The sequence below is a fragment of the Paenibacillus turicensis genome (genome assembly GCF_050461185.1).
GTDB classification, from domain to species: Bacteria; Bacillota; Bacilli; order Paenibacillales; family Paenibacillaceae; genus Fontibacillus; species Fontibacillus turicensis_A.
The window spans coordinates 1-57,671 of the sequence record NZ_JBCMOR010000014.1 but is presented as its reverse complement, the minus strand read 5'-3'; the positions used below and the strand labels follow the sequence as shown (position 1 = coordinate 57,671).

50 protein-coding genes and 1 pseudogene (1 of these 51 running past the window's edge) are annotated in these 57,671 nt (G+C 39.2%); 14 read left to right on the top strand and 37 right to left on the bottom strand.

Features of this window, described 5'->3' with window-relative positions:
* Positions 1-1,056: the 5' portion of a glycoside hydrolase family 35 protein gene (locus ABE099_RS17350; RefSeq protein ID WP_430032339.1), read on the bottom strand. Its footprint begins 708 nt before the window's first position; 1,056 of the gene's 1,764 nt are visible here — the first part of the coding sequence; the start codon lies at positions 1,054-1,056; the stop codon falls past the left edge of the window.
* Positions 1,057-1,394: 338 nt separating this feature from the next.
* Between ABE099_RS17350 and ABE099_RS17345 the strand changes: the two genes are divergently transcribed.
* A complete protein-coding gene (locus ABE099_RS17345) occupies positions 1,395-2,699 on the top strand; it encodes an MFS transporter (protein ID WP_430032338.1) in 1,305 nt (434 codons plus the stop codon).
* 39 nt (positions 2,700-2,738) lie between these two features.
* Here ABE099_RS17345 and ABE099_RS17340 read toward each other — a convergent pair whose 3' ends face one another.
* Positions 2,739-3,260, bottom strand: a complete 522-nt coding sequence (locus tag ABE099_RS17340; protein ID WP_430032337.1) for a hypothetical protein — start codon at positions 3,258-3,260, stop codon at positions 2,739-2,741.
* 387 nt (positions 3,261-3,647) lie between these two features.
* Between ABE099_RS17340 and ABE099_RS17335 the strand changes: the two genes are divergently transcribed.
* The 4 genes from ABE099_RS17335 to ABE099_RS17320 all read left to right on the top strand — a co-directional run bounded on the left by ABE099_RS17335 (position 3,648) and on the right by ABE099_RS17320 (position 8,386).
* Entirely contained in the window at positions 3,648-4,715 is a 1,068-nt protein-coding gene (locus tag ABE099_RS17335; protein ID WP_430032336.1) for a BMP family lipoprotein, read from the top strand.
* A gap of 105 nt (positions 4,716-4,820) precedes the next feature.
* Positions 4,821-6,359: an ABC transporter ATP-binding protein gene (locus ABE099_RS17330; protein WP_430032335.1), complete on the top strand. Its 1,539-nt coding sequence runs from the start codon at positions 4,821-4,823 to the stop codon at positions 6,357-6,359.
* Positions 6,352-7,425, top strand: coding sequence for an ABC transporter permease (locus ABE099_RS17325; RefSeq protein ID WP_430032334.1), 1,074 nt, complete (start codon positions 6,352-6,354; stop codon positions 7,423-7,425). Before ABE099_RS17330 ends, ABE099_RS17325 begins: the two co-directional genes overlap by 8 nt.
* 1 nt (position 7,426) lies before the next feature.
* Positions 7,427-8,386 carry an ABC transporter permease gene (locus ABE099_RS17320; protein WP_430032333.1) on the top strand — a complete coding sequence of 320 codons (960 nt, stop codon included), beginning with the start codon at positions 7,427-7,429 and terminating at the stop codon, positions 8,384-8,386.
* A 119-nt stretch (positions 8,387-8,505) separates the two neighbouring features.
* Here ABE099_RS17320 and ABE099_RS17315 read toward each other — a convergent pair whose 3' ends face one another.
* Positions 8,506-8,928, bottom strand: a complete 423-nt coding sequence (locus ABE099_RS17315; protein ID WP_430032332.1) for a hypothetical protein — start codon at positions 8,926-8,928, stop codon at positions 8,506-8,508.
* A gap of 124 nt (positions 8,929-9,052) precedes the next feature.
* Between ABE099_RS17315 and ABE099_RS17310 the strand changes: the two genes are divergently transcribed.
* The 4 genes from ABE099_RS17310 to ABE099_RS17295 all read left to right on the top strand — a co-directional run bounded on the left by ABE099_RS17310 (position 9,053) and on the right by ABE099_RS17295 (position 12,078).
* On the top strand, positions 9,053-9,583 hold the full coding sequence (locus tag ABE099_RS17310) for a DUF4269 domain-containing protein (protein ID WP_430032363.1): 531 nt from the start codon (positions 9,053-9,055) through the stop codon (positions 9,581-9,583).
* A gap of 256 nt (positions 9,584-9,839) precedes the next feature.
* A complete protein-coding gene (locus tag ABE099_RS17305; RefSeq protein WP_430032331.1) occupies positions 9,840-9,953 on the top strand; it encodes a putative holin-like toxin in 114 nt (37 codons plus the stop codon).
* Positions 9,954-10,652: 699 nt separating this feature from the next.
* Positions 10,653-11,156 (top strand): DUF1572 family protein, encoded by a 504-nt coding sequence (locus ABE099_RS17300; protein ID WP_430032330.1) that lies wholly within the window; start codon positions 10,653-10,655, stop codon positions 11,154-11,156.
* Between the two features lie 79 nt (positions 11,157-11,235).
* A complete protein-coding gene (locus tag ABE099_RS17295) occupies positions 11,236-12,078 on the top strand; it encodes a hypothetical protein (RefSeq protein WP_430032329.1) in 843 nt (280 codons plus the stop codon).
* A gap of 11 nt (positions 12,079-12,089) precedes the next feature.
* On the opposite strand, the gene ABE099_RS17290 is transcribed toward ABE099_RS17295, so the two are convergent.
* The 6 genes from ABE099_RS17290 to ABE099_RS17265 all read right to left on the bottom strand — a co-directional run bounded on the left by ABE099_RS17290 (position 12,090) and on the right by ABE099_RS17265 (position 16,678).
* On the bottom strand, positions 12,090-12,527 hold the full coding sequence (locus ABE099_RS17290; RefSeq protein ID WP_430032328.1) for a GNAT family N-acetyltransferase: 438 nt from the start codon (positions 12,525-12,527) through the stop codon (positions 12,090-12,092).
* Positions 12,528-12,590: 63 nt separating this feature from the next.
* Entirely contained in the window at positions 12,591-13,184 is a 594-nt protein-coding gene (locus ABE099_RS17285) for a YdeI/OmpD-associated family protein (protein WP_430032327.1), read from the bottom strand.
* 87 nt (positions 13,185-13,271) lie between these two features.
* On the bottom strand, positions 13,272-14,108 hold the full coding sequence (locus tag ABE099_RS17280) for a GNAT family N-acetyltransferase (RefSeq protein WP_430032326.1): 837 nt from the start codon (positions 14,106-14,108) through the stop codon (positions 13,272-13,274).
* Between the two features lie 287 nt (positions 14,109-14,395).
* Entirely contained in the window at positions 14,396-14,635 is a 240-nt protein-coding gene (locus ABE099_RS17275) for a helix-turn-helix domain-containing protein (protein WP_430032325.1), read from the bottom strand.
* The gene (locus tag ABE099_RS17270) at positions 14,632-15,255 is read right to left on the bottom strand and encodes a DUF2975 domain-containing protein (protein WP_430032324.1); all 624 of its coding nucleotides are present in this window, start codon (positions 15,253-15,255) and stop codon (positions 14,632-14,634) included. The genes ABE099_RS17275 and ABE099_RS17270 overlap by 4 nt, the downstream gene beginning before the upstream one ends.
* A 259-nt stretch (positions 15,256-15,514) precedes the next feature.
* Entirely contained in the window at positions 15,515-16,678 is a 1,164-nt protein-coding gene (locus ABE099_RS17265; RefSeq protein WP_430032323.1) for a GNAT family N-acetyltransferase, read from the bottom strand.
* 179 nt (positions 16,679-16,857) lie between these two features.
* Between ABE099_RS17265 and ABE099_RS17260 the strand changes: the two genes are divergently transcribed.
* Together ABE099_RS17260 and ABE099_RS17255 are read left to right on the top strand one after the other, a co-directional pair.
* Positions 16,858-17,538, top strand: coding sequence for a M50 family metallopeptidase (locus tag ABE099_RS17260; protein ID WP_430032322.1), 681 nt, complete (start codon positions 16,858-16,860; stop codon positions 17,536-17,538).
* Positions 17,539-17,782: 244 nt separating this feature from the next.
* Positions 17,783-19,318 carry a carboxylesterase/lipase family protein gene (locus tag ABE099_RS17255; protein ID WP_430032321.1) on the top strand — a complete coding sequence of 512 codons (1,536 nt, stop codon included), beginning with the start codon at positions 17,783-17,785 and terminating at the stop codon, positions 19,316-19,318.
* 116 nt (positions 19,319-19,434) lie between these two features.
* Here ABE099_RS17255 and ABE099_RS17250 read toward each other — a convergent pair whose 3' ends face one another.
* From ABE099_RS17250 to ABE099_RS17225, 6 genes are all read right to left on the bottom strand, one after another.
* Positions 19,435-19,974 (bottom strand): GNAT family N-acetyltransferase, encoded by a 540-nt coding sequence (locus tag ABE099_RS17250; RefSeq protein ID WP_430032320.1) that lies wholly within the window; start codon positions 19,972-19,974, stop codon positions 19,435-19,437.
* Between the two features lie 33 nt (positions 19,975-20,007).
* Positions 20,008-20,331, bottom strand: a complete 324-nt coding sequence (locus ABE099_RS17245) for a hypothetical protein (RefSeq protein ID WP_430032319.1) — start codon at positions 20,329-20,331, stop codon at positions 20,008-20,010.
* A gap of 21 nt (positions 20,332-20,352) precedes the next feature.
* Complete coding sequence (locus ABE099_RS17240; protein WP_430032318.1) at positions 20,353-21,927, bottom strand: glycoside hydrolase family 43 protein; 1,575 nt, start codon at positions 21,925-21,927, stop codon at positions 20,353-20,355.
* Positions 21,928-22,270: 343 nt separating this feature from the next.
* On the bottom strand, positions 22,271-22,936 hold the full coding sequence (locus ABE099_RS17235; protein ID WP_430032317.1) for a DUF4652 domain-containing protein: 666 nt from the start codon (positions 22,934-22,936) through the stop codon (positions 22,271-22,273).
* A gap of 21 nt (positions 22,937-22,957) precedes the next feature.
* On the bottom strand, positions 22,958-24,196 hold the full coding sequence (locus ABE099_RS17230) for an MFS transporter (RefSeq protein WP_430032316.1): 1,239 nt from the start codon (positions 24,194-24,196) through the stop codon (positions 22,958-22,960).
* 159 nt (positions 24,197-24,355) lie between these two features.
* Positions 24,356-26,152 (bottom strand): flavocytochrome c, encoded by a 1,797-nt coding sequence (locus ABE099_RS17225; RefSeq protein WP_430032315.1) that lies wholly within the window; start codon positions 26,150-26,152, stop codon positions 24,356-24,358.
* A gap of 259 nt (positions 26,153-26,411) precedes the next feature.
* On the opposite strand from ABE099_RS17225, the gene ABE099_RS17220 reads away from it, so the two are divergent.
* Both ABE099_RS17220 and ABE099_RS17215 read left to right on the top strand, forming a co-directional pair.
* A complete protein-coding gene (locus tag ABE099_RS17220; RefSeq protein ID WP_430032314.1) occupies positions 26,412-28,031 on the top strand; it encodes a histidine kinase in 1,620 nt (539 codons plus the stop codon).
* Between the two features lie 6 nt (positions 28,032-28,037).
* Positions 28,038-28,817: a response regulator transcription factor gene (locus ABE099_RS17215; RefSeq protein WP_430032313.1), complete on the top strand. Its 780-nt coding sequence runs from the start codon at positions 28,038-28,040 to the stop codon at positions 28,815-28,817.
* 29 nt (positions 28,818-28,846) lie between these two features.
* Here ABE099_RS17215 and ABE099_RS17210 read toward each other — a convergent pair whose 3' ends face one another.
* From ABE099_RS17210 to ABE099_RS17195, 4 genes are all read right to left on the bottom strand, one after another.
* Complete coding sequence (locus ABE099_RS17210) at positions 28,847-29,530, bottom strand: hypothetical protein (protein ID WP_430032312.1); 684 nt, start codon at positions 29,528-29,530, stop codon at positions 28,847-28,849.
* A gap of 224 nt (positions 29,531-29,754) precedes the next feature.
* Complete coding sequence (locus ABE099_RS17205) at positions 29,755-31,170, bottom strand: family 43 glycosylhydrolase (RefSeq protein ID WP_430032311.1); 1,416 nt, start codon at positions 31,168-31,170, stop codon at positions 29,755-29,757.
* Between the two features lie 398 nt (positions 31,171-31,568).
* The gene (locus tag ABE099_RS17200) at positions 31,569-33,404 is read right to left on the bottom strand and encodes a family 43 glycosylhydrolase (protein ID WP_430032310.1); all 1,836 of its coding nucleotides are present in this window, start codon (positions 33,402-33,404) and stop codon (positions 31,569-31,571) included.
* 55 nt (positions 33,405-33,459) lie between these two features.
* A complete protein-coding gene (locus ABE099_RS17195; protein ID WP_430032309.1) occupies positions 33,460-35,451 on the bottom strand; it encodes a glycoside hydrolase family 31 protein in 1,992 nt (663 codons plus the stop codon).
* A gap of 258 nt (positions 35,452-35,709) precedes the next feature.
* Between ABE099_RS17195 and ABE099_RS17190 the strand changes: the two genes are divergently transcribed.
* Positions 35,710-36,612 (top strand): AraC family transcriptional regulator, encoded by a 903-nt coding sequence (locus ABE099_RS17190; RefSeq protein ID WP_430032308.1) that lies wholly within the window; start codon positions 35,710-35,712, stop codon positions 36,610-36,612.
* Between the two features lie 45 nt (positions 36,613-36,657).
* On the opposite strand, the gene nikE is transcribed toward ABE099_RS17190, so the two are convergent.
* The 18 genes and pseudogenes from nikE to ABE099_RS17100 form a co-directional block, all read right to left on the bottom strand.
* Positions 36,658-37,473, bottom strand: coding sequence for a nickel import ATP-binding protein NikE (gene nikE / locus ABE099_RS17185; RefSeq protein WP_430032307.1), 816 nt, complete (start codon positions 37,471-37,473; stop codon positions 36,658-36,660).
* 115 nt (positions 37,474-37,588) lie between these two features.
* Positions 37,589-38,392 (bottom strand): ABC transporter ATP-binding protein, encoded by an 804-nt coding sequence (locus tag ABE099_RS17180; RefSeq protein ID WP_430032306.1) that lies wholly within the window; start codon positions 38,390-38,392, stop codon positions 37,589-37,591.
* A 34-nt stretch (positions 38,393-38,426) separates the two neighbouring features.
* Positions 38,427-39,221, bottom strand: coding sequence for a nickel ABC transporter permease subunit NikC (gene nikC / locus ABE099_RS17175; protein ID WP_430032362.1), 795 nt, complete (start codon positions 39,219-39,221; stop codon positions 38,427-38,429).
* 35 nt (positions 39,222-39,256) lie between these two features.
* Positions 39,257-40,201, bottom strand: a complete 945-nt coding sequence (gene nikB / locus ABE099_RS17170) for a nickel ABC transporter permease (RefSeq protein ID WP_430032305.1) — start codon at positions 40,199-40,201, stop codon at positions 39,257-39,259.
* 18 nt (positions 40,202-40,219) lie between these two features.
* Positions 40,220-41,827: a nickel ABC transporter substrate-binding protein gene (nikA, locus tag ABE099_RS17165; protein ID WP_430032304.1), complete on the bottom strand. Its 1,608-nt coding sequence runs from the start codon at positions 41,825-41,827 to the stop codon at positions 40,220-40,222.
* Between the two features lie 155 nt (positions 41,828-41,982).
* Complete coding sequence (locus tag ABE099_RS17160; RefSeq protein WP_430032303.1) at positions 41,983-42,531, bottom strand: delta-aminolevulinic acid dehydratase; 549 nt, start codon at positions 42,529-42,531, stop codon at positions 41,983-41,985.
* Positions 42,532-42,785: 254 nt separating this feature from the next.
* Complete coding sequence (tsaA, locus tag ABE099_RS17155) at positions 42,786-43,262, bottom strand: tRNA (N6-threonylcarbamoyladenosine(37)-N6)-methyltransferase TrmO (RefSeq protein WP_430032302.1); 477 nt, start codon at positions 43,260-43,262, stop codon at positions 42,786-42,788.
* 48 nt (positions 43,263-43,310) lie between these two features.
* On the bottom strand, positions 43,311-44,186 hold the full coding sequence (locus ABE099_RS17150) for a MerR family transcriptional regulator (protein WP_430032301.1): 876 nt from the start codon (positions 44,184-44,186) through the stop codon (positions 43,311-43,313).
* A gap of 80 nt (positions 44,187-44,266) precedes the next feature.
* Positions 44,267-44,701 carry a hypothetical protein gene (locus ABE099_RS17145; protein WP_430032300.1) on the bottom strand — a complete coding sequence of 145 codons (435 nt, stop codon included), beginning with the start codon at positions 44,699-44,701 and terminating at the stop codon, positions 44,267-44,269.
* Positions 44,702-44,908: 207 nt separating this feature from the next.
* Entirely contained in the window at positions 44,909-45,739 is an 831-nt protein-coding gene (locus tag ABE099_RS17140; RefSeq protein ID WP_210087439.1) for a phosphoenolpyruvate hydrolase family protein, read from the bottom strand.
* 59 nt (positions 45,740-45,798) lie between these two features.
* Complete coding sequence (locus ABE099_RS17135) at positions 45,799-47,007, bottom strand: Tm-1-like ATP-binding domain-containing protein (RefSeq protein WP_430032299.1); 1,209 nt, start codon at positions 47,005-47,007, stop codon at positions 45,799-45,801.
* A gap of 130 nt (positions 47,008-47,137) precedes the next feature.
* Complete coding sequence (locus ABE099_RS17130; protein WP_430032298.1) at positions 47,138-48,328, bottom strand: phosphoenolpyruvate hydrolase family protein; 1,191 nt, start codon at positions 48,326-48,328, stop codon at positions 47,138-47,140.
* Between the two features lie 19 nt (positions 48,329-48,347).
* Positions 48,348-48,734: a hypothetical protein gene (locus ABE099_RS17125; protein WP_430032297.1), complete on the bottom strand. Its 387-nt coding sequence runs from the start codon at positions 48,732-48,734 to the stop codon at positions 48,348-48,350.
* A 111-nt stretch (positions 48,735-48,845) separates the two neighbouring features.
* Positions 48,846-49,352, bottom strand: a complete 507-nt coding sequence (locus ABE099_RS17120; RefSeq protein WP_430032296.1) for a hypothetical protein — start codon at positions 49,350-49,352, stop codon at positions 48,846-48,848.
* A 290-nt stretch (positions 49,353-49,642) separates the two neighbouring features.
* Positions 49,643-49,882 carry a hypothetical protein gene (locus ABE099_RS17115; protein WP_430032295.1) on the bottom strand — a complete coding sequence of 80 codons (240 nt, stop codon included), beginning with the start codon at positions 49,880-49,882 and terminating at the stop codon, positions 49,643-49,645.
* A 338-nt stretch (positions 49,883-50,220) separates the two neighbouring features.
* Positions 50,221-50,577, bottom strand: coding sequence for a ribonuclease toxin immunity protein CdiI (gene cdiI / locus ABE099_RS17110; RefSeq protein ID WP_430032294.1), 357 nt, complete (start codon positions 50,575-50,577; stop codon positions 50,221-50,223).
* Positions 50,578-50,596: 19 nt separating this feature from the next.
* Positions 50,597-55,687 (bottom strand): pre-toxin TG domain-containing protein, encoded by a 5,091-nt coding sequence (locus ABE099_RS17105; protein WP_430032293.1) that lies wholly within the window; start codon positions 55,685-55,687, stop codon positions 50,597-50,599.
* A 344-nt stretch (positions 55,688-56,031) separates the two neighbouring features.
* Positions 56,032-57,671: pseudogene (locus ABE099_RS17100) on the bottom strand (DUF5704 domain-containing protein); the annotation flags it as partial.

The following is a 57,671-nucleotide window of genomic DNA, read 5'->3' as shown; positions in this document are numbered from 1 at the left end:
TAGTTCTCCAAATGCCTTCCTCTTAATATTTGTGGAAAACTTCACCTCAGGTAAGGTAGTAAAGCGACTGATCACTTCTTGAAAAGCCTTGTATTTTGGTGTAATCTCTCCCCACTCTGTTAAAAGTGCATCATAATCATACGATGTGGTGTCTGGAGCTAGCTTCTCATAATAATTTGCCCCACTTGTAAAACCAAAGTTTGTTCCACCATGGAACATGTAAATATTGACACTACCTTCTTCTAATGCATGTCCTAATTCAACGGAAGCACTTTCTGCATCGCGCGTATGATGCTCTTCATCTCCCCATGCGTCAAACCAACCAATCCAAAACTCCATAACCATAAGTGGCTTTTCTTCACCATGAAATTGTTTTAGTCTAGCATAATGTTCCTTAATATTTGAACCACAATTAATCGTAGCTAATGCCTGATCCTGTATGGAGCCATTGTCCAGCATATCATGCCAAGGGCCATCAGAAGTAACTAACGGGACAGTTGTACCATGCTTTTTCATCATATCAACTAACGCATTCATATACGCTTTGTCGTTCGCATACCCACCGTATTCATTTTCAACCTGCATTAAAATAATAGGCCCACCTTGGTCAATTTGTAGGTCTTTAATTTCCATAAATAAACGTTCAAAATACGCATCTACTTTATTTAAATAAGGTGGATAACTAAAGCGCAGCTTCATCTCACCATCAAGTAGCAACCAATACGGTAATCCACCAAATTCCCACTCGGCACAAATGTATGGGGATGGCCTTACAATGACGTATAAACCAAGCTCAGCCGCAGTTTGAATGAATTTACGCAAATCATACATACCTGTAAAGCAAAACTCACCTTCTTGAGGCTCGTGCATATTCCATGGCACATACGTTTCTACTGTATTACAGCCTAACGCCTTCAGCTTTTCTAATCGATCCCGCCAATACTGTGGGACAACACGAAAATAATGAATCGCTCCTGATATAATTTTAAATGGTTTGTCATTCAGGTAAAACTGCTCACGAATTGCAAATGAAGATTGCTGAATGTGCTGATCCACGCTGTGATCCTCCTTGAAGAAGTGTATTTTTTATTAGATTGTCGTATACAGAATAGCATAGATGTTCATTTAGCTAAAGGTTTAAAATAACGCTTTCATTCAAGTAACCATATCACCACCTTACATGGTAAAATAAAAACGAAGACTATTGTTTATAAAATTCGAGCCTTCTATTACTACTCTAACAGGGCTCTAAGGATGGGATACTAATGAAGCTCTGCATACTCTCAGCTCCGTGCAAGGTCTGAATAGGACGAATTGCATGGAGCGAATCGATACGTCCATTCACCTTGCACTTTCAGTTTAATCATTAGATTAATTGAAAGAGGAGCAAGGTCATGATAAACAATTACAAAACTATTTTAAAGGAATTACATCAGTTTTTCATTTTATGGGTAACACAGTCATTATCTACACTAGGTAGCTCAATGACTAATTTTGCATTAGTAATTTGGTCATATCAACAGCATGGGTCCGCCCTTATCACTTCCCTTTTAGCGATTTGTACTTATGCACCCTACGTAATATTAAGTATATTTGCTGGCGCATTAAGTGATCGTTGGAACAAAAAGCTGATCATGCTTTTGAGCGATAGCTTCGCGGCTATATGCACATCTATTGTTTTGGTTTTAATTATGACGGGCAAGCTTGAAATTTGGCATTTATACCTTATTAATACTTTAAATGGTGTTATGAATACAGTACAACAACCTGCATCAGATGTTACCATTACACTATTGACGCCTCAGAAGCATTATCAGAAGGTAAGTGGTCTTCGTTCATTATCTAACTCAATTGTGACTGTACTAACACCTGTCATAGCAAGCATTTTACTTGCTTTTGGTAGTATTTACTTCATTATTATTATTGATTTAGTTACGTTCATTATTGCTTTTAATTCCTTGCTTTTTGTTATAAAAATTCCTAATGCATCTAACCAAAGCTTAATTCAACAAGATTCAATCCTTCAGTCTGCTAAAAAAGGGCTTATTTACTTACGTGACCATCGCGGAATTCTAGATTTAATTTTATTTCTAGCTATTATTAATTTCACTGCTTCAATATTTAATGCAACTTTGCCTGCAATGATCTTATCTCGTCCAAACGGTGGAGAAGTGTCGCTTGGTTTGATTCAATCTGCCACAGGCATCGCTACCGTAATTGGAAGTGTATTCGTTACTATTATGCCCGCACCCAAAAGCAGAGTGAGGGTAATATATAACAGTTTACTTTTTTCGATGAGTACTGAAAACTTTATTCTTGCCTTTGGAAGCAGCACGGCAGTATGGTGTGTGGGTGCTATACTCGGATGGATTTTCATACCATTTATGAGTGCAAATATGGATGCTCTTTTACGAAGTAAAGTCCCTGTCCATATGCAAGGCCTTGTTTATTCTGCGAGGAACACTCTACAGTTCTTTACAATTCCACTTGGTTATTTGTGTGGTGGTCTTCTCATTGATCACGTTTTTGAACCATTTATGGCGGCACAAGCCTCAACTAGCTGGTGGGGAATACTGTTTGGGACAGGAAAAGGTTCTGGTGCAGCATTACTATTTTGTGTGCTTGGCATATTTGGTGTATTAACCTGCTTACCATTCAGAGCAAATAAGCATATTTGGCAATTAGAGAAGGAAGAATGAAATATAATTAGGGGCTATATGCCCCAAGATTTTATTATATTATAGTAAAATAACATTTGGCTTCTGACGCTGATCCGGATTATACCGATCTTCAATAATTTTATTTGCAATCGCCCTCATGACTTGTTCCTCATCTAAATTCTCATCTAAAATTAATCCCACCTCAGAAGGGTGATAAATATAGTTAACCATATTGTTTAAGCCAGTATTTTTAGCCAAATAAGCAAGCACATATTCTGAGCCCACTTCTCCATACTCATTTAAGTAGTCAAAAAAATGAATTAAAATATGAGTGATGTCTTCATTACTTAATTCGCATTGTGGGGGCTCTGGCATAAGCAATAATTTCGCGATATCATCCAGACTACTGTGTGACCAATAATGATTGAATTGAAAAATATCAATGGGTTTACCTACCAAAACCTCTAGACGTTTAGCAAGCCCATTGATCTCATCAAAATTATGTTGAACGTTCTTCTCCATTAACTCCGCTGCTTGATCAATGAGTAGCTTCACTTCATTTAACTGCTGTTCATCAAATACAGGTAGTGGTATCTTCATCTTATCCAACCTCCAATGTAGATGTAATTATACTCTAACATAACCTTAATTCTCCTCTAATTAATAAAAACAACTTTAAATCGTATAAAAATGTTTTTGCAGTCTCGTGTTTTATTATGTAGAAATTTGAATGAAAATGCGTAAAAAAATAAAAGGCAGAGCAACATAAGTATATGCAATTTGCAGTTGTGAAAGGGCTTCCACAACTTAAAGGTTAAGTAATATGAAACATTCCATGTAAACTTTATTCAAAGTAAGCGTTTCCTCTCTAAAAAAGACGAAAATTATTTAACCTCAGGTCATTAAAAGTATGGATTTAAAGTATTTTTCAGGGTATAATCTGACTGAACAGAATTAGACAAAATTTTTAAGGGGGATTTTACATTAATGAACAAGGTCTTTAAGTATTCACTCGTGATGGTGCTGGCTTTGACAATGATTTTGACAGGGTGCGGTAGTAAAAGCGAAAAGGCAGCAAATGACAAAGGTGCTAATTCCGGAACAAAAAGTGAAGCTGGAGAAAACAAAGACAAGGCTTCTAAAATTAAGATTGGTCTTGTAACCGACATCGGTGGCGTTAATGACAAATCCTTTAATGAATCTTCTTGGGAAGCTTTAGAAGCATTAAAAAAGGAACAAGGAATTGATATTCAATATCTTCAAAGTGCATCTAGTGCTGACTACATTCCTAACTTGACTCAATTTGTTCAAGGTGGTTATGCCTTAACATGGGCAATCGGTTTTGACTTAGGTGATCCACTTAAAGAAGTAGCAGCTGCTAATCCAAATGGAAATTTTGCGATTATCGATAACGTGGTAGAAGGTCCAAACGTACAATCTGTTACTTTTGCTGAAAACGAAGGTTCCTTCTTAGTAGGTGTTGTAGCTGGTTTAACTACTAAAACAAATAAAATTGGCTTTATCGGTGGTATGGAAAGCCCTGTTATCAAACGTTTTGAGGTTGGTTTCAAAGCTGGGATCGAAGCGGTTAATCCAAATGCGAAGCTAACTGTTACTTATGCAGGTGGGTATGACAAACCAGACTCTGGTAAATCCCTTGCAAGCCAATTGTACAACGATGGCGCAGACATCATCTTCCCTGCTGCTGGACAAACAGGTAATGGTGTATTTAACGAAGCAACTACTCGTAATGCTGCTGGTGGTGCTAACAAAGTATGGGTTATCGGTGTAGATAAAGACCAATCCATTGAATTTGGTACTGATGTTACCCTTACTTCAATGATTAAGCGTGTTGACGTTGCTGTTAAAAACGTATCCCAACAAGTTATTGATGGTACATTCAAAGGTGGTCAAATCACTAACCTTACTTTAAAAGATGATGGTGTAGGTATCTCTGATACATCAAGTGTAAACGTACCTAAAGACATCCTTGATAAAGTGGAAGAATACAAGCAAAAAATTATTAGCGGTGAAATCAAAGTTCCTGCTGAGTAATTAAAGATAGATTTACTAAATTTAAAATCCAATAACAGCAAGGCCAGTGTGATCAATCAACTGGTCTTGTTGTTTGATTAAATCCCATAAGATAAGGGTGATTTCATGAGCACTACGCCTCCTGTGGTCGAGTTAAAACAAATCACAAAACGTTTCCCTGGCATTGTTGCCAACGATTCTATAAGTCTAACCCTCCGCAAAGGTGAAATTCATGCGTTGCTCGGCGAAAATGGTGCTGGTAAGTCAACCTTGATGAATATTTTGTTTGGTTTATATCAGCCTGATGAAGGTTCCATTGAAATGGATGGTAAGCCTGTTACCATCGATAATCCAAATACAGCGATTAAATATGGCATCGGTATGGTGCATCAGCACTTTAAGCTTGTTCAGCCTTTTACGGTGACTGAAAATATTATTTTAGGGATGGAGCCTAAAAAAGGCACTAATATTGACTATAAATCTGCATCTGCCAAAGTAGCAAAGCTATCAGAACAATATGGTCTGCAAGTTAATCCAAACTCAAAGATTCAAGACATTTCAGTTGGAATGCAGCAGCGTGTTGAAATTTTGAAAACATTGTATCGTGGAGCAGATATTCTTATATTTGATGAGCCTACAGCAGTATTAACTCCGCAGGAAATTGTGGAACTCATGGCTATTATGCGCCGCCTAGTTGCAGAAGGTAAATCCATCATTCTCATTACGCATAAGCTAAAAGAAATTATGGAGATTTCTGATCGAGTAACGATTATTCGTCGGGGTAAAGTCATTGATACGGTGGATACACATCAGACAAATCCAAATGATTTGGCTGAAAAAATGGTGGGACGACGCGTCTCCTTCAAAATTGATAAAGCGGAACCTCAAATTGGTGAGCCTGTTCTAACTATGAATCAGGTTAAGCTAACGAGCAAAGATAATGTTCCTTTACTTAATGGGGTTGATCTTACTGTACGAGCTGGTGAGATTGTTGGGATTGCCGGTGTGGATGGAAATGGACAAACCGAGCTGATTGAAGCCCTAACTGGTTTACGTAAAGTTAACTCAGGAACAATTACGTTATCTGGTACAAATATTACAAATCTAAGCGCAAGAAAAATTATTGAAAATGGGATTTCTCATATTCCTGAAGATCGTCATAAGCATGGTCTTGTTTTAGACTTTTCAATTAGAGAAAATATGATACTAGAGACGTATTACAAGCGACCTTTCAGTAAAGGTGTACTTCTTGAGCAAGATGTAATTACTAAACATGCTGAAAAGCTTGTTAAAGCGTTTGATGTTCGTACACCTGACATTGAAACCAAAGCACGCTCCTTATCAGGTGGTAATCAACAGAAAGCAATCATAGCAAGAGAAATTGATAAAAATCCTGATCTCCTTATTGCAGCCCAGCCTACGAGAGGTCTTGATGTTGGGGCAATTGAATTTGTCCATCAACAGCTCATTAAACAACGTGATGAGGGTAAAGCTGTTCTCCTCATTTCCTTTGAGCTTGATGAGATCATCAACGTAGCGGATCGAATTGCTGTTATTTATGGTGGGAAAATTATCGGCGAAGTATATCCTAAGGATACAAATGATCAAGAACTAGGACTTATGATGGCTGGATTGAAGGAAAAAGGAGGACAACAGGTTGAATAAGTTACGTAAAATTTTTACACTGGACAGCCTTATCGTACCTTTAGTAGCCATCGTGCTCGGTCTATTGGTAGGAGCCATCGTTATGTTGTTTGGGGGATATAATCCAATAGAAGCTTACGATGCATTGATTCAACGTGTTGTGGGGAAACCTTACGACTTAGGTGAAACTATTCGTCAAATCACCCCACTAATCTTTACAGGACTTGCTGTTGCCTTCGCCTTCCGTTCAGGTATGTTTAATATCGGAGCAGATGGTCAAGTACTCATGGGGATGACTACAGCATCAGTTGTAGCATTATCACTTGAGGGTGTACCTTCGATTGTAACTGTTCCTCTAGCTGCTGTTGCTGGTGGATTAGCAGGTGGACTCTGGGCAGGCATTGCGGGCTTCCTAAAAGCAAAAAGAGGAATTAATGAAGTTATTACCACGATTATGCTCAATTGGATTGCTCTTTATTTCTCTAATTACATTATTCGAAACTTTTTCTTGCTTAAAGGGCAAAATCGCTCCGAAAATATCGAGGCTTCGGCTTCCTTTAGTTTCCTTTCACAGCTATTTGGAGGGGCCCGCCTTCACTGGGGAACGATTGTCGCTCTAGTTGCTGCGTTATTTTTCTACATTTATTTATGGAAAACCAAGCACGGCTATGAAATGAGAGCTGTTGGCTTTAATAAACACGCTGCAGAATATGCAGGGATGAGTGTAGGAAAAAACGTAGTTAAAGCCATGTTTATTAGTGGTGTATTTGCAGGACTTGCTGGCACATTTGAAGTACTTGGCGTATTCCATTATCAGTCCATTTTTGCCGCTTCTCCAGGTTACGGATTTGATGGTATCTCCGTTGCATTGCTTGGTATGAATCACCCATTAGGTGTCGTTCTTGCATCCATATTATACGGATCTCTGACCTACGGTTCGGCAGGAATGAGTTTTGCGGTTGGAGTTCCTCCTGAACTGATTAAAATTATTATTGGTTCTATTATTTTCTTCATTGCGGCGCAAGGTATTGTTCGATTTATATTGAAGCCATTTTACCTAAAGCGCAAGAAAGAGAAGGTGCAGTGATATGGATGTAATTACGCTATTAGGCCAATTGCTAGGTTCGACACTTGTGTTTTCTACCGCTTTAATCTTCACATCACTTGGTGGTATTTTCTCCGAACGTGCTGGTGTTGTTAACATCGGGCTTGAGGGGATGATGATTTTTGGTGCATTTGCCGCAGGTGTTGGAACGTATTACGCTCAAGATGCAGGACTTGGTGCTGCCGCACCTTGGATTGGTATTTTGTGTGCTGTTATTTTTGGTGTTATCGGTTCTTTAATTCATGCCTTAGCTTCAGTAACATTTAAAGCAGATCAGACGATCAGTGGTGTAGTTATCAACTTCCTTGCTGCCGGTCTGACCGTATATATGGTGAAGCTGTTGTTTAATGGCTCTGCAGAAACACCATTAATTAGTCCGTTTCATAAATATGCGATTCCAGTTTTACGTGATATCCCAATCTTGGGTGAAGGCTTCTTTAATGCCTATCCAACCTCTTATTTAGCGTTAATTATGGTTGGTATAGCCTTTTATGTTTTGTATAAAACACCATTTGGTTTGCGTTTGCGTTCCGTTGGTGAGTATCCTGGAGCCGCAGATACACTTGGAATCAATGTATCTCGGATGCGTTATATCGGTGTTATGATTTCCGGTGCGTTAGCTGGGCTTGGCGGTGCAACACTTACCCTTACAACCACGAGTATATTTTCGCATAATACGGTTTCAGGACAAGGTTTTATTGCCATCGCTGCGATGATTTTTGGTAAATGGAATCCAGTTGGTGCGTTTGGAGCAGCGATGTTCTTTGGCTTCTCTCAAGCCATTCGAAATTATGTACAGATGTTCGAATGGTCAAGCCACATTCCACAGGAATTTATCTTCATGATTCCTTACGTATTAACGATTATCGTACTTGTTAGTGCAGTTGGACGCTCTCATGCTCCTGCGGCACTGGGGACACCTTACGATCCGTCGAAGCGTTAGTATCACACTAATAGCTTCTACAAATAAAAAGCAAAAAGCTGTATTCCTCGTCTACTGTATTATTTCAGTCTAGAGGGATGCAGCTTTTTTTAGATTATATCTATCTATATTTACATATTCTATCCTTTACTAGGAAACTTCCCTTGTACAATGAATACTGCAACTTTAAAAAAGGAATCTATCTGATCTCCACCCTCCACGCCATTTTCAATATGTTTATATGCTTTGGAAATTGGATAGACCGCACTATTTCCCTTGGTTAATCCAAATCCATGTTCAGTACTTTCCCAGTTAAAATCACTAGCATAGTTTCTCCGAAGTACTTCTCCTACGTAAATACCAAAAATGCCTGCATAGGTGTTGATGCGCTGGTGCATCTCACCTTCACTACCTTCTTCGGTATAAATATCATGATAGCGATCTAATATCTCACTTACTTGTTTGACCGTGTCTGGTGTAAAGTCTAAGTCAACATGATACGACTCTTTACCAATTTGTACAGCTGCATTGCAATAATCAAGAACAGTTTCTTCTATATTCATACGTCCCCACCTTTTTCATTAAGCAATGTTTATATTACAATACTATAAAGGTTACAAGGGGAAAAGTGAGTTACCCCCAATTTCCTAATTACTAGTCATTACCCATGTAAGGAGGAGAAGCATCATCTTCAAAACAATTTCTTATTTAGAGTCAGGAAATAAAGTGCAACGCGACGCTTTTCACGTCATACAACAATTAAATATTTTTCATGATTTCGCTAGCTATACTCCTCTCTTATGTGGGACCATTCCGCTCGCTATTGATGTTGAGGGATCGGACTTAGATATCATCATGGAAGTACACAACTTTGAACGCTATAACGATGAAGTACAATCACGATATGGAGAGTTAAAGAGATTTACTTTAAACAAATTAACTGTGCAGGAAATACCCACTGTGATTTGTAACTTTACATTTGGGGATATGGATTTTGAAATATTCGCTCAGCCCATCCCAGTTGTGAAGCAAAATGCATATCGCCATATGATTATCGAGCACCACTTATTAATGACTCACCCTCATATTAGAGATGAGATTATTCATTTGAAGAAGCAAGGCTTAAAAACTGAACCTGCCTTTGCCAAGGTGTTAGGATTAGCAGGTGATCCTTATGAGGAGCTTTTGAAGATAGGTAGGAGATTGGATTTAAATTAAGTTATGAAGCCAGAGGCATTATTTTATATTCAGGAAACAGTGAGCAATGTGTTCATAATAGAACAGTTTAAAAAGATTCCACGGAGAGTTTGATTTTTATATTATGATTTTAAAGACAAAACAAAGGGGTAATTAGCTAGGTCTAGCTACTCATTCTCCTATTATTTCCATGCCAGTATGGTATAATTATCCTTAGCACTATAGAACGGCTTGCAAGGGCGGTCGGCTAACTTCCCCCAGATGGGAGGTGATGCCTGTGGAAATTAAAGATGCTTTGATGCTTATGATGGCATTCGGTTCATTGCTTATTGCATTGATCGGTCTTGTCGTTACGATTCTCTTAGCTCTTAACCACAACCAAAAGAAATAGACCGCCCCTAGCGAAGGTATCGGTCTATTTCTGAACCTTATTTAAAGCCTACCGCCCTTAAAAGCGGCTATCGTGCTAAGGAGTCGTGTTGACGCACGGCTCCTTACTTCTATCTTTATTATATTTCTTTTAGTTTATACGTGCAACTAAGTATTAATTTTTCAATAATACTTATGAGTGGCACACGGTTTCACCATGATGATTTAGGTAAATCTATCATCTCTCACTGCACTCATATAAAACCATATGGTATAATCTAACATGTACAACTGAACTTGGGTGGGAAGTATTACCTCCGGAATGGAGGTGATGCTTATGACATTTTCGTTTTCAGACGTGATGATGATCGAGATGTTTGTTCTGGCATTGCTCACTTACCTGAATAAACGAAAATAACTCGCCCAGGTTAGCGCCAACGGTGCGAGTTATTTTCAAGACCTTATACTTGGAGGTATCCCACCCAAGTGTTGTACAGAGGACGGCTGGCAAACCGTCCTTATTTCTATTCTTATCTTAACATATTGTACTTAATACCTACAAGGAACAGAAATATTTTTACCCTCATTGGCTTCATCCTAGTTAGTTACTATATTGGGACATATAAAAGGCAAAATACAAACACAGAACAATTAGGGACAGACAATCACCATGGCTAATAAGCCAATAACAAATAAGAGATTGAGGTGTGCGTTAATGGATATGGCTTCTGAATTAATCCAAAGTATGCTCATTAAGTTTATATCTGAGAAGAAATGGACGCTTCAAGTAATTGAACAGTTATCAGAAGAAGATATTACGTGGATTCCCACTGAGGGCAGTAATAGTATTGCGAATCTTATCGCTCATATTAGTGGTGCTGTTCATTCACGGATTGAAACTATTTTACTCAATATTCCAGATACTAGAGATCGAGATGCCGAATTTAAGCCAGGCCTTGAAATGTCAAAGGAACAAGCAATTACACTCACCACAAATGCATTCGATATCATCCTTCGATATCTTGAACACCTTGGTTCCAACCCTGAGTTGTTATTATCTCAACCTTTTCTTCATTTACCACCACTGACTTACAGCCAAGTCAATAATGAAACCACAGCGCTCAACCTCATGATTGCCATGGTAAGAGAAGTTCACTATCATACAGGGCAAATTATTTACGTGGCTAAAATGAGAAAGGGACAGTTAGAATGGAACTATGATTAGACATGAAATTTCATTTATTTTCCCCTAAAGTTGAACTTACTCAATTGTAAAAGTAATAAATTAAAGAGGTGCTAGGCTGATGAGGATTATCGATACTTATACTGAAATAATATCATTATTTTCACAAAGAGAATTTAGTATCTCACTGTGGAGATCATACGCAAATTCTATTTCTATTTATTTAGGCCAACAGGTGGAAAACGATGCACAACTATATAATATAGAAAAACAGGTTATTCCCGTTATTAATAACGCCCTAGATAATAGGGAAAAATTAGAAGAAACACATCAATCATTTATTTATGCCACCAAGCAACTAAGAAATAAATTTATAGAAATTTTCAAATACGACTTAGATGTTGATATTATTTTATATCTTGGATTATGTAACGGTGCAGGTTGGGCTACTGATATTAATGGAAAAAAAACGGTTCTACTTGGAATTGAGAAAATTATAGAGTTGGATTGGTGTGATTTGCAAAGTATATCTTCACTAATTTATCACGAGTTAGGACATATATGGCACGATTCAATTGGAAAATTGCATCTTAAAACTGATATACATAGTGAAAAGTCGATCTGGCAACTGTATCGAGAAGGGATTGCTATGTATTTTGAGCAAATGCTCTGTAATGATTTTTCATTTTATCATCAGGATAGAAATGGGTGGTTAAATTGGTGTATTAAAAATAAAGGAAATCTGTTTATTGAATATATGCGCAGGGTTGAAAATGAAGAGAGTACACAGGAGTTTTTTGGAGATTGGTCTAATTACCAAGGTTATTCTGATGTAGGATATTATCTTGGTTGTGAATTCATTAAAAGCCTCTTGACGAATTATTCGCTCATTGAAATTGCGAATTTAAATCTTGAGGCTATAACTAAAGAATTGAAAAATTATAAGTTCACATCTTCTACCTAAACCGTACCCTATTATAATCTCATATACAAAATAGGAAATGGATTCCCTTGCTCATCTAGAGGCTCACGTCTGTAAACCTTGAACCCCATATGCTCATAAAACCCTTTTGCAAGGGGATTTTGCTCATTAACTGCTACTTCTGTCACTTGGTAGTTAGCAATGAGATTTTGCACGATTTGCTTTCCAATCCCTTTGCCACGCAAATCAGGATCAATAAAAAGCATTTCTAACTTACTACCATCTGCTCCCGCAAATCCAACAGGTTTCCCTTGTTCCTCTACAATCAGCAATGTATTGATATTTTCTAATGCCATTGGAACAAATTTTTCAATCTCATTTATATCATTTGAAGTTAGAAATGTATGACTCGCTACCACTGATTTCCGCCATATACGTACTAACTGATCTATTAGCTCTTGACTTCTCAGCTTCATTTCCTTGATTTCCAAGCGTCTCTCTCCCTAAATACATTTATTCTATTTTACTTTATCAACATTTAATCATTTTAGTATTTAATCATTTAACCCTTTGCCATCCAAAATAGACTTCGTATATTTTTCAATTCTAGCTAAACGAGTTTTGACCTGCTTTGGTTCAGTGAAATAACGATTGTAGGCTTTTTGCCGCCCTGGTGTTAGAGCTTCAAATGCAGTCTTCAGGTCTGAATTTTCCTCTAATACTTGCTGGAATTCAACTGGAATTGGAATATCTTGTACTTCCTTTAGTACTACCTTCAAACCTGCCTTTTCATTTTCGATCGCTTCTTGAACATAACTCTTTATTGTAGGTTCCAATGAGATAACCTGCTCTACATTCGTGAAACGAATCTGGCGAGCTGCCTGTACATTTTCTGTCTGCTGAATCAGCACGCCCTTATCATCTTTTAACAATGCACCTTTTACAAATAAGATACCACAATACTCTTTAAATCCATGAATAAGGACAACATTTTTACCATTAACTGTATAGCAAGGAACGCCCCATTTTAACTCTTCGGTTAGCTCTAAAGTCAACATCATCCTTCTAAGCTGTTCAAATTCTTCTTGCCACTTCGACTCTCTACTCAGAAATGCGTCTACTTTAGGGTTAGTTATATGATTAGTCATCTGGCTCACTCCACTTCATGTCAATATCATAGGTTTGTTAACTAACATTACCCTAAATTTAAAGTTTAATCTGCTTCTATTAAAAAATTATATATCGAACCAATACACAGGTTGTTGCGATATCAGCTTGAATCCTGCTTTTTCTGCAAGCTTCTTAGACTTAACGTTGGATTCTACACAATCCCACTGAGCAGATAATCCTCTAGCTACACATTGATTTACAAATTCCTTAGTTAATGTAAAGGCTAAACCTTTATTTTGATGTGCTTTATCAGTTTCAATATCAATGGGAAGTGTATCATTAAATCTTGCTGTTCCTACAATGACTGCAACAATATGATTTTCATAAGCTATACAGAATGCTAAACTCCGATTCATAAAGTCGCTAAAGCTATACCATGACTCTTCTATTTTATTCTTTAACAAATGTCCATTCTTGAATTCATTCCCGTTCCTATCTTTGCTCAGGTTCTCCCAAAGCTCGTCATCTACTTGATATAGGGAATAGCCTCGAGGCAAGTCAATCACAGTTGAAAAAACAGCAGTCTCATTGTTCCGATGACTATATTCTTGTTCCTGCGCAATCTCTTTATCATGAAACATATTTAATATTTGTTTAGCTACATGCTCTTTTTCTGCTGAAAATTCAAAGCCATCGATCCCTCTGGATTGTAGCAAGGGAAATAATTCTTCCTTTAAAAAATGTCCAAGCTGTTCCTGCTGCTCATCTGTGTGAATTTCTCCTAAAAAAGCAAAGCCCCCAACTGGAGCAGACTCTACGAGTGCAATATTTGGATGTTCCAAATCATCCACCCATACGCTTCCTTTACATTCCCCACTTATAATTCCTGAAAAGCTAGGACTAAGCTGATTAGTAATTTTATCTATATGGCTTAGTTTCTGAATATCATCTACTTTAATCATTTTTTCCTCCTATAAGGTTAAGGCATGATTGGAGTAAAAAGATCCCTCCTGAGCCTACAGTAAGAAATTTTTTCTTAACTGTCTACTTAAAAGAAAAAAAGGGGGGGATATTCAAAAGTTATATTTTATTTACTTTTTTTGGTCAAGGTATCTGCCAAAATCTCGACCTGCTTCATCACAGAAATCAGATCATTAAACAGGAATTGATCAAAATCAATGCGGTACACCTGATTGTTTTTGGATAGGTCCTAATTGCATCTGTGGCTAAGATAAGTTAGAGGCTTAAGTTATATCCCAACCTCTTCCGATTCATCCTCATTTTCCTCATCCGCGATATACTCCAGAATATCCCCCGGCTGACACTTCAGCACCTTACATATCGCATTCAGTGTCGAGAAACGTATCGCTTTAATTTTCCCTGTCTTCATCATCGACAAATTTACATTTGAAATGCCTACCGCATCTGCAAGCTCGTTTAGGCGCATTTTACGATCTGCTAGCATACGATCAAGCCGAATGACGATCATAAGGTATGATCCGCCTCATCCTGCAGGTAGATTCCATAATGAAACACATAAGCCATAACAAGTAATATTGCGCCAGCAAATAATTCAATAAAATTGATACTTACACTAGTTGAGATTACATTAGAGCTTAATGAATTAATTAGCGAAGGGATGATATACGCATTTAATAAAGGCGTGAGAACTGCAAAACTAAGTAATACGATTCCCCCACGTGAAAGTAATGAAGCATTTGACGATGTAAACACTTCTTTTTGAGCTATTTTTCTAAAAAAGCTAGCCATAACAAAAAATACATAAGCACCTGGAAGCACCACCAACAAATTCATAATCACAACACCTACATAAGTAACGATTCCAACAGTTCCACCGCTAGAAATTGTATTTAAATGGATATCCAAATAAGAAAGATTCGTAAACATGAAACGTGAAGACGTATTATGATCCTTTTCCACTAATAACGTGTTTTGAAAATACCCATCTGGTGTTGCTACACTTACATTAATACGACCAAGCATTATTAAAATGGTAAGGATTAGAGCTAAAGAAACCATAAAGATACATATACTCTGTAAAATATTCGCTAATTTCATTGCCCGTTTCTCTGTGACAAGCTTGTGCATCCTATCGACCTCTTTTCCTGAATAATTTAGTACAGTATAGCATACTAAATTATGAAAAAGATAAAAAAATTAATGTTAATCGTTAATTTTTTTCAAAAACAGATTATATATTATGATCTGAAACTTTATTTTTTACTTTCTTGAACTCCTCATTGCCCGCGTGTGTATCACACCTGAATCATTTTCGCGGCAATTTGATTTTTTAATAGATTCACTTCAAGTAGCAAGTCGTTCTATATTAATTTCATCACCATTCTTTTCATTTGCTAAGCAAGCCAGCAAGCGCCTCTTGGATAATCTCACTATCTTCTCCCCGATAAACATAATTGTGGTAATGAGACTGCTGGGCGTTTATCCAGCCTTTCTGAAGTGCTTGCTCATAATAATGGACTGCTCTTGAAGTATTTCCGATTAAATAAAATAAACATGCTGTATTCCAGTAAAGAGCAGAATCTCCATTCCAATCCCAACCCTGATCTAATGCCTTGGCATAACTCCATGCAGCTCGGAGGTAGTCCTTTTCAACGCCATATTTGGTATCCCCACACATATACATATTGCCAATAACTAATAGATGATTACGAGGCTCGTTCCAACCAAAAAATACGGGGAAATCAGCGGTGATTTTGAATCCAACAGACTGTGCAGTTCGTATTGATCCAATATTATCCCCCCAACATTGCCAGCCTACCCTCATCATCCCTCGCATCTTTGCAAGGGACAGTGTACCCATCGCTAGCTTATGCCCCCAACCTTGTCTTTGAAACTGTTCACTTGTTTCAATGCCGATTTCACATTCAGCACCAACAACCCAATCCGTTAAACACCAGCCTATCACAGTAAAGCCTTGTTCTATTTCCTGAATTGCAACACAGCCAAATCCACCGCTATTAAAGGCCTCGATTGAACACCAATTACTTTCGATTTCTTCAACGATCTCACTCATACCATGTATATCTTCACGGGTTAACATTTGGCTATCTACGACAAAAACCCCTTCGGGGAGAGCCGTAGCTATTTTTTCTAATGTATGCGTTAGTGTCATGCGCCCACTACGTATTGGTAACAAATCCTTGAGTGCTTGCTCTAAAATCTCCTTCCACGGTTCATCAGATGGATAATACAACACGTAGTCCAAACTGCCCTGATTGCTAAGCTCTGGCAACAACTGAAATCTTAGCAACCTACCAACTTCTTCTATAAATAGACCGTTGTAAGGATTTCCCCCGATATAAAACTCCGATTTATTACATAACAGTGCTGTCTGTCTATCGTTAGCTACAAATACTTGACCTGTAATAGAGCCACAAAGAACACCTCGAATACATAAATGTTGCTCTAAACCACCAAATATACCAGCTATATCCGCAAAATTTTCACGGGCAAGCTCTAGACCGTAGCTTTCATCAATTAGATATGTCAATTTGAATTACCTCCTTGGTAAATTCATCATAATGGAATGAGTTCACTAATTTAACAATATTTGAAGTATATCTTTTAAGCAAGATACTGTTTGAGTATAGTTATTTTCTTTGGAATCACTTACTTTCTTGTTTATAATGGAACATATACAGCACGATTGGTATAGAAAGAGGGGAACACATGAACAAGTGGCTTAAAGCATTACTTTATCTAGTAGGCGCAGCAATTTTAACTAGATTTATACCCTTTTCCAACTGGTTTCGGATGCTAGATACGATGATTCATGAATTTGGTCACGCGGTAGCGACGTTACTTACCTCAGGAAAAGTCAATCGCATTGAATTATATCCTAATCATAGTGGTGTCACTTATTCTTCATTATTGGCGGTGGGCTGGAGTCGGTTTATTGTATCTATTGCAGGTTATACTAGTGCCTCCTTATTTGCGATCGCTTTATTTTTTAGTTATTCAAAATGGAAACATACAGCAGGTTTAATTACCATTACAACGATCGCTTTATTATCAGCGCTTTTGTTTGTACGGAATAGTTATGGACTAATTTGGTTATTCATTTTTATTTTAATTAATGTATTATTCCTGGTCATAGATGATCGGCTACGCAGCTTTTATTATTTACTGTTAGCCTTCCTATGTTTAGAGGAGTCCGTAACTGCACCTTTGACTCTGCTCATCCTTGCCATTACTTCTCCAAATCAAGCGGGCGATGCGACCAATCTAGCAAACTTAACAGGAATTCCTGCTGTATTCTGGGCATTATTTTTTGTAGCCTTTTCCATACTGTGCGCTAGATTTGCACTTGGATTATATTGGAACAGAAGAGAAGCAAAATTGGGGGCGTGAGGTTTCTAACTTCGCATCCCCTTTCTTTATACTATTAAAGAGAATCAATTTAAATTTAGTTCCTAATTATGTAAAAAACAATCCTTAAGCTTTAGTTTGGTAGTAGTACCTTATCTTTTTTTTATTTAAGATGAACATACATAGCATATTACTCTAATACTTTTTTGTAAGCGCATTCTTTTTGGTCTATTTAGAATTACTGGTGATTGAATCCATTGCTAAGCCATGAAAGGAGAGTGTTACAATGCTAAGAACGGTTACTGTTGAAAATGGAAAAGTCCGAGGGTTGCCCGCAGCGGATCCTCGTATTACGAGCTTTAAAGGAATCCCCTTTGCCGCCCCACCTGTAGGAGAAAATCGTTGGCGTGCTCCACAGCCAGCTTCAGATTGGGATGGTGAGCTTCAAGCCTGGGATTTCGCCCCCTCCTCAATGCAATCCAAGACGGTTATCGATGACAATAACATTTATACAAGAGAATGGGATGTTGACCCTGATTTCCCTATGAGTGAAGATTGCTTGTACTTAAATGTATGGACACCTGCAAAACGACCGGATGAAAATTTACCTGTCTTTGTTTGGTATTTTGGTGGTGGTCTTCAATGGGGACGCACGTCAGAAATGGAGTTTGATGGCGAACGAATTGCACGCCGAGGAATTATTGTAGTGACGGTCAATTATCGTATTAATGCCTTTGGTTTTTTATGTCATCCTGAAATTACGGCTGAAGCACCCGATGCACCTGCTAATTTTGGACATTTAGATCAGCAAGCTGGAACACAGTGGGTGAAACGAAACATCGCTGCCTTTGGTGGTAATCCTAACAATATAACGATTGGTGGACAATCCGCAGGTGGAGGTAGTGTTGTTAGTCATATGACTTCACCTCAAAATAAAGGCTTATTTCAACGCGCAGTTGTTATGAGTGGAATTGCAACAGAATTATATCCGAATGTTCCAGTTCCTTCTGTGAAAGGTACGTTGGAGGAGGCTGAGAGAGAGGGCGTACATTTTTTTAACTACCTTGGAGTAACCTCACTTGCAGAAGCAAGGAAGTTAGACGCAGTATATATTCGAGATAAAATGGTGGTATACGGAAAAATGTGGCTAAGCGTCATCGATCATCAATTTTGTGTAGGTGACCCATTCGAACGAATGATTAAGTTTCAAAGAGAAATGGTACCTGTCATGCTTGGACATACGTCCTCTGAATTCCCAACTCGTCCTATAGCCGGAACATTAGAGGAACTAGAACAAATGGCAAGTCAGTTATTTGGCGAGGATGCACCTACATTTCTACAATTATGTCAAAGGGAGACCAACGATTTAGAGCATACATTGAAGAAAGCAAGTGTACTTATGATTGAACATGCCATTCGTCTTGTTGTCCATGCCAATAGTGGGCATCCTTCTGGTGGAACACCACTTTATTATTACAACTTTGACGCTGATATTCCAGGTTGGGATAATCCAGGTACGTTCCACTCTGTTGATCTGTGGTTTTTCTTTGAAACTTTGGCGAAATGCTGGCGTCCATTTGTAGGTAAGCATTATGATTTGGCACGTCATATGTGTAACTATTTATGTAATTTCATCGCAACCGGCAATCCAAATGGCGCCGACTCCACAGGTGAAATCATGCCACATTGGGCACCATGCACAGCAGATGAGCCGTATGGTATGTTATTTTCAGATAAAGCTCAATTTGTGAAGGAAAAACCAAGTCCATTAATGGAATTTTTGGTTGAGCAATATTTTAAAACAGATCATTTTGAGTCTTAAAATAATTTATAAAAAGCGTATTCTTTATCCTGCAACGGGAATTTAGATTGGAGCTTAGAGAGAAACTTAGATGGAAACCTCCCACTCGTATGGATATTGAATACGCTTTGCCTTATTTATAAAACATATTCCATCTGGCGATCGTAGGGCTCATGGGTAACTGACCATTCGTCCAGCTCCTCGGCATCTACACAACCTAGCTTGTTATAAAAAGCTTGTGGCTCTTCGGCAGAATGCGTAGACATATATAATTTGTGCGCGCCCATTTCCTTTGCCTTTTGTGCACAGGCTAGAAATAATGCTTTACCAAGCCCTTTGCCCCTAAACTCATAGGAAATATGCATTTGCATCAACTTTCGATATTGGCCTTGACTCCCCATAGGAGAGGCTAACAAACTCGCAAAACCAATCAATTGATTTTCCTCATTATACACCCCATACACTGATCCCCCACCTCGAATACAAGGAGCAAAATCATCTCTCACGATTTCTTGTTTCAATTGTTCATCCCATTGCTCTAAGAAGGAGATATCTTGTAATACCCATTCTCCATCTACCTTACGTACACACCGCTTTACTTCCTGATAGCGATTAAAATGCTTTAAAAGATCAGGTTGTAAATCAGCTAAGCATAATTCGCGAATTATTTCTTTCAAATCGTTTCACCTATTCCTATTTGTTTACTTCTCTTAAGCACGATGATAAACTAGCTTACACTTATCAAAATCAGCGTCTTCTTCTACACTGGTATATATCTCTACAGCTTGGGTTAAATCATTATCCAAAATTTTTTGTTGCTTAAAACATTCCAGCACATCCAAGTAAGCTATATTTGCATCGTCACACCCTAACCAAATTGTCATACTATTGTTTTCATCTTCTAAATAATCGTAACCTCGCTCAACAATTTGACCATTTGTATATGTCTCTATCGCCTCAGGAATTTCATATCGTAAATCTAAATCGGGATTAGCTAATAACGCAGGATCTAACTTTACAACAATAGTCTGCAATACGCTAACACCTTCCTTTAATTATTTTTTAAAGCGAAAATAATCAATATCTACATATCCGCCACTTTTTAACGTAGCATAATTAAAAATGCCGATCCGACAGCCCATAAAATGCTCCATCGTCCATCTCAGCTTACAGCTACCGCCGAATGTCTTCCATTCATTTGGCTTCGTAGCATAATAAAATTGCACAACATCCTGCGTATCATCATTCGCGTCAATAAACTGGAAGCTAGCTTTGAGTTCAACTTCGGATGCCTCAATTTGCTGCTTAGCTAATTGTTGCTCCTGCTCCTGCTCATCTCGCTGCATCACAACTATATATCTAACTCCATCCTTAACTTGAACCCCAATGGAGCTATATCCACCTAACAAAGCAACCAAGCCAGCATGATCTCCTTCCTGCATATGAGTCAAATCAATTTTTATCTCCGCCTCACACTTGGGGCCTTCTGTACGTTGTGTTAACGTATTTTGAGCCTGCAACACACTATTAACCACATGACTCGTTTCTAATCGTAAAAAGCTATGTCTTTTTGTGACAGACCAATATTGATAATTCGGATTATGATTCCATTGCCAGCCTAATTGCAGCTTGTTTTCCTCATATTCAAATTCATCACTATGCGTTAATGGAACAACATCAGTTTGAAGCTTGATCTCCGTATTTGCATCTGTATTTGCATCCACCTTTAACTCGATCTCTACCTCTACCTGCGTAGGTGCTTTTCCATTATGACCCAATATAGGCCATCCCTCTTCCCATGTCACAGGCATTAAGCTAGGAATTCTGCCTACTGCACCATGATCCTGCATCATTATGCTATACCACTTTCCTTCAGGCGTATCTACAATGCCACCTTGTGCTACACCAATGGAACCTTGGGAAGCCCCAACACTCGTAAAACCCATATCATCATCCAAGATGATTTTAAACTCATAGGGTCCTAGCAAATGGGAAGAACGGTAACATAATTGCCGTTTACGTTCATTATGAGGCCAATCACAAAAGAGCAAATAATACATTCCATTTATTTTGTAAGCATGACTACCTTCGCATGGTACGTAATAGTTTTCCTTAGGGGTAGATAGTAGTAACTGATTTAATCCCCCCTCCTTAATCGCAGTTGCATCTGCGGTTAATTCGGTAATCTTAATATCTCCTGAGCCATAAATTACAAATACACGACCATCATCAAAAAGCAACGCGGGATCATGCATAAACTTATTAATAACGTGACGTTGCCAATCTCCTTTTTCGATATCATTAGTCTGATAAATGTAAAACTGACCTGTGTCATTACAGTTAAAGCAGACATAAAATTTACCCTGATTATATTTTAAGCTGGTTGCCCAAGCCCCTTTTCCGTATATCCCTTTGCCGTCTATAAGATTATGCCCATCATTATTTTCAAAGGTGTCATACACATAACTCGCAATTTCCCAGTTTACTAAGTCTTTTGATTTAAGAATTGGACAACCTGGCATCGTATGCATACTTGTTGATATAAAATAATAGTTATCATCCACACGTATAATATCAGGATCTGGATAGTCCGCCCAAATAATCGGATTATTGGCAGTCAAAATTGGCATAAAAGTTCCTCCTAAATATATTTTCACACTAATGACAACGGTTACAAATTAAAATAGATTCTCTACTATCAAATAGAATAACTAGATTACTATTTTATTAGCGAGAACTTAACGTCACCGCAATCGTAGGCTCATCCCCTGCATAAGCGATGATGCTTTCCATCGAGTCCCATTTCGTACATAAAAAGAAGTGGGCATAATTCCCTTGTTCTACTATTTTTAAATAAGCCCCTCAATTGCCTGGAATTGCAGTTGTATCTTTGATCCCTGTTTCAAACTCATATTTCTCAAATGCTTCCTTCATTTCAATTGGAACGATACCATGCCACGTTCTTGAAAGCATCTATTCTCCTCCTTTTATTGATTTAAGAAAAGCCTCCATTTTAACCGTTTCCTTTGCAGATGTAAAATTCAACATTTCATCGTCATAAGTATCTACTGTGTACGTAATAGAGTCCTCATCCTTAACCTCAATCTCACGCATATTTTGATTGGATTCTAGCTGAACAATCTGCTCTATTTTATCGTTGCTCACATTTAATAAATATAAAGTTCTGCTTGAAGGCACTGTGCCGTACGTATTCCCTGTTAAAATCAATACAAGCTCATCATTAAACCATGATACACTTTTAACGGACTTTTGCTCCCCAGCCTGTTGATGAGTGTAAATCCGTTTTTTTTCATTTTTTTCAATGTTATAAAGCCATGCATCTCCTGCCAATTCAAACTCATAGGGAGAGACGAATACCATACTTGTCCCCGCCTCATTTATATTAGGCTTAGAGGGATAATCATCGATAGTACTAATTTCCTGCCACTTATCCTCTCTTTTAATTTTAATAAAAGGGGGCTCATTTTCCGGATATTGCACAGTTTCATTCCAGATTAGCTTAGTGGAAGGTTTAACTGGATCAGCATCCTTTTCTTTTTCATTCTGACAAGCTGCTAGCGTAAAAAGAACTATGATACTTAATGAAAGAACAGATAATGAAACTGCAAATCGCCTCATAACACCACTCCTTATCTTTTTTTAAACTTTCCGTCTTCTTCTTACTTCTGTTACTAGAAATAACACACCTGCAAGCAACGAAGCAAACGCTGCAAATAAATACATACTTGCTCCACCATAAGAATCCGAGATCGTTCCTCCGATCAACCCACCTGCCATGCCTGCCAGTCCTAGATACACCATACTTAGCAAGGAGAAGCCTGTAGCTCCTAGCTCTGGGGGAAGAACACGAGCAACGTAATGCATCGCAACAAGCCAAAACACAGCAAAGGTCACTGCAGCACCTGCTTGTAGCCCTAGTAGCACCCAAGGCTCATCCGTTACATAATACATAAACCATCGCAAGGTATACACTAAACCAACAAGACCAATCAAGGTGAATTCATGTACTTTATGCAAATGCTTGCCTAACAGAGCAAACACTGGCACCTCCACGATCGCCGCTAACGCCCAAGCCCAACCTACCATCGAATCTGAGGCGCCTAGATCCTTCATATACAGACCTAACATGACATCATTCATACGATGTGGCACTGCCATTAAAAATACAAGAAGCAAAAACCAAAGAAAACTTTTATCCATAAACAGCTTACGTAATGCACCGAAGGTAATACCTGCCCCCTCTGCGGGTTCATCCTTAAGGAAAAACAATAACAGTAAAGGCACTAACCATACTGCCCACAACAAGTAGGGAAGCTTATTAATACCTCCAAACAAGACCAGTAAAGTACCACCTGTTAAAGAAATAAGCGTATATCCAATCGATCCAAATAAGCGAAGAGAGCCATAAGAGGAACCACGCTTTGTTGCGGATTGTACTGAAATACTGTCCATGAGTGGCATGGAGGGCTGGAAGAAAAAATATAAACCTAACACAAAGCACAATGTCCCCACATAACCAGAAGACACATAAAAAAGTCCCACACTACATAAAATTGCAATCAGCCACAAAATAAAAATGATTACTTTAACGGTACGCAGACGGTCACTGATATAACCCCAAATAGGCTGGACAAGGCTAGCCACAAAAGGACCAATCATCATCAAGAAACCAACCTGTGAGGAGGTGTAGCCTTGACCTGCAAAATACAATGGTAAAAATGGTGCTAATACAGCGAGAATCGCATATTGCCAAAAATTAAGTCCACGCAATACTAGCATTTGCTTATCTTTGGTCACTTTCCCTGTTGTTGCATCAAGTTTCAACTGTAATCTCTCCAATTCTAAAAACTCTAAAAACGATCGCAAACCAAATCCCATCGTAATCATAGATCAAATATGTCATCCCTTCAAGACTAACCTTTGGATAATTTATACTTTACTCTGTGAAAAATAAAAACCACCTATATATTCGCTTGGGGACTGCTCCCTTTTCATAGCAAATATATAGATGGTACTCATCGTATAGCTAGACTAGTCTTAGTTTTCTGTAACAACCTGTTGACCTGCAATCCGTCCAAATGTAAACACATCGGCAATCGCATTACCACCAAGGCGGTTAGCACCATGAATCACGCCGGTTACTTCCCCTGCAGCATATAAACCTGGAATGACTTTGCCGTCTTCATTCATAACATGTGTTTTCTCATCAATCACGATCCCACCCATTGTATGGTGGACAGAAGGAATTGCTTTTTGAATGTAATAAGGTCCTGTTTCTAATGACACGAGTCCCCCGCGATGATGAAAATCTAAATCATCTTTTGTCTCGGCATATTTATTCACCTTAGCAACCGTTGCTTTTAGCTTCTCAATATCTACTTTAAAGAACGCAGCCACTTCCTCAAGTGTATCTGCCTTATGAAGCATACCTTGCTTCACAAGCATATCGTATTCATCTTGGTGCGCTTCAACGGTTTTACCGATATCACCAATTTTTTTATTCCATAGCTGATAAGCATATCCACCACTTTGCGCTAAAATTGCTTTGGAGATCACATCACGACGCTCTAATTCCTCGACAAAACGTTCGCCCTCTTGGTTAATCAAAATCGCACCATCAAAACGAGAATCAGCAACGAGTGAAATCACGCCAGTAACAGGGTTACATACCGGATAAGTCTGAATATATTTCATATTCGTTAGCTTGGCGCCAAGCGCTTCCGCCATCACAATACCATCACCCGTTGTACCAGGTGAATCTGTAGACATATACTTTTCGTCCATTTCAGGATTATATTTCTTACGCATTTCAATATTAGAGCCAAAACCACCTGTAGCTAAAATAACTCCCTTGTTAGCATGAAAAGTAATTTTATCTCCATTAGCAGAGGTTGCTGTTACTGCGTTTACTTTACCTTGTTCATTGGTAAGCAAAGCTTCTGCCTTCATGTTTGTTTTGATAACAATTCCGTCTGCTTCTGTCTTTACCTTCAGCTTAGTAATTAGCTCAGCACCTGTGTGACCTACTGGAATAAGTGCACGTTTTCTAGAATGTCCCCCAAATTGGAACAAGTGATCAGGTAAAAATTCAACCTTAATTTCATCACGTAACCACTCAGCGGATTTTAACGCATTGTCAGCAAGAATACGAACCATATTAGGCGTCCCTAGGTTATCGCCACCTTTGAGGGTGTCTTCATAAAATAAATCTGCAGAATCGTCCTTAATGCCTAGCTTTTGCTGTACCCAGTTGTTTGGTGCATTCATTTCCCCACCAGAAATCAATGTGTTACCACCTACTGCTGGCATTTTCTCCAACAAGACAACGCTTGCTCCAGCTTGCTTCGCTTCAATCGCTGCACTAAAGCCCGCACCCCCTGCACCAATAACTACCACATCATAGGTTTGCTCTGCTTCCTCTTTAGCTTGACCTGTGTTGCTTGCAGCACCTGCCACAGCTAAAGTCAGACCCGATTTAGCAATTGCATCTTGAATTGCCGCCAAGTAACCATCACTTGTTACCGTAGAACCACTTATTGCATCTACTTCTGAACTGTTCGCATTAATCACCGTTTGTTTAAGCTGAGTAAACACCGGTTCAGCCAACACTTCATTTTCCTTATGGTTAACAACTTCAATATCTGTAATTTTATTATCTTTAAATGTAACCTTAACCTTGATTTCGCCATGTTTTCCTGTTCCTATACCTTCAACTACCTTAGCCCCATTTGCATCTGAAGAGGAATTATCCTTTCCACCACATGCAGATAATGCAAGCAACAAACAAACCGCTAGTAACACGCATAACAATTTTTGAGTGTAATTCTGCTTCATTTCCCCGATGTCTCCTTAACTTCATTTATTTTTGCAGTTCACAATGAATTCTCAATGAGCAACACGACTGCTTTTACTATTGATCTAGACATGAATCGCGTTTCATGTGAAAATATGCACAAGACCATTATAAAATTGTTCTTTAGGGATGTATTTGCACAATTTAGATTTTTTTTATCTTTTTCGGACTTCATATACAAATATTCAAATATTCAATTATACAAAAAGGATCCTACTACTAAGGAGATGGCAACAAGAAATGAACTCGATCCAAAAAAAGCTTGTTTTATATACAGGGGCATGTTTTGTTCTGCTATTTCTAGCACTACTAATGACTATTTATATGGAAATGAATCATACCGTTGTCCCCCTCAATAAAAGCTTAACCCAGCAAGTCGTTAATGCGCGGAGTGAGCAAATTAACTATTGGTTTAATCAACGGATTGGAGAAATCAATACACTTGCCTCTTTAGCGATCGATCATCGTTGGTCAAAAGAACAGCTACTTGCCGAAACACATAAGCTTGAATTACGTAAAAGAGAGGAATACGAGTCCATTCGTGTCGTTGATCTTAAGGGCTATTCTTGGGGTGCAGATGGTCATCCCTTCTCAATTATAAACCGTCCATATTACCAGCATATCATTGAATCCAAGGCCGAATATGTTGTGAGTCATCCCATCGTCTCGAAGGCAAACGGAGTAGATATTGTCGTCATTTTGTATCGTATCCATCCATCTGACAATGAAGATCTTGCATATATCGCTGCAGGGGTGCCCTTGAATAAAATGAAAGAGATTGCCAAGGATATTTCCTTACACGATCAGCTTGGATTATTAATTGTAGATACGGATGACAAGCAAGACGGAAGTATTCATGATAAAAGACTCGCGAATGTTAAAAATGAAGCTAGTAAAAATGTAAGTACCTTTGAGTCTCCCATTACTAGTGTCCATGGCTGGAAGCTTGTGCTTGAGGTTCCCAATTCTGAGCTTTCACTTGCCGTCTTTAAAACGCAGCGAACGGCTTTGCTTGTTGGATTGCTTATTGGCGGGGTATTTTTAATCCTGCTCACTTTACTTGTCTCTTCTATTGTTCGACCCGTTCAAGCACTACAGCAAATTATGAAGGATGTACAAAAAGGAAATCGGGAGATTCGTGCCGATGAATCCCACAATGATGAGATTGGAGATTTAGGCCGTAGCTTTAACGAAATGTTAGTTCAACTCTATCAATCCGAGCAGGAAAAGAAGGAAATGGAGCTACGACTTGTTCATGAGCAAATCAAACCGCATTTTTTATATAACACATTAGATACAATTCAATGGATGGCGATCGATTACGGCGCAGATAACATTGTGGAAATGATTGAAGCTCTAAGCACTTATTTTCGACTTGGATTAGGAAAAGGAGATCCATATATTCCACTGGAGCAGGAACTCTATCACGTAGAAAGCTATCTTCACATTCAATGTGTGCGTTATGAGGAGATATTAGATTACGAGCTACAATATGATGAGGAGCTACTATCGTATAATGTGATTCGATTCATGCTACAGCCCTTAGTAGAAAACGCGATTTATCACAGTATTAAGCCGTTGGAAAATCAAAAGTGTACGATATCTATTCATGCATTTAAGGAAAATGAAAATATGATCATTACCGTAGAAAATAATGGACTAGGGATTCCCCCAAGTAAAGTAGACCAAATTAATCAAGCTTTGCTGGAGGATAAACAAAATAATTCTGCAACTGGATTTGGATTGTATAGTGTCAATCATCGGATTAGATTAGCGTGTGGGCAAGAGTACGGACTTCAAGTCGCCTGTAATAATGGAATAACAACAATGAAAATCATATTGCCACTAGAATGGGAGTGATACAACATGAAATTATGGCGTTTAATGATTGTAGATGATGAAAAAATTATTCGTCAGGGGCTAACACAGTTTGTTAGAGTTAGTGGTTATCCTTTTGAAGTTATTGCGGAGGCTAAAAATGCAAATGAATGCTTACAGTATCTAGAGACGTTACCACTTATCCATGTCTGTCTCGTTGATATTAATATGCCAAATATGAATGGCTTGGACTTAATTTCATTACTCAAGGAGCGGTGTCCCTCTATCGTGGTGGTGGTCATTAGCGGATATGATAATTTTGAATATGCACGTCAAGCGGTACAGTTACAGGCCTTCGACTATGTACTCAAGCCAATTCCCAAAAGTGATCTCAACCAATTGCTAGCTAAACTAGATAAACATTTAAGAAATCTATACCCTGATGCTGTCCTTGATGAGCCAGTTGAGATATCAAATCCAACCACTTTTACGGGAGATGGAACAGTATTTATTGATAAAGTAACAGAATATATTCAAGCCCATTATCAAGATCCTGAGCTATCTATTAGTCGAGTAGGCTCCTTATTTCATATTAACCCAACCTATTTAAGTAAACGGATGAAGCAGGAGATTGGGCTTTCCTTCCTTGACTACGTAACGGAGCTAAGAATTAACAAAGCAAAGGAAGTGTTGGATGACGTAGCGTCTAATATTAAAATAAGTAGTTTGGCGATTAAAGTAGGCTATAAAAATCAATATTACTTTAGTCGTGTATTCAAAAATAAGGTGGGGTTATCACCACTAGAGTATAAAAATAGTCGTAAATAAGCTGTTGATTGTATTTAACTAGCCCTTATTTAATTATCAAAAATACGATACCTAGTTCTTACCTTGTATAGCAGCCAGCTTTTCCATAATGGCTCAGTCTCATGGTGAGATGCTACTTTATTCAAAAAATAAAAATCAGAAGGTACTATGTTTAGTTTCCATATTGGTGAGACAGGCGTAAGCGAAATCCACTCATCAAATTGTAATTTTCCCGCTGAAGCCTCGCCTGATGGTTCTCCTGATCTGTGAAAGGCTCCACGGGGAAGTAGATATAGCATACCTTCCGTCCAAGGATCAGTATCAAAGGTGGATTTGCTTAAAGAATAAAAGTGGTATTTTTTGTTACGTCCAATAATACATCCATTTCTAAAGTTACCAACCACCTTTTGTCGATTCAATACCGCATAAAACATAGACCATATAGGCTCCGTTGTTGCAAATACGGCAGTTGTTATTGCGTTGTTAAATAACATTTGTTGTTTTGGCTCAAAGCTAGTAATGTCAGGATGATTTGAGCCATGAAATACGTAATTACCTTGTAAGAATAAGTAGTGCAAAAAGCGATATTTAGGATAAGGTAGATTATATTCAATGAGGATTTCGTTTTCTTGCATTGCTGCTAGCAATTGATCATATTGTTGTGTCTCCTTTGTTGTAAAGCTAATAGTTGGTGACGGATATAATAGCATTGAAAACAGGAGAGATTTGATCATTGTGCGAGCTCCTTTCCTGCATCTTGGACGCTTGGGAGCTAACTCCCCATATCACAGCAGGAATATTTTTGACTTTTGTTTCGTTAGCTTTAGCCCAGACTTCCCCTTACCTAAATTAAACTAAGAGTGACCCATGGTCCTATTGATTAAGACATGAGTCACTCCTTTGTTTATGTGTACCTCTTAACCCTAAGTTGTCTGCTTAAATCTTTCTAGCAATACTATTATTCTAACGTAAACGAACCAAAGTGACAGCTTCCATCCCCTTTAAACGTAAAGTATAATGCGTGGACTCCGTCTGGAATCGTAATGTCTGCACTATATTCCTTCCATACATTAGAGAAACCAATCGGAATTGAGCCAAGCACATCCCCATCCCATGCCGTTTTCACTTCAAAATTCCCTGTGGCATAGCCACGAGCTTTGATTTTTACTTTATTAATTCCTTTACAATCAAAGTATTTAAATCCAGCGGTAGCGGAATTTTTCATATTCGCAATATATCCGATTTCCTCATCGCCATCTCTGCCATCTTGTGTAATTTTCGGGAATTGGTTATTCATCCATGAAGCTGAAAAGTCTGTATATACCGATTCCTCATCACAAAATAAATTACAAGCGATATAGGTTGGATATTCGCCAATTCCTTGTAATGGTCCATCATTGGGACCACATGAGGTTAATTCGACCTGCGGTATTGTGCCATCAGGTAAAATTTGAATTTTCTCCAGACAGGCTTGACGACTAAAGTTGGTTCCATTGGTGTGACGGTGATAAAAAATGTACCATTGCCCTTTAATTTCAACGATACTGCCATGATTATTCCCGCCATAAAACATTGGCTTGTCAGCAGGCTTGTAAGAGCTAATATGCATATCACAGTTACTAATAATTACGCCACCATATTTAAAATCCTTTGTTGGATGTTTGCTTGTCGCATAACATAACTCATGCATAGAGATGGAGGAATACACGAAATAATACGTATCCCCGTGCTTACGAATCGATGGCGCTTCAAAAAACTCAAAGCCTTCAAAACCAGAACCCGCACTATACGGTTCACTTGGCACAACAATGACAGGATCTTCAATAATGGTTAGCATATCTGGTCCAAGCACCGTCGCCATTGCGCCGCTACGTGAACGATCCCCTTTTCCACAAAAACCAGTATACAAATAAGTCCGATCGCCTTCTCTTAGCACACCCGGATCAAATTGCGGTTCATCCCCTTCTCGATTACCAAGATAGGTTCCATCTGCATATTGCACATAACCATAAAATTGATATCTACCAGCTGGAGTATCACAGACAGCAACAGACACAATAGAGCGCTTACTATCTACATAATACAAATAATAACGACCATCTGGACCTACCGCTACATCTGGGGCATATAGACAGCTATCACGGTCAGCATTATCTTCAACATCTGTTGCTTCGAGTAACACACCTTCATAACGCCAATCAGATAAATCGTCCACTGATGCAGACCAACCTACATAATCATTTAAACAGTAAGCGTATCCATTAGCACGATCATGAGAACCATACACATACACTCTATCATTAAATACATACGGCTCCCCATCAGGAATATACTCCCAAGAAGGTAAATAAGGGTTAACACCTTGCTTTTTCATTTTTGTTGTCTCCTTTAAGGCTCTATTTAGAAATTAGTACTTGACTACGATAGGAGTCTGGTAGCTACGATCCAGAGCGTTCTTGCGATTGTGTTAAAATCATATTCCTTTTTATTAAAGTCTATTGATGGATGGAATTTGATTTTAAGAGACAATCTTCAGAATCGCTCTGTCTCTTCGCTAGTTTGGGTTAGCCGTCAAGAACTAATTTCAAGATTGAGCTTCTTTTAATATAATTATGATTTAAAAAAGTTTATTATCTAGGGTATGTCTGAAAAGTCAGCAGGGAGTAGGTATTGGCGAATTTTCGCTTCATACAAGACACTTTTTCGCAGGCTTACCAGGGTAAGTCAAGGAAAAGTAACGCAGTAGGAGGCGAACCTTAATTTTCAAAACTTTTAACTCACTACCTCAATCTGTGTCTCGACATGACTTAGCTCTACCTTTAAATCAGCTTCCCTCACCACATCAAATCGTGGTATACCTTGTTGGTTAAAATGGACTCTATGCATCGCAGAACAACGTGTTCCATGCTTCGTAATTTCAGTTTCCCCATGATACATAATCATCGTATTGCCTTCCTTATCTGTAAAAAAGGAATTATGTCCCGGTCCATATACACTGCCAGCAGAATAATAGGAGAGGACTGGTGTCGGCGCTTTTCTCCATGCGCTTGCATCAAGTAAATTACTTCCCCGTGGAATGCTAAGTAGCCCCAATGCGTACGTATAACCGCAGGCATTAGCACCTGAATACGTGATATAAACTGTATCATTAGTAATAAGGGGATAGGGGCCTTCATTGTTAATCGTTCCCTGCATATTTTCCCAGCTAAGTAGCGGCCTTGTAAGCAGGACTGGATCACTAGTAAGAATATAAGGTTTTTCCTCATCCACCGTTGCAATATAAATCATAGAGCCACTATCCAATGCTGTCCCAATGTGCTCACGATAGGACCATACTACATAACTTAAGCCATCCGCTTTAAAATAGGTCATATCTAATGTAATGCCTGACTCTGTGAGAAATGTGCCGTCTCTCTTTTGTGCACGGACAGGTGTTTCCCAATCGTCCGCACTTAAAATATTCCCTTCCTTTTTGAGCTTCATCATATGACATTGCGGCCCCCATTGCTTCCCACTTACAGCAAATAAGATATATAACTCCTCACCAATAAAGTGAAATTCAGGCGCCCAAAACGTTTGCATAAAATCTTTTTCTTCATCTAAATCTAAAATCAACTTTTCGTTATAGTCTGCTGCAAATAAGCCCTCAATTGTATCAGCTTCTCTTACATAAATGCCTATGTCACCCTTGTTATCATTGGTAGCTATAAAATAATATTTATTCTTCCAAAGCAAAATGACAGGATCGGCATATCCTGAAGCTAGCGGAAAGTAATAACTTGGTTGAACAGCCTGACCTTTGACAGTGTAGGTTCCTGACTTGGAGAAATCAATATGATCATAGTTCCATTTCACTTTTTTTAGTGCAGTGGAACCATCTGAATACACCGCTGTTGCTTTGATTTCATCGAGTTCTGAGCTAGATGATACTTGTAGCTTCATCGGCACTTGTGTTCCAATATGATGAACTGGCATCCAAAACGCCTGAACAGCATTCCAGATACTTTCATCGACCGTAATCATATTCCCCGAGTGAATCGGAGTCTCAGCTAAAGAGGAAATGGATAACTGCTGTACATCAACCTCCTGATGTATAGATTTGGGTTTAGCTATACCAATACTATCTAGTTGTATCAAGCTAGTCATCGGGTTGCTATAGTATTGATCATCACTACCTAACCAACAAAACTGATAGTTTTGCTCAGCTTCATTGTATTCACACGTCACTTGCTTCACAAATAAGTGTTCGTGTAGCTTGACTAAGCCAACGGAATTAAAATGGATTAAATCTTCAGAAGTCCAAAGAACAACCTGCCCTTTACTCTCTTCATCCTCATTCCCTTCCAAATTGACGCGTATAGCTACAATTCCAAAACCACCTGATTTCAAATGGAACAGATAAGGCTCTATAAGTCCTTTTTCCTGAATTACATTTTGTTCATTCACCGTCGCCTCGCCAAATAAAATACCGTAATTGCGATTTAAAGGCTGAAACTCTTCTTCTCCTTGCCTTATCGCAAAGTGAATACTATTAGCTAATGAAGTTGTATACTCATCTTGAGGTTCCCTAGTATAAACGAATATATGATGTTGTAAATTTACTGTCATCGGGTTAGTGTCTCCTTTTCAATATTATACCAATATCTCAGACCAAACTAGTACATTAATAAAGCAAATCATCAAATATTTGAAGCGCTTCACTACCTTCTTTAACAAAGGCAATAAACTGATCTAGCTCTGCATGACATTTCAGAAATTGCTGACCTTCATAAATAGTACGATCATAAACATTCACCCAACGTCCCTTAGGTAAATAAACCTGACGGTCTGTTTGTCCTTGATTTACGATGGGTGCAAACAAAATATCCTCGCCATACATATATTGATCTTCTAAGGTGTAGCAAACCTCATCTGCATAAAAGTCAAAAAACATCGGACGCATGATCGGTTTACCGCTCTGTTCAGCAATATCCATATATTTTTTTGTATACGGTTTCATACGTTCGCGTAATTCAATTAATTTTTTTAAGATGGGATAGTTATCGTCACCAAAGGCCCAAATTTCATTATCACCACCACTTTGTTCAATAATGCCAGGGTGTTTCGGAACATGATTTTCCGGGCGTGTCCGAGCACCATGCAGTCGCATAATGGGACTAAATAAACCAAACTGGAACCAACGGACGATCAGCTCTCTAAAATAGCTACTCTCAATATCTCCTGAGAAAAAACCACCAATATCAGAGTTCCACCAAGGAATCCCACTCATCGCCATCGACAACCCACTTTTCACACTCATTCTCAATGCCTCAAAGGTAGACATAATATCGCCATTCCAAACTGCTGCCCCATATTTCTGACTTCCAGGATAGGCTGCTCTCGTTAAGGAAATAATTTCAGTTTCCCCTTCTGACTGCAAGCCCTCATAAAACATTTTGGAATAGTAATATGGATAAAGCATCGCCGTTTGTGCACCATTGCCTAAATAAAACTTTAAATGCCCAAATTGTTGAGGGTGTACCTCTGGTTCGGCTTCATCTAGCCAAAAATCCTTAATTCCATAGTCATAATAATTTTGCTTAACCTTATCCCATACAAATTGCGCTGTCTTTGGATTCATTGGATCAATAAACGTCTGCTGACCATAAAAATCAAATGTGCCGTATTGTCCATTTTCGGTACGGACAAGCATATTTGCCTCGCTCATCTCTAAATAGTTTTCACTTTTTGGACTAATGGTTGGCCATATTGATACGATCGGACGAATGTTCATGGCTATAAGCTCATCACACATCGCCTTAGGATCAGGCCAATAGGTCGGATCAAACTTCCATTCCCCTTGCTCTGTCCAGTGGAAATAGTCGATGACAATCGCATCAATCGGGATATTACGTCGTTTATATTCTCTTGCTACTTCTAATAAATCTTCTTGCGTCTCATAACGTAGCTTACATTGCCAAAATCCGCCTGCCCAAGCTGGGAATACAGGTGCATAACCGGTTAAATCACAATAAATTTTCATGACATCTGCAGGGGTTTCTCCCGCATATACCAAGTAATCCGCTTGATGAGCGCTTTCAGATAACCATAACGTATGATTATTTGTTAGTTCACAACGTCCTGGTGATGGATTGTTCCAAAAAAATCCGTAGCCAAGCGAAGAATATACCACAGGTAATGCAGATTTCGTATTATAATGCAGCAAATTACAAGTGCTACCTTTACGATCAAACTGATCCTCCTGCTCTTGACCTAACCCATAAAAATGCTCGCCTTCATTCGCCTCAAAGATCACCTTAACCTGATAATGATCACCTTCACGGTGCATGTTTCTAGTTGTATAATCACCTTCAAATTTAGTTCGTAAAATCTGCTTGCCCTCTCTAAAATAAGAAATGATGCCTCCATGCCAAATGTTGCCCGCCTCAATCGTAGCTGAAATAAAGCCATTAGTGATTGTTGCTATTTCCTCATTTCCAGTAACGACACTTTGTGCCTTTGTAGGCGGCTTCAATAATGTCCAAGCCTCATCAGACAGACGCGAATTTTTCGTTGAACGACAGCGTAAGCAGTTTGCACCATACGCTTCAATGACCGTTAATTCATCCTTACGTTCAAACACTAATTTATCCTCGTATAACGTAATTTTCCCCATATTTCCCTCCCTAAGCTAATCTGAAATTTTTGTCTAAAAGCACTATGCACAATACTTTGTGTCCTTTTTTCTGTGTTTACAATTATCACTTTATTCAGTATAGCTGGCAGTAAAGGAAAAACGCTTGAACTATACGCTTATAAACTAACACTATATTGACATTTTTATCTCCTATGCTATATTCAGTGCATCTTGTTATTACAGTTCCCTTTATTAGGCCAGCTTTGTGATTAAACAGCGATTGGAGGTAGTCATTCCATGCTAGATACTCGCTATACCGATTCAAAACTTAAGGAAAATGTAACCCACGTCACCTTTAACCGACCGTATTCCATCCACTATACACATATACCTGCTAACACAATGTTAGTGTTATATCAGCATTGGCATGAGGAAATAGAATTTCTGTACGTGGAACAGGGCGAACTCGAATTAGTAATCGAAGATACCCATATACATCTGCAAGCAGGCGAAGCCGTACTCATCCCTCAAAACTTGCTTCATTATGCGCTGAACACCTATAACAAGGAAATCTCTTTTTACGCCTTTTTATTTAGTCCTGTATTGTTTACAGAAGCCTTCTCTCATGCGTCCTATGCTCGTTTTGTACAGCCATTAACGCATCATGGCACCCTCTATATTTGTCACCTAACTGCTTCTCAACAATGGCAATACGATGCATTGTTTTTTCTAAAAAAAATTATCTCCTTTTATAATCGTGACAATATTGACGAATGGGAGCTTGAACTACATGGCTTACTTTATCAGCTGTGGAATTTGTATTTTAATCATCATATTCGCAGTATCGATTTATCTAATGCTTATATAAAGCTTCATCACAAGTTAAAATTATCGATGCAATATATCCATGAGCATATTTACTCCGATCTATCACTAGAGCTACTTGCCAACCAAGCTAACCTAAGTAAGAGCACCTTTTGTCGCTACTTTAAGCAGCTAACGGGGTTGTCTCCATTTTCTTATATCGTCCAGCAGCGTATACGTAAAAGCTGTGAAGCCTTGCTTAATTCTGAGTCTAAAATTACAGAGATTGCTACTCAATGTGGTTTTTATAACATTAGCTATTTTAATCGAGCTTTTTTGCAATATATGAAATGTACGCCGTCTGAATATCGGAAGCAATATCAAATTAATAGATAAAAAAAGGGCATTCCTTCGTTATTTAACGAATAGAACAACCCTTATTTAGGTAAATGTATTCTTTTTTAAGCGCTCACGTGGATGCTCTGAAACCATACAATTCAACAAGCTTTTTACCGCAGGATGGGTAGATTGTAAAAATTGCTCCTTATTCTTACAGTGCTCTACAATTTGCCCATTCTCCATCACAGCAAGTGTATCAGAGATCGTAAAAGCAGCTTTAATGTCATGCGTGATGAATAAGTAAGACAAGCCAAACCTCATCCTTAAATCCTGAAGTAGCCTTAAAATTTGGCTTTGAGTGACCATATCCAAGCTGCTTACCGCCTCATCTAACACAATTAGCTTTGGCTTTAAGGCAATTGCTCTAGCAATATTAATCCGCTGAAGCTGTCCCCCACTGAATTGATGAGGGTATTTACCGCTATCTGTAGCTGATAGACCCACACATTCCAATAGCTCCCCAATATAGCGCTTATGTTCCTGCGTAGCCATTGTTTCATAGTTATGTAAAGGTTCACCGATAATTTGTGCTGCCGTCATTTTAGGATTCACAGCAGAATAACAGTCTTGAAAAACGACCTGTAACTCACGCCGCCAGTGCCGACCTGATTTTGAATTTAAGGCATATACATCTTGCCCTTGAAAGAGCACCTGTCCTTTTTGGGGCTTCTCCATCCCTAAAATTATTTTGCCAAGCGTGCTTTTCCCTGCTCCGCTGGACCCGAGGAGTCCCAGACAAGTTCCTTCTTCAATTTGAAGGGATACATTATTAATTACATTTTTATTAGATAAGCTTTTTCTGAACCAAGTGGAAGAAGTGTAGCTATGTGTAATATTTTTAACTTCAAGCATCGCCATATTCACTCACCTCTTCTTCTTTCTTTAGCCCGTTATGCTTAGCTGTTATTGGTATTATCAATTAGTGTATTTGGTTAATTGGGTATATTGGGCATGGTTGGTGTCCTTGTTATAATCATTTCATTGATAGCGTTGGTCTTGCAGCTAACAAAGACGAAGTATAAGGATGCTTTGGAGAGTCAAACAGTTCATAAACGTCACCTTGCTCCACGATCACGCCCTGCTGCATCACCGCCACCTCATCTGCAAGTTCAGCAATGACACCTAAATCATGAGAGATTAACAAAATAGCTGCGCCATACTCCTGTCGGCAACGGTCCAATTCATGCAATACCTGACGTTGATTTTTCACATCAAGTGCAGTGGTTGGTTCATCCGCAATAATAACTGAGGGCTGTAGCACCATCGTTAGCGCAATCATCACTCGTTGGAGCATTCCCCCACTTAGTTCAAAGGGATAGCATCTTAACAGCTCCTCTGGATGTGGTAAATGTAATTCTTCCAAAGCGGTGATCGCTAATTCCTTTGCCACAGCCTTATTTACGGACATATGCGTACGGATCGTTTCTATAAACTGAGAACCAATTGTGGATACAGGGGAAAAGGCATTCATCGGATTTTGCATAATGAGTGCGATCTCTTTTCCACGAATATGACGCATTTCCTTCGGCTTTAGTCCATTTAGCTCTTTCCCATTTAAGGAAATACTGCCTTGGATCGTTGTCACCTTTGTATCCAGCATTTGCAAAATAGCTAAGGATGTCACTGTCTTACCACAGCCACTTTCACCGACAAGCCCAAGAATACGTCCAGGCTCAAGCTTAAAATGAAGGGATTTTATTAAAGGCTGCTCCCCTTGTGCGGTGTGAACAGTGACCTGTAAATTTTGTACCTGTAATACAGGGGATTTTTGTTCCATGTCCCTCATCCTTTTATAACCGTTTTGTTAACTGCTATAATCCGCGTTTTACACCTAATTTTTCTGATAATGTCTCACCTAACGTATGAAATGACATCACAACGATAAAAATCATTAGCCCAGGATAAATCATCAATTGCGGTTGATTACGGATAAATGATTTTCCTTCAAGGATCATCGCACCCCACTCTGGTGTTGGAGGCTGAATTCCTAGCCCAAGAAAGGACAAGGCAGAGATGTCCATTATTGCCCATCCCATTTCAAGCGTACCAATGACAATAATCGAAGGCAAAATATTAGGTAATATGTGTCTTCTCATAATACTCCACGAGGAGGAGCCATTAATTTTAGCGGCTGCGATAAAGGTGCGTTCCTTTAAGCTAACAACCATGTTGCGGATCATACGTGCATAATATACCCATTGCACCATCATTAGGGCGACCACAAGCTGAAGCATCCCTTGGCCAAATACACCCACAATACCAAGTACAAGCACAAGATTAGGAAATGCCATTACACTTTCGCAAAATCGCATCAAAACCGCGTCAAGCCACCCTCCCTTGTATCCCGCAACAATTCCCACTACTATGCCAATTCCAAGCGAAGAAACAAAGATCATGGAAGCAAACCCTAAGGAGGTGCGTGCGCCATATAATAATCGCGATAAAGTACAACGTCCTAACTGATCCGTCCCAAGGGGGTATTCCCAAGAAGGTGGCTGCAACCTATGAATTAGATTAACGGAAACAGGATCATTTGGGGCAAGCCATGGTGCAAATATACTTATCATCACAAACAAAAATAAAATAATAACACAAGCGGCTGCAATTTTATAACGCTTGGCAATATCAAGTAAATTTCTAATCACTGTGTAGCCCTACCTTTCCGCGCAATTCTAGGATCAAGGTATAAGTGAATGAGATCTGTGATCAGGTTAAATCCAATCACTAGACACGCGGACATAAATACATAACATTGAATAACAGGGATATTACGATCTATAATCGCTTCTACAAAAAAGCGACCAAAGCCAGGCCATGAAAAAACCTGCTCTACAATGACTGCCCCTGTCAGCAATTTCCCCATATTCATACCTAAGCCTGTAATGACTGGTAAAATCGCCAGCCTTAATACGTATTTCAGCATAATAACCTTTTCCTTTAAACCTCTTGCTCTTGCATATCTGACATAGGCTTCTTGTAATTGCTCCAATACCGTTGTTCGTAACAATCGAGTATAGACAGCAATAAAGGAAATCGCTAACGTAATGGAGGGAAGCACCAGATGTTCCCATCCTCCTCTTCCCTCGACAGGAAACCAATCTAATTTAACGGCAAACAGGAAAACTAACAAATATCCAAGCCAAAAGCTTGGAATGGAGGCGCCGATATAAGAAATCATCCTGCTGATATAGTCGATCACACCATTTTTGTATACCGCCGATAAAAACCCAAGCGGTATACTAATCAAAATGGCAAGAATAATACTACTAAAGGCTAGCTGGATCGTTGCCGGCATTCTTAAGGCAACCTCCTGCCATACCGGCTGATTCGATGTATATGACAAGCCAAAATCAAGACGTACCATCTTGGATAAGAACTGTACGTATTGAACTGGTATTGACTGATCTAGTCCTAACTCATGCCTTTTTTGTGCAAGCACCTCATCATCAGGGTAGATGTGCGCTGCGGCTAAATAAGCTTCCGCAGGGTCCACAGGGGATAGATGAATCATCAAAAAGGTGATAAAGGATGCAATCAAAACTATCGGAATAATCGAACTAATTCTTTTTAAAATGTAACGCCCCATGACATAACTCCTATTTGACTACTTAGTATCAATCCCGTAAAAAGGATGCTCGTCACGATTGGACGGGAAATTAAATTGTGTCACACGTTTTTGATAAAGTGCTATTTTCTTAATATAAGAAATTGGGATAATCGATGACTGCTCCTGTAAAGTCGTAAGCACGGAACCAAATAACTTCGTACGGAGCTGTTCATCTGTTGTAGACATGCCTTCCTTGACTTCTTTATCAAGCTCTGCCTTCATCGGTAAAGCCACTAATGTATCAGATACACCATATCCATTTTGAATGACTGCCGTCATAAAGGAATGTGGATCATACGGCGCACCAAAGGTAGAGTAAAAATTCATATCAAAATCATTAGCTTTTCTTCGTTGAATATATACCGTGAGTTCTACACCCGTAATGTCCAGCTTCACGCCGATATTTGTCCATTCTGCTTGCAATGTTTCCGCAAATGACTTCTGAACTAAATCTGCTTTATCATAAATAAGCTCAAGCTGTAAGGGTTGTCCCTCTTTTTCACGTATTGTTTTGCCTGCAGGTAATATCCAGCCTGCTTGATCCAGCAAAGCTTTCGCCTGCTCTACATTGTAATCCACCGACATTGGAGCCACATTAGCGTAAGGCAAATTTGGTGGCAAAATATTATCTGCCTTCTCCTCCATCCCAAGCGTAACACCTTCAACCATCGCTTGCTTATTAAAGCCATGATGAAGCGCTTGTCGAACGCGAATATCTGCAAGCTTAGGATTCATCGTATTTAACACTAAATCTCTTGCACCAATCGGCTCGGATAGTTTAGTAACGTAATTGCCAGTTTGCTGAAGCTGTTGATAAGCGTCAAAGCTAATTACACCTTCACCATAGATGAGATCCAAGTCACCTTTCTCAAATGCAAGTGCACGTGTTTCTCCATCGGGAATTACTTTAACTATAATTTTTTCAACCTTAGGCTTGTCTCCCCAGTAATGCTCATTAGGCGTAAATACAGCATATTCATCTCTTTTATATTCACTTAATACCCAAGGGCCAGTACCAATTGGTTTTTTAACTTCTTTAGAGGTATCTCCGTTGTCAGGGAAGCCCGCATCCGCAAGGAAACGAACAGGACGAACAACAGCAAGATCATAGAGAGTTGGATAGTAAGCTTCTTTTAACGTTAATTTAAAGGTAGTATCATCTATAGCTTCAGTCTTGTCCAACATATTAACCATGCCTAGCCAAGTATGCATATTTTTGTTGTTCATAAAAGCATCAAAATTTCGCTTTACATTTTTTGCTGTAAAAGGGGTTCCATCTGAAAATTGAACGTTTGGACGAATCTTAAAGGTATATACCTTTCCATCCGGCGAAACTGTCCAAGATTCCGCTAAATTAGGTTCTATTTTTCCATCCTTATAAGCTACAAGGGACTCAAAAATCATCGATTGCGCAAACATTTGAGAAGGGTTGTACAAATGTGGGTTCATGGGTCCAATATCGCGTGGCCACGACATCGTAACGACCTTTTCATTTGATGCTATTCCAGCGCTAGGCGCATCTTCTTGTTTCTCTGTAGTACAGCCTGCTAACACCGCTGTCAATCCAACTAGTAAACACAAGCTTAACAGCAGTTTTTTTCTCATTGACTTCAACATATGACCCATCCTATTCTCACTAAAAATGATAATCATTATCGCTATAATGCATCATACTTTAAATATTTTATTTATGTCAATTTTAAAATTAAAATTTTGAAGCAAACAAACTAAAAAAGCCCCACCTTCAAGGTTGGGGGCAGTTACTCATATAAACAGTACATCGTCATCTCTTCATCCATCGCTTGAGTCAGATGAAAAGCTTGTTGTACGCTCTTTTTATTTTGGATCATCTCATACAACAGCCTAAGTGCAAACATCAACGCCACGTTACCATCTGGATAATCATCTGGACCTATGTATGTTTTACATCCCACTTGTAAAAATGCTTTTGCTGTCTCTGGAAATCCTAATGTGCATCCGTTAGCGAATACTACTTTTCCTTCTAAGTTTGCATACCGAATTACCTCATCTACACCGAAGTCCCCGCGTGGTTCATCTTGTTCATAAATCTCCTCTGCTAGCTCAGGCATTACAAATTTACCATCCATCCCATGGAAACAAAGCAAAATAAAGTCTGTATCTGGATACAAATCGTCTCCCGACAATACAGAAATAAAATCAAGAGGTCTACCTACCCAATATACAAATACTCTTGCTCCTAAGTACTCTAACGTTGAGCGAATTGCCTGTACCTCCAAATCACAATTTGGTCCACATACGATGGCTACATTCATTTCTGGTTTACTCATCATTCCACCTCCATATATGTCTGCTTGCTTAAAATAACCATGAAATCTGGCCCTTTTTTTCTAATTTGACTTTTATTCTGCTTTTTTCTGCTTTATTATATCGTACTTTCTTTTCAAATGAATGACAAAAAGAGCCTGCTTATTAAGCAGACCCATACATCAATAGAAAAAAGAAGTGACCCACTGCAAGGTCGACAAACCTGTGGGCCACTTCTTCCTAAATTAATACCTTTTGGAGGGTAACCCCACATTACTTAAAAATTAAACTCTTCTTCCCATGCAAAAGTAGCAGACTTCTCCATGCTTTGAGGCCAATGGCTACACCATGAGGGAACTTGTGGGGCCTCTACACGATCCACGCTTGGTGTATATGGCTTGATGTCGAGAATCGGTGTGTTATTATTTGCATCAATGAATGGGATATGGATCAATCCGTTATCACTATCAATATGAAGAATCTTCGCTGTTGTTAACCCAATGGGATTGGGACGTAAGGGTGATCTTGTCGCAAAGGTTCCCATCGTTTCAGGCGCACTCTTATATGGTTGATCCATTTGTAATATAGATCGATATTGCTCACTATCTAAATCACTAAACCACCACAATACTTGAATATGGCTAAACCCCTCTAAAGCTTGTAAAGCCGGAATATATTCCTTTTTTACCTCTAACCATGTCCCTTTTTCATCGCTACGAACAGTACCTATAGGTCGAACTACAAATTCACTCATATTTTTTCCTCCTTTTGTTGATTGCCAATTTCAACATAAGCCCTCACATCATGTGAGGGTCAAGAGAGGGATTTGAATTTCAATCACGTAATTTTCGGGGTTACTCTCATTCCATGGCCCATAATGTACAATTTGCCTTGTTGGTCCAAACATTTGATATTGACTATTTTGCTCCAACCACTGCGCAAAGCTAAGATAAGCTCCTGCTATGTTTGAAAAATCACCATATACCATCGTACATGCCATATTAGGAATTGGTTCCGTAGTTCGATATGTAAAGTCTCCTTTATCCTTGTGTAATCCGAAATTTTCGACAGGTGCGCATAATTCAATATCCACATTCTGTTCCTTATACTCCAAATCGTGATAAATAGAAAAAGTAGCGGTGTTTTGAGAAAATTGAAGGTTTTCCTTTGCCGCAAAGCTGGATAACTCTTCCCACATCTGTCCCTCGGCATAGTAATCTGGCATTGTTTTACGCAATGAAAGGACTGAATAGCTAGGGATAGACTTCATTGAAACTTGATAATGCATGTTGCCATTTGCATTAAAAATTTCTTTTTGGGCCATTTCTATTTTTCTCAGTTTTTCCTGCTCCGCTTTAATTGTAAGCTCTACCTCTAGCTTCTTCCTTTCAAGCTGATCTGTAAGTGAGTCACCTTGAGATTCATCTAATGAGTCATTTAGTGATTTATCTTTATTCCTATTATCTATGCTTAGAGCTGTAGCAATTTCTGATACATTGAAACCACAATCCCTGAGATAAACAATTTTATTTAATGTTGGGATTTGTGCGGCGGCATACAATCTGTATCCTGATTGAGGATCGATCATTGCTGGCTTCAATAGCCCCACCTCATCATAATAGCGAAGCATTCTGATCGTTACTTGCGTCAATTTAGAGAATTGCCCGATTTGAAACATTTGATCACCTCGATCCCACTTTATAAGTTTCGTTCTGCTTTAAATGGATATTCAGGGGTTTTAACCTATCCCAACATCTGCTATTTGGGAATAAAGGATACGTTCTGTTCTTTGGGAAAACGAAGATGCCAAAATACCCCGAATTTATCAATCACTTCGCAAATCATGTCCTTCCCTTCAGCTTGTATCTCTGTGTATTTCTTTGCATCTTTGCATAAAAGTCCAAAAGTCCTACGCAAGTCTTCTTCATTACGGTAGTAAACACAAAATAACATGGTTGGACACACGTCAGCAGAATAAATTCCCATAAATCCTTTAGGTAAATACTTGTTTTCACTGACACTTAAAAAGAGTTCACCATTTCGCACAAGAGTTTGATGTATAATTAGACCTTCATCATCTAACCAAGGCTCGCCATCTTCTTCGATCAAAAATGCTTCCTTATACAGCTTGACTGCTTCTATACCGCCTTTTACATATACATGATTACCAATTTTACTGGTGTAATTGCCCATGTTTACCGCCTACCTTTTCAAAAATTGTTCCAATTAGAGTAGCTTCGTTAATCTTTTTACTCCATTTAAAATCTATTTTGAGCTTAGTTCAAGCATACTTCAATCTGCTTTATCACAGTTGGGAAAAAGATTGAATAGTTGGATAAAACAATAAACAACAGATCACAACAAAAAAGGAGGAGCTTTTCGCCCCTCCTGCTTTAAATATTATTTTGTAATTCCTTTAAATGCAGCCGCTTGCTCTCTAATGCCTTTTTCTGCTGCAAAACGCTCAATGCTAGAAGCGCCAAAGAATCCATCAATTCCTTTTGTTTTTTGCATAACGTATGCTGCATCCTCAGGCTCCGCAATTGGCCCACCGTGGCATATAATCATAATTTCTGGATTTACAGCTCGTCCTGCTTCAATAATTGCTTCAATTCGCTCTACACAATCATCTAGCGTTAAGGCTGTTTTTGCACCAATAGTTCCTTTAGTCGTTAAGCCCATATGTGCAACTAAAATGTCCGCTCCTGCCTCTGCCATCGCTTTTGCTTGCTCAGGGTCAAACACGTACGGTGTTGTAAGCATATCCAACTCATGTGCAATGCGGATCATTTCTACCTCAAGATCGTAGCCCATGCCTGTTTCTTCTAGATTTTGACGGAATACACCATCAATTAAGCCAACCGTAGGGAAGTTTTGCACACCACTAAACCCTTGCTCCTTTAGTTGCTTTAAATACACTTCCATCACACGGAAAGGATCAGTCCCACACACCCCCGCTAATACAGGCGTATGCTTGACGACAGGTAATACCTCAGAACCCATTTCCACTACGATTTGATTGGCATCGCCATAAGATAATAAGCCTGCTAAAGAGCCACGTCCTGCCATTCTGTATCGTCCAGAATTGTACACAATAAGCATATCTGCGCCGCCTGCTTCACTGCTTTTTGCAGTAATCCCAGTACCCGCACCAACCCCAAGCAAAATTTTCCCTTGCTTCACTTCTTCTTTAAATTTCGCCATAATTTCAGTTCTAGTTAATTTGTTCATGTATAGCTCCTCCTTAAGTTTCTTATCACTACTACTCAATTAATAAGTTTTATAAAATATTAAACATTCATCATATCAATTAATTTTTGTGCTGCGGCTTCGGCAAAGCTTGGGTCATTAATATCACAATCCATCTCAATAATTTCAACAACAGAAGGATCAACATGCTTACGTAGTGTATCAAATAACATCTGATCTGCTTCTGCATCGTAGAAAGGTTGTCCTTCTATATCAATGCCCGAAACTCCTTTTAAAGGCAACATCAAAACGGTACGTTCCTTCGCCATGTTGAGCTTTTCAGCGATCTTTTTGCCTACCTGCTCGTTTTCCTCTACAGTTGTTCTCATTAACGTAACGGTTGGATTGTGCTTGTAAAACATATGATCTTTGAATTTTTCTGGTACTGTATCCATCGGTCCAAAATTACACATATCTAGCGCGCCCACAGATACCACTTGTGGAATCCGATTCCGACTAGCCGCCTCTAGTCGATGTGGGCCTGCGTTTAATACGCCCCCAACAATTTCATCTACCCATTCCGTTGTCGTTAAATCTAACACACCTTCTATAAAGCCTGCGTCAATCAAAGCCTCCATCGATTGTCCACCAACCCCTGTTGCATGGAACACAAGCACCTCATAGCCACGATCCTCCATATATTTTCTAGCAGCAGTAACACAAGGTGTCGTTACCCCAAACATGGTAGCTCCAATTAGAGGCTTTTTCTCAATTTCATGAGTATGTTCAAATTTCAGCATCCCTGCTATTGCGAAAACTGCGTTAGTAAAGATTTTAGTAGAAATTGAATTTAACCCTGCGATATCCACAACCGAAGGAATCATCATAATATCACTTGTCCCCACATATGGGGCTGTATTTCCTGAGGCAACCGTGGACACCATCACCTTTGGCACACCAATCGGCAAGGCGCGCATCGCAGGTGTAATTAATGAAGTCCCACCCGTTCCTCCAAAGGAAATAATGCCATCAAATTTACCTTGCTTGTACAGCTCTGGCACTAATTTTTCTAAGCCTTTGGACAATACCTCTGTTGCTAAAGCACGATCCTTTTTCTCTGCAAGGGCTTTCATATCCATGCCCACAGCTTGAGCAATGTCCTCATTGGACACATCCGGTGTAAAAATGGGCTTAAATACACCAGTATGAATCATAAAGGTACGAAGTCCAAGCTCCTCCGCTATCCCTTTGATATAGAGATATTCTTCACCCTTTGTGTCAAATGTGCCTGCAATTGCGATGGTTTTCATCCTGTTGCCTCCTTATATTAAATTAAATGAGATTGAACTAAAAAATACAAAAACCAGTATGATCGCTATAGCTTTATCATACTGGCTCCTTCTATTCATGAAAATGCTTTCATGTGTGATAAACTTGTGATTAGGTTAGATTAGAACGATATTGCCGAGGTGAGCAACCTTTAAGCTTTTTAAACATGGCACTAAACTGGGCATAATCTGAATATCCAACCATTGCAGCGACTTCAGATAGTTGAAGCTGTGGTGTTTGAAGTAAAGTTATTGCCTTGTTAATGCGAAAATTTACGAGATACGATTGGAAGCTACAGCCGACCTCTTTTTTAAATAAACTACTTAAATAACTGCGTGAAATATGAGCAACCTGAGCTAAATCGGAAAACACAATTTCATTATTGTAGTTTTGTGCTACATATTCTTTGACAAACTCGACATAATCATAATGCTTCGTGATCCCATTTAACATTTTAACCATAAAATCGTCTTCATCTAGCTTACCCAACGCTTTAAAATCGCGTGTTATTGATGTGATCGACCTTTCTGAAGGAATACGCTCAAAGGCAGAACCCCCAATGTACCCCATAATCTGCGTATTGTTACTATACATATATTGAACATCAATCGGTGTCTTTACAGGGCCGCCATAAATCATTTTAATAATGTCAGACTTAATTTTGTCACACACCTCAAATATCCGTAATGCCTTCATTTTAGCAGTCTCTAGGGAAACGACCTTCTTTGCCCCAAGCAATCCACCCACTGTGAGTCCTAAATGAACACAAATAACATCTGCGCCCGCCTCTAGCATTGCCGTAGCTTGAAGCTCATCAAATACAAAAGCCACCGTAAACAACCCTTGCTCATGGGCTAACGCAATAGCCTCCACTTCACGCTCATAGCTGATACCATCTTCCTCTAGCGCTTCGCGAAATATCCCATCGATTAATCCAACTGTCGGATAATTGTTGATGCCTGCAAACCCGCTGTCTTTGATCTTCGTTATGTAGGATGGCATTTGTTTTGTTGGATCATTTGCATTTAGTCCAAATAACACAGGCACATCCCTCACCAGCGGAATGATTTCCCTTGATGCAAAATCCATGACCATATCGTTACTATTGGAAAAGGGTAAAAAACCAGCTAACGAGCTTCGCCCCATTTGACGGAACCTACCTGAATTCAACGTTAAAATAAAGTCTGCTCCACCTTGCGCTACGTAGTTGGCTGTAATACCTGCCCCCGTTCCCACACCAATAATATGATTGCCTGTATGTAGTTGGGATTGAAGCTGCTCTAGTATGGTTGTTCTGTTCAAGTGTATCGCTCCTTGGGGGTCAATCTTCTTGATCTAATACGAATTCTCCATTTTCAAAAATATATCTTTTAAATGAATCATCCCCATCAAATTCATCCATATACAATAGACTAATATAAGGGAGGTTTTCACAAAGAAGGTACAGCATCTTCTCAGGCTCGTTTATTCCATTAAACTCAAGTAGTAGTGGATATTGTTTAAAATCTTCTTCCTGCCAATCATCATCCATATAATTATTATAAATTAATCTAATACTTTCAGATTTAGATAACTTAGCAATGTTGTATTCTCCCCAGTAACTACTTTCATGCTCCTCAAAGCTTATATTTAAAATTTTCTGTAACTCTTCAGTCACAAGTTGCATGTCCTCATTTTGTATACCGAACTTTAGATACTTATTCGTCATAATATCACCTTTAAATTTGATCGTGTAAGTGTATCAAGTTGCCTTTCATCCAGTGGCCCTATTCTACTCAGGTTTCTTTTCATTTTAACCCCTTCATTCTTCCTATCTTTTTTACTGTTTACCACAAAAATAATCTATTCCATCTATTACCCAGTATCTTTCTTGCATCGGTACTTTATCTAAGAAGTTTTCATAAAGTCCCTTCCAACCATCAGGTACAAAGTCTTCAAAAGATGCAGGTTCAGGGAAATAGGACATCAACAATTTATTATCAAAATCAACTAATAATGATGGAGTTAACTCAGTAGGAAAGTTTTCACTTTCTATGCTACTACATGTTAGTTTTAATACTAATTCTCTCAATTCAACCAAACTTACCTTCAGTTCGCTTATTTCATTTAAAAATTTGTCTGCGGAATTTTCATCTAGTACTCCAATATCAAAACGATCGGAATAGTCACCTAGATTAGGAAGCCTGTATCCTTTAATTAAAAATGCTTTTTCTAATTTTATTAAATCTAAGAACCAATAATCTTTTTCTGTGACATACCAACTCCATTTATTACGAAATACCACAGCAACGATAATATTTTCACCATACTCTACTTGGATTTTCAATAGATCACCTGCTATTCAACTTATACTAATGTGAATTATTTGTATTTGGTATTATCCTACCATTTTAGTTTATTTCTCAAACTATTTAAAACATACATGCTAATAAGTGGGAAGGGATAGTGCATTTGGCTGTTTTTGAGGATAAAAATCAGGCCAATTATGATAGTAGCTGTAGCTGACTATAATTGACCTGATTTTTTAACAGAAAAAAGCTTTATAGTTTTAGGAAAATATATGAATGATGGGTAATAAAATATAGTATTATCTAAATTCTTTACTTATACGCATTACTACTCATCAGCAATCCAAACAGACTCGTTTAATCTCCAAGCGTTAGATAATATATCGCAAAGCTCACTGTGCAGTTGCCTTACCTCCACATTTAATAACTCAATTTTTATTTCTTGTAGCTGTTTAAGAACAATTTCTATATCTGGAATCTTCCATGGTTGTTCCCACCAAGGCTCTTCAACATGATAGTAATACACCAGACCTGTCCAACCGTTTTCCTCAGGCTGAATTCCACTCATTATTTCATCAAAAAAACCATCCCAGATTCTTATTATATATTTATCACCGTTAGAGAGATCCTTATAAACTGTATTTCTCCTTCACCCTCATACCCTTCATAGTATTTACTATTTATTATTTCCAAAATCTCATCTCCTTACTGCGGAGCGGGCCAGTGTACACTTACCAGTATATTATTTTGTTTATAACTAAATAGTTTGGATTAGAGTTTTTGAATGCCCTTACTAATTTAACTTTATTAAGACACTCGTATTTGAGTCTACTTCATTAATTATAAGGATCATTTTTATTTATCCCATTCTTATTCCACATCAAAACACAGGCCTCTTCTCCAAAACTAATATAAATTATATCGTTCCCTAATAGTAGTTAGATATTGCTCCAACTCATTACGCTCATTAGGGAATACATCTAAATAATTTCTGCATGCTAGATTTAGATAATAATAAAATAATTCATAATTTAAAATGACTTCTTCTTCATTTACAGAGAACCTGACACCGTCAAACTTTTCTTCATCTTCTTCAACATCATCTGGAAATGAACAATCCACCTTATTTATTCCAGTGCCAATACCTATTGACATCTGCTCAAGCACCCTCATAAAATTTGAATCAGGAACACTATTAAAAAAAGCGATTACTGGAAAATGAATTGGTTCTAACAGATCTCTTTCCTGTAACTTATCCCTCATGTTTATTAAATCCTCTCTACTAAAATTCTGGAAAGAAGGATGTTACTGTTCCAGATGAATCAGTATACCCCATCCACTTTACACCATTCTTATCGTAGCCATCCCACTCTCTACCTAGTTTACCTTTAGAATGAGCATTATTTGCCGCCTCTTTGCCTAATCTAATATATTCCTCATCAGACATCACTTTTGGATCATAAATAGTTTTTAAGTATTCTTTTGCTTTCCACCCAGTAACTTGTCCTGTTTTGCCATCTATTGAAGGAATTTGATATGTGACTTTCTCAACTTCTGGCATTAATGGATGCTTCTCAACATTTAATATATTAACACCATTCCTATAAAACTCTTCTTTATTATGCGCTCCCCCAATACCTCGGCTTCTTGGTACCTTAGAGTCAACATACTTTAAGTGAACTTCTAAATCAGGAGAAAAACTAGCAGTGCTCTTCGCAACATTTCCATCGCCATATTGCTTCTTAAAGTACTCATTCCACTCTTCTGAGGTTCTAGGTATCTTTGCTTCATCAAAAACCTCGCACCCTAACCTTGCTAATCCCAACGGATCCACATACCTCACCGGATCACCATTAACATACGCATAGCGATTAAACGTCTGCCCTTCTGTTATGTTACCTCTAATAACATCTCGATTTAAAAACCGCTTCAACTCTGTATGGTAATACCGTGCTCGCATATAGTATAGCCCATTGATATCGTGCATTACACCATCTCTACCGTTATATTGAAACGGTTGGGACGTGTTGCCTTCGAAATGGTCTACTTCGCCATAAATTCCATAAGCATAACGGTCTGTCACCAGGCCGTGCTCATTGGTTAGGATGGTGGTGCTTCCTCGTAGATCACTGTGGTAACTTTGGTAAGTACCTGTTGTCGCATCTTCTCTACCTATTAAACCAAGTCCATATACGTAACGAGTAAGGACATTTCCTTCACCATCTAACTCCATTAACACACGACTAAATGCGCTTAAATCGTCTACTACATAGCGTGTGACCTTACCACGCCAAATGCTTTCAATGCGTTCATTTCGCCAGTTATACCGATATTTCATACGGCCAGTTTGGATGAGGCGGTTACGAGCATCGTATTCATACGCTGCCATTTTTTCGCCGTCAGTGAAGTACAACAGGTTCCCATCCGCATCATGCTCTGTTGGGTAGTTGCCAATGCGGCGTAGGCGATTATCTGCGCTATAGCTGAATACAGACATTGTATCTATTGTGTTAGACGAACCTTGACCTAATTCACCTAGATTATCACCAGTGTTTGTTCCTCTTACTCCTAATCTTCCTTTTGTTTCTTCTAATCCTCTTGTTCCTTCAAATCCCAATCCTGTCTCTGTGTCTACTTCATTTTGCTCCGTCAGGTTCCCACCAAGATCATAATGATAATACGTAATTTTACCTTGGTTCGCTCCACTAACTAAGCGGCGAAGCTGGTCATACGTATATTGCTTATTTTGCTCTTTTACAATTTGACCCACTTCGTTATATTCGTATTTTAAGTCCTGTAGCAAAATACCTTGAGGGGTTACATCCTGCTGACGTAAAAGCTGGCCTAAAACATCGTAGCTACGGCGTTCTTTTGTTCCATTAGGGCGATTTGTTTCGATGAGACGTCCATTGCCATCATACCGATACCGTGTTAATCTACCTGCCCAGTCCTTGACCTCGATCAGCTCGCCACCAAGGTTATAGCGGTATTCCACCACTTTGCCATCTGGATACGTCAGGTGTGTAAGGTTGCCTACTTCATCATACGCATAACCAATACGTTGTCCCCATACATCCCATTGCTCGGTTAATCTACCCAATGCATCATAGCTACGACGAATGGTTTGAGTCGCTTGTGTGGCTTGTATAGCTTGGCTTCCCGTTTCCTTCCCTTCGACCCAGCGACCGGCTTCATCATACTTAATTTCAAGCTGACCGACTTCATCTGTCATGCTGATTAGTTGACCTGCGGCATCATACGTATAGCCTTCTTGTTGACCACGTGCATTTTGCTTCGATGCAAGAAGGCCACGTTCATCATAGGTATAACTTAGCCCATGTCCTGTGCTATTTTTTTCTTCAACTACCTGTCCAGTCCGATTATACATTAGCGTCGTTTCATTGCCGTTAGCATCTTGGTACTTTGTTAGACGATGCTCGGCATCATAGCTTTGTGTATACCGTGCTCGCCATTGCTCACTATCTTCAATGACCTCCTGTAAACGAGCAAGCTCATCGTAGTGATATTCCGTTTTGATTCCATCTGCGGAAGTCTGCTCTACAGGCTGATACAACGCATTAAATCGACGCTCAGTTGTATGTCCAAGCGCATTACTGATGGCAATCGGCTGACCGTTGGCATCATACGTTAACGTTTGGACGGGTTGACCTAACGCATCAAACACAGATTCTAGGCGGCCTGTTGCATCGTATTTGTAGGTGATCGTACGATCTAACGCATCTGTCACCGAAGCAACACGTCCACGTCCATCATACCGTAGCCGCGTGATCCCACCACGAGCATCTTCTTCTGCGATCAGTCGATCTTCTCCGTCATACGTATAACGGTGAGTATTACCTAGTGGATCGGTGGTGGTTTCGACTTTCCCCATTGCAGTATACGTATATGAGATTGTCCCACCAGTAGGATCAGAGATTTTTGTTACTTTACCATCCAAATTGTATTCATAACGCCAAGTTCGTCCTAATGCATCCTTGACCAGGGTAAGCTTATCATCGTCATTGTATGTCCGAAGTAACGTTCCCCCATAGACATCCTGCGTGCCTGCCATCCGTCCTACTTCATCAATCAATATCGTAGTTTGACGGCCTTCTCCATCTTGCATCACTTGGATGTACCCTGAGTCATCATACTGATAACGGACTGTTTCACCTGCAAAGTTATGATAGGCTAACAGCGCACCACTTTCATGATACTCCCAATGACAGCTTGCTCCGTCAGGGCGTGTAATCTGAGTGAGTCGCTCCTGCTCATCATAGGTATATCTTGTCACTGCACCAAGTGCATTTTGCTCTTCGATCAGTAAACCTTTGTTATCGTACATATACGTTGTTGCTTGTCCAAGTGCGTCTTGGAAGCTTATGAGTTGTCCCTTTTCATCATAGGTGTAGCAGATCGTTTCCCCTAATGCATTACTTTCTGTTAATTTCTGACCACGCTCATTGTAGGTGTAACGATGGAGTACTCCTTCTTCTCCACTAATTTCAAGCAAAAGGTGGCGATCATTATAGACATGATGCTCCACTTCACCAGCCCGATTCGTGACGGTGGTTAAAAAGTACCCTGGTCGACTATGTGCATCATATTCAAATGTAGTGATACTGTCTTTACCATCAATCTGCTTAACAATCCGATGGAAGGCATCAAAGACGTTCGTAAAGTCACGTTTGCCATTGGTAGACATCGTTAAAATGCGTCCTGCTTCATCACAGGTGAAGCTAGTCACTAGATTTTCTGTATCGGTGAGTTCTGCTAACCACCCTGCTTCATCATAGGCAAAGGAAATCTGACGATGACCATCTATAACCTGAGCAAGTAGACCTTGATTATATTTAAATTGTAGCGCACGCCCACTTAACTCATCCTGTAGTGACTGCAATATCCCCTGTTCATCATGGGTAGCTTGTAACGCCATCCCCACTCGGTTGACATGTCGTTGTAAAATTCCATTTTCATTAAAATAGTAGCGTTCCCTTGTAGAGCCTAACTTTAATTCATATCCTTCTCCCACTGGCGTAAGCTCATCTAAAAGGACATCGGTATCCATTGAACGGTATACCCCATCCTCTTGACGTGTAAAGACGTTTCTTCGTCCTGCTGTCCACCAGACGGTGATGGCTTCGCTTGGCATACTGGATTTATCTGGTGAATCCACATCCGTCTTCTGGTTAAAGTTCTCTCCTGTGTCCATACGATTAGGATCTAACTCTGCCTCTTGATTGACTTGTTGCCCATTCCCAAAGTCTAGACGCATGGCATAGTTATGTGTCCATGCTAAGCCAAGCTCACTTTTTTGCAATAAATTAGAGTTATAAAAAAGCTGCAAGTCCCAAGTCGCCGCCCCATATAGCTTTAAAGCGGAATGAATCATAAATTGCTGACCTGTACCCACATGCACTGGGTCTCCGTTCATGCACTTCTGTTCAGTTTTCTTCGGGTCACTTATTTGGGTAGCTTCTGTCCCTTGTTGTACATGAGTTCCATTAGGATTAGAAACTTGATTTTGGGTAGAGGTTTCCGTATGTGAACCATCCTGCTGATGTGTTGAATTCCCTCCTGCATCCTTCTTATTTCCTGATCCCATGTCCCCTTGTGACCCATTTTGCGACTTGGTTATCCGTTTTGAATCATCAGTGACCTCATTGGCGGCTTGCATGAACTTATTGTTTTTCTGATTCGCCCATTTATTTACACCTACGCTAACCGTAACTCCAGCGGCAGCTAAAGCGCGTTGCCAAGGCTGTAGTCTTTCCCCTGTGATCATATCTACGCCAGTGATGGCTTCCACAATTCCTTTGCCATTATCCACAGTTTCTGCAACTACATGGGTTGCTTTTGTAAATTTGTTAATACCAGATACCACTTCATCTGTAGCCTTAAGTATTTTTGCTCCCTTATTGAGTCCTTTTCCTAGTGGACCTAGTAAGCCTAAAGCACGTTCATACCAAGTCAGTTCGGCTCCAGTAATGAGGTCACGCCCAGTTAACGCTTCGACCACCGCTTTAATATTGCTCACAATCGGAGTAAAGTCTAAGACAATGCTAGTTATCACCTTGAAGACATCCCACACCTTCCCCCACTCAAACGGAGGTGCTTTTCCATCTGCTTCATCAAAAGCTACACCTTTTTGGGTGACGCCTCGGCTATATCGATCCAAGCTTTGCTCTAGTTCTTTGAGCATTCTTTCAATCATTTGATAGGAGGAATCTACTTCTGCTCGCCCTTGACTCCTTAAGCTTAACCCGCTCATTGCTCGTCGTAATTCAGAACGAATCCCCTCAATCTCATTCCCTGATCTTCGCAATTTTGAACCTAGCTCCTCTAGATCAGAAACTCTTAATTCAATTTGCATGTCTATTTCCCCTCATCTCTTACTATGTATTCATGTTTAACTAGGTTTGTGCCTACTTCCTACCTCCTAAAAAGCCCCAAAAGCCCTATGATTTTTATATTTATAGGAAAATAATAACATAGAAGATAGGAAATATATCCTTTATTCTTTAAAAATTCACAATTATAGATGTAACTCTCTATGGTTACAACCCAAAGAAAATTCCCTCTTCTAAATTGAAAAAGCTCCCCTTTCGTAGCTGGTGTGTCACGTTACACCACTAAGAAAGAGAAGCCTTTTTTACGTAATCTAGAATCTACTATATCTGCTATTCTTATTTCTATATGCTATTGATATCGCTCTGCTTAATGCGTCACCATCGGCACAAAGTCATTCCGACTCGAATATTTGCCATCGTAATAAATGACATCCCCATCCTGGATCGGTAAGGTTCTACCATACGGATCGATAACGTCCTTCTTAAAGCCCTCCATCTGGCTCCATTGATTCATCAGCTTTCCGTGAATATATTGCAGGTGCGGGCGATCCTTCTGCCCATTTTGCACGCTTCGAAGATCAAAGTTCACGACAATGTAGCCTTCCTTTAAAAAGATTGGGGAGGCATCATCCAGACCTTGGTGCGTGCGTCCATATTCTGCAATATTAGTGCCCTTCTCTACGGCATACACCCCAGCAGGGAGGCTATATTCGCCATACCATTTTTGGATCGCTGCGTTGGCTCGGTACGGGTCTACCCCTGTCGGCAGCTCGGTCTTCGGTCCAATATAGGTGCGGATTGGCGCACTTAGAAATAAACCACCATACCCACCCACCATTGTTTTTTGCTTTGTCGTTTTGTCTTGATATTGCGCTAGGTATTGAGCACGGCTCATTTGATTGACTTCCGCAAAGCTTTTCTCCACATCATACCGATAACGTGCCGTATCCTCCAGCTCCACCTGTGGTACATTCCGTAACCGTTCGTTTAAAATGACGTACCTGCTTTCTTTGTCTTCTTTCGAGCCGATTTGGATAAAGTATTTGTCATTCGTATGATAATACAAATCAACAGGCACCCGTTTACCGATCTGTGGCGTTGGGTTGTCTTTCTCCTTTAACAACGGAATAAAGTAAAAGCTAGGGACAATCTCTACTCCATCTTTGGCACTAAACATATTCCCTTTGGTTTTAAGCTCAAATTTAAAGTGATACCCTGTTTTAGTCACCAGATTTTTAAAGACGGGATGACTTCCTGGGCGCAGGGGCAACGTATATTGGGAAGGGGTATATCTGGGGTCACCATCGATGTCCCCTTGTCCCACCCAATAGCTGTTCCCCGTATGCATTCGGCTCCCTTGCTCCATCCGAAACACCGATTCCCAGTTAAAATCTGCGATGTCTGTGACATGAAAATCGTACAGCCTGCCCACAACATCGACAGGGACAGTCGCCTTTGCCACATGATGAGTTAAATCGAGGTTGGCATTGGTTTGCTCACTCGGATTCTCAGGTGCATTTTCCGCAAATGTGCGCATCTCAACATCATAAAAGCCTTCGTCCACCCAAACGGGTAAATAAAACTCTACTTCCTCTTCATAGCTTGCGACATCGATCCAAGTCCCTTTTGGATAAAAGGTGGTGCGGAATACATCATACACATCAAATGGAAACTTCACTTGCTTGTTGCGCACATATTTGCCATAATCTCGTTTGCCATAACCTTTATAGTTCGTATGTTGCCCACTATTGGGTAAATGAACGGTAAACGGACGCTCCAAAATAATGGCGGAACGATTTTGTGCAGGCTCCGTTTTTTGGTTATGTGCCTGATCATCGGACACCGAAGGATATAACACTACTGGCGTATGTACGGTGACGGAATTGATCCCGTTGATTGGGTATTCCTTGTTTTCGCCCCCATTGATATTGCCTGACATCAGTCCGTAGAAAATCGTACCACTACTTGGCTGATTTGCCTTGTTGGTTTTGGTAGTTGGAATCACAT

Excerpts from the sequence above, each read along its gene's own strand:
- nikA (WP_430032304.1), bottom strand. The coding sequence starts at position 41,827 with ATGAGAAAAAAACTGCTGTTAAGCTTGTGTTTACTAGTTGGATTGACA.
- ABE099_RS17280 (WP_430032326.1), bottom strand. The coding sequence starts at position 14,108 with ATGATTAAAGTAGATGATATTCAGAAACTAAGCCATATAGATAAAATT.
- ABE099_RS17140 (WP_210087439.1), bottom strand. The coding sequence starts at position 45,739 with ATGAACAAATTAACTAGAACTGAAATTATGGCGAAATTTAAAGAAGAA.
- ABE099_RS17335 (WP_430032336.1), top strand. The coding sequence starts at position 3,648 with ATGAACAAGGTCTTTAAGTATTCACTCGTGATGGTGCTGGCTTTGACA.
- ABE099_RS17270 (WP_430032324.1), bottom strand. The coding sequence starts at position 15,255 with ATGCACAAGCTTGTCACAGAGAAACGGGCAATGAAATTAGCGAATATT.
- ABE099_RS17345 (WP_430032338.1), top strand. The coding sequence starts at position 1,395 with ATGATAAACAATTACAAAACTATTTTAAAGGAATTACATCAGTTTTTC.
- ABE099_RS17150 (WP_430032301.1), bottom strand. The coding sequence starts at position 44,186 with ATGTTTCAAATCGGGCAATTCTCTAAATTGACGCAAGTAACGATCAGA.
- cdiI (WP_430032294.1), bottom strand. The coding sequence starts at position 50,577 with ATGAGGGATAAGTTACAGGAAAGAGATCTGTTAGAACCAATTCATTTT.
- ABE099_RS17115 (WP_430032295.1), bottom strand. The coding sequence starts at position 49,882 with ATGAGTGGAATTCAGCCTGAGGAAAACGGTTGGACAGGTCTGGTGTAT.
- ABE099_RS17160 (WP_430032303.1), bottom strand. The coding sequence starts at position 42,531 with ATGAGTAAACCAGAAATGAATGTAGCCATCGTATGTGGACCAAATTGT.
- ABE099_RS17210 (WP_430032312.1), bottom strand. The coding sequence starts at position 29,530 with ATGATCAAATCTCTCCTGTTTTCAATGCTATTATATCCGTCACCAACT.
- ABE099_RS17145 (WP_430032300.1), bottom strand. The coding sequence starts at position 44,701 with ATGGGCAATTACACCAGTAAAATTGGTAATCATGTATATGTAAAAGGC.
- ABE099_RS17195 (WP_430032309.1), bottom strand. The coding sequence starts at position 35,451 with ATGGGGAAAATTACGTTATACGAGGATAAATTAGTGTTTGAACGTAAG.
- ABE099_RS17125 (WP_430032297.1), bottom strand. The coding sequence starts at position 48,734 with ATGACGAATAAGTATCTAAAGTTCGGTATACAAAATGAGGACATGCAA.
- ABE099_RS17255 (WP_430032321.1), top strand. The coding sequence starts at position 17,783 with ATGCTAAGAACGGTTACTGTTGAAAATGGAAAAGTCCGAGGGTTGCCC.
- ABE099_RS17190 (WP_430032308.1), top strand. The coding sequence starts at position 35,710 with ATGCTAGATACTCGCTATACCGATTCAAAACTTAAGGAAAATGTAACC.
- ABE099_RS17230 (WP_430032316.1), bottom strand. The coding sequence starts at position 24,196 with ATGGGATTTGGTTTGCGATCGTTTTTAGAGTTTTTAGAATTGGAGAGA.
- ABE099_RS17105 (WP_430032293.1), bottom strand. The coding sequence starts at position 55,687 with ATGCAAATTGAATTAAGAGTTTCTGATCTAGAGGAGCTAGGTTCAAAA.
- ABE099_RS17295 (WP_430032329.1), top strand. The coding sequence starts at position 11,236 with ATGAGGATTATCGATACTTATACTGAAATAATATCATTATTTTCACAA.
- ABE099_RS17285 (WP_430032327.1), bottom strand. The coding sequence starts at position 13,184 with ATGACTAATCATATAACTAACCCTAAAGTAGACGCATTTCTGAGTAGA.
- ABE099_RS17275 (WP_430032325.1), bottom strand. The coding sequence starts at position 14,635 with ATGATCGTCATTCGGCTTGATCGTATGCTAGCAGATCGTAAAATGCGC.
- ABE099_RS17235 (WP_430032317.1), bottom strand. The coding sequence starts at position 22,936 with ATGAGGCGATTTGCAGTTTCATTATCTGTTCTTTCATTAAGTATCATA.
- ABE099_RS17215 (WP_430032313.1), top strand. The coding sequence starts at position 28,038 with ATGAAATTATGGCGTTTAATGATTGTAGATGATGAAAAAATTATTCGT.
- ABE099_RS17205 (WP_430032311.1), bottom strand. The coding sequence starts at position 31,170 with ATGAAAAAGCAAGGTGTTAACCCTTATTTACCTTCTTGGGAGTATATT.
- ABE099_RS17225 (WP_430032315.1), bottom strand. The coding sequence starts at position 26,152 with ATGAAGCAGAATTACACTCAAAAATTGTTATGCGTGTTACTAGCGGTT.
- nikB (WP_430032305.1), bottom strand. The coding sequence starts at position 40,201 with ATGGGGCGTTACATTTTAAAAAGAATTAGTTCGATTATTCCGATAGTT.
- ABE099_RS17320 (WP_430032333.1), top strand. The coding sequence starts at position 7,427 with ATGGATGTAATTACGCTATTAGGCCAATTGCTAGGTTCGACACTTGTG.
- ABE099_RS17135 (WP_430032299.1), bottom strand. The coding sequence starts at position 47,007 with ATGAAAACCATCGCAATTGCAGGCACATTTGACACAAAGGGTGAAGAA.
- ABE099_RS17220 (WP_430032314.1), top strand. The coding sequence starts at position 26,412 with ATGAACTCGATCCAAAAAAAGCTTGTTTTATATACAGGGGCATGTTTT.
- ABE099_RS17200 (WP_430032310.1), bottom strand. The coding sequence starts at position 33,404 with ATGACAGTAAATTTACAACATCATATATTCGTTTATACTAGGGAACCT.
- ABE099_RS17180 (WP_430032306.1), bottom strand. The coding sequence starts at position 38,392 with ATGGAACAAAAATCCCCTGTATTACAGGTACAAAATTTACAGGTCACT.
- ABE099_RS17260 (WP_430032322.1), top strand. The coding sequence starts at position 16,858 with ATGAACAAGTGGCTTAAAGCATTACTTTATCTAGTAGGCGCAGCAATT.
- ABE099_RS17315 (WP_430032332.1), bottom strand. The coding sequence starts at position 8,928 with ATGAATATAGAAGAAACTGTTCTTGATTATTGCAATGCAGCTGTACAA.
- tsaA (WP_430032302.1), bottom strand. The coding sequence starts at position 43,262 with ATGAGTGAATTTGTAGTTCGACCTATAGGTACTGTTCGTAGCGATGAA.
- ABE099_RS17340 (WP_430032337.1), bottom strand. The coding sequence starts at position 3,260 with ATGAAGATACCACTACCTGTATTTGATGAACAGCAGTTAAATGAAGTG.
- ABE099_RS17300 (WP_430032330.1), top strand. The coding sequence starts at position 10,653 with ATGGCTTCTGAATTAATCCAAAGTATGCTCATTAAGTTTATATCTGAG.
- ABE099_RS17240 (WP_430032318.1), bottom strand. The coding sequence starts at position 21,927 with ATGCCAATTTTGACTGCCAATAATCCGATTATTTGGGCGGACTATCCA.
- nikE (WP_430032307.1), bottom strand. The coding sequence starts at position 37,473 with ATGGCGATGCTTGAAGTTAAAAATATTACACATAGCTACACTTCTTCC.
- ABE099_RS17330 (WP_430032335.1), top strand. The coding sequence starts at position 4,821 with ATGAGCACTACGCCTCCTGTGGTCGAGTTAAAACAAATCACAAAACGT.